Source organism: Enterobacter sp. SCRI0065 (assembly GCF_059766475.1).
The window spans coordinates 113,298-170,968 of record NZ_JCBAJB010000005.1 but is presented as its reverse complement, the minus strand read 5'-3'; the positions used below and the strand labels follow the sequence as shown (position 1 = coordinate 170,968).

Genomic DNA, 57,671 nt, shown 5'->3' with positions numbered 1-57,671 from the left:
TGCGGGCGACGTTGTCTCTTGCCCGGCGGGCGTCAAACACTGGCACGGGGCGGTACCCGGCAGCGCGATGACGCATCTGGCGATAACCGGGATTGTGGATGGCAAAAGCGTTAACTGGAAGGAGTTAGTGACAGATGAACAATACCACGCCCATTAAAGCATTAGCGGCAGCGGTACTGCTGACCTTTGGTTTTGGTCTCGCGGCACATGCTGCGCCCGTCAATAAAGGAGCCTCAGAAATGAACCACGAACAAACGGTTTCAGATACGCTGTCAGCCAGCCAACAGGCCATCCCGTTGATTGCGGCATCGATGGCCAGCAGTCAGATGGATAAGCTGAATGCCGCCCTGAATCAGGGTCTTGACGCAGGACTCACGATAAACGAAACCAAAGAGATTCTCGTCCAGCTTTATGCCTATACGGGCTTCCCCCGTAGCCTGAATGCGCTTAGTGAACTGATGAATGTCGTCGAAGCACGTAAACAACGTGGTATCAAAGACGTTGAGGGTAAAGAACCGGTCGCCCCTGTCCCTGTCGGGGATGAGCTTCGCCGTGTCGGTACCGCAAACCAGACAAAAATCTCAGGCGCTCCCGTCCAGGGCCCGCTGTTTGATTTTGCCCCAGTCATTAATCAATTCCTGCAAACGCATCTGTTTGGCGACATTTTCGCCCGCGATAATCTCGACTGGCAAAGCCGCGAGCTGGCAACGGTTGGCGCATTAGCAGCCACACCAGGCGTTGAAGCCCAGTTGCTATCGCATACGCGAGCAAGCATGCGGGTCGGCCTGACGGCAGCGCAGCTACGCCAGCTGGCACAGGTTCTGCGTGAACATGGCGAAAATGATGCAGCAACTCGAGCTGAAAAGGCGCTGCAGCAGGCGCTCGCAAACCATTAGGAGTGGGTTATGGAGCATGATCCCAACCGCAGAATGTTAATCACCGCACTTGCAGGGCTGACGCTTGCGAACATTTCTTTGGCATCAGCTGCGACCGGGACCGCAAACGTGCAGGGTAAAAGCCGGATTCTGGTCGCGTACTTTTCCCGCAGCGGAAATACACGGGTGATTGCGGGCGTCATTCACCGTAGCCTGAATACCGATCTGTTTGAAATTGAACCGGCAACACCTTATCCGGAAGACTATTTCCAGACCGTTGAACAGGCGAAAAATGAGCGTGAGCGAGGCGTAAAACCGGCATTAAAAAATAGCGTCGCAGATATCTCACGCTACGAGACCGTGTATTTAGGCTTTCCTGTCTGGGGGACCAGCGTGCCGCCTGTAGTGCAAGCATTTCTTAGCAGACATAACCTTGCGGGCAAATTACTGATCCCCTTCATAACTCACGGTGGCTACGGTAAAGGAGACAGCGAAGACATCCTTGCCCGTCTCGCCCCCACTGCGCGCCGGGAAAAACCGCTGGTCATTGAATGCGACCAGGAGCGAAGAACCACAGAAACGGTCACCAGCTGGTTAGAGACGATACGCAGCTGATTTATTGATAAGAGGAAATAACGTGAAGACAATCTTAAAAGCGCTGGCCATCTGCGTGATGGCCGGTGGCCTGGTGGCACAGTCGGTCTATGCCGAGCCGCTGGTCATTCAGGAACAGGGAAGTTTTTCTGCTGGTGGCACTTTCATCACCGCACCAGGAACATTTGACGCGAAAAAGCCGCTGGACTCTGCTGGCCAAACCTACCATGGCGATCATGCCTCTGTGTTCTATCAAATTCCGGAGAATCCGCATAAATACCCTATCGTCATGCTGCACGGCGCAGGTCAGTTCTCCCGTACCTGGGAAAGCACCCCGGATGGTCGCGAAGGGTTCCAGAACATCTTCCTGCGTCGCGGGTTCTCAACTTATCTTGTCGATCAGCCACGCCGGGGCAGCGCCGGACGCACGACGGTAGAAGGTACTGTTTCGCCAAAACCGGATGAGCAGATGTGGTTCAACCAGTTCCGCGTTGGCGTGTGGCCAGAGTATTTTAAAGGCGTTCAGTTCTCTCACGACAAAGAAGCACTGAACCAGTATTTCCGTCAGATGACCCCAAATACCGGGCCGTTTGATATCAATGTCATCTCCGATGCGATGTCCGCCGTCGTGGATAAATCCGGCCCGGCGATCCTCTTCACCCATTCTCAGGGTGGCGGACCAGGCTGGTACACAGCGATGAAAAACAACAAGGTCAAAGCCATTGTCGCCTTTGAGCCTGGAAGCAGCTTTGTCTTCCCGGAAAAGGAACTCCCTGCCCCTATGCCAAGCGCGTTTGACACGCTGAAGGGCGAGCCTATGCCAATGGAGCAGTTTATGGCACTGACCAAAATCCCGATTCTGATTATTTACGGCGATAACATACCGGATAAACCTGTCGCCATGCCCGCGCAGGACAGTTGGCGCGTTCGCCTGGCGATGGCCCGTGAGTGGCGTGACGCGGTGAACAAGCATGGCGGGGACGTGACGGTGACGCATCTGCCAGAAGTGGGAATTAAAGGGAATACCCACTTCCCGTTCTCTGATTTAAATAATGTGCAGATTGCTGATTTGGTGAGTCAGTTTTTGAAGGAAAAAGATCTGCAGTAGAATGCGGTAGTATTGAGCCTTCAATAATGAAGGCTCAATACATATATAAGCTTTATAAAATTAAAAAGGCCTAATCCTGGCGGTAAATTGTTGAACGTGACTGTCCGCTGTGAGCGAAGAGCGGACGTTGGCCGTAGCCAGATGTTTACAAACACTTCCCACGATCACACTTTTCACGCATCGTCCGCTTGCTCAGAGGGATAGTTAAGAAGCCCTCTTAGTATGATATCGGTATGACTTTTAGCTAAATCCTGCAAATCGGGCCGCAGTTCACTGTCTTCAGCAAAGATTTCCCTGAAAAGCGTGGCCGTGACCATTGGACCCACTATGGATAGCGCCTGAAGTTGCGGGTTTCCAGTCCTGACCTCCCCCCGTTTTTGCCCCTCCGCCAGGACGCCCGACAGCATGTTCAGCACTCGGGCTACGACGTTGTCATGCCAGATGTTGGCAAGATCAGGAAACTGCCGCGACTCGCTGATGACCATCCGCGCGATAGCAGGGATATGACTGTCTGCTGGTCCCTTTGCTGCTGCCTGTAAAAGCGCAGGGATGAGAAGGCGTACTGGCCTGCCGAAATCTGAAGCGGCCTTCTCCATTCCTTCCAGATTAACGGTAAATGCAGTGCGTGCCACGGCTCGGAAGAGATCTTCCTTGGTCTCAAAATAGAGATAAAGCGTTCCTTTCGCGATCCCGGCGCGACGGGCAACCTCGTTGAGGTTGGTTGCCGCGTAGCCCTTTTCTGCAAAAACACATGTCGCAGCATCAATTATTTCTGACGGGCGTGCCTCTTTCCGACGCCGGCGCTGAGGGCGTTCTGTTTCTGTAGTCACTATAGCTCCTCTTTTGACGATTTTTTACAGTGTTGTTGTGACTCAGTCAACGCTTACACCTTTACATTACACATTAATGACTCTAGAGTCATTAATGTGTAATTCCCGACATTCGCATTAAACTCGTGTGGTCATCCTGTGCCGGCACGTCTCATCACTGAAAAGGAATAGCTATGTCAAACACTGAGGTTCTTATCGTTGGAGCCGGTCCCACCGGCCTCGTCCTTGCCATCTGGCTGACAAAGCAGGGTGTGTCCGTTCGCATCGTCGATAAAAGTACCGGCCCGGGTGAAACTTCACGGGCGATGGCCGTTCAGGCCCGCACGCTGGAGCTTTATCGCCAGCTCGATATGGCAGAAGACGTGTTGGCAGCGGGCTATAAAACGCCAGCCATGAACATGTGGGCGCGTGGTAAACGCAAAGCGCATATTGCCCTGACTGACGCAGGGCAAGACATTTCCCCCTATCCGTTCGTGCTGGTTTTCCCCCAGGATAAACATGAAAAGCTCCTGGTCGAAAAGTTGCGGAGCCTGGGCGTTGAAGTTGAGCGGGAAACCGAGTTCGTCACCTTTGAAGATCACGATGACCACGTCCTCGCCACGCTGAAAAAACCGGATGGTCAGGAAGAGGTCTGCACGGCCACTTATCTTGCGGGATGTGACGGAGCACGTTCCCCGATCCGTCACCTGACGGGTAGCGGCTTTGAAGGCGGTACTTACAAACAAATCTTTTACGTTGCTGATGTTGTGGCGAGCGGCGTTGAGCCCGCAGGCGAGGCGCATATTGCGTTTGATAAGTCAGATTTTGTCCTTGTAATGGCCTATGGGGATCAAAATCAGTACCGCCTGATTGGTACCGTCCAGGATGAACGCGCATCTGACCCCGAAGCGCTGACCTTTAAAGATGTCGGGCATACGGCGATTGAAGGTCTGGGCATCAGCATCGATAAGGTGAACTGGTTCTCAACCTACCGCGTTCACCACCGGGTCACTGATCACTTCCGACACGGGCGTGCCTTCCTGCTGGGTGATGCGGCTCACGTTCACAGCCCCGCAGGGGGCCAGGGGATGAACACCGGCATCGTGGATGCCATCAATCTGGCCTGGAAACTCTCGGCCGTACTCAAATCGCAGGCACCGGACAGTCTGCTCGACAGCTATGACTCAGAGCGCAGGGCCTTCGCCCATAAACTCGTTGAGACCACAGACCGCCTGTTCAGCTTTGCCACCGCCGAGGGAGGCTTTGCTGATTTTGTGCGCACGCGCATTGCACCGGTCTTTGCCAGCGTCGCCTACGGCCTGGACAACGTGCGCGAATACATGTTCCGCGTTATTTCACAAACCATGCTTGACTATCCGGACAGCCCCCTCAGCGCCGGTAAAGCGGGCACGGTGAGCGGCGGCGACCGCCTGCCGTACGTACGTTTTGAGGGGCACGACAATTATACCTCTCTCAGCAATATTGCCTGGCAGGTTCACGTTTACGGCACGCCGTCGTCCGAACTGAGGTTGTGGTGCGAAAACCACCGTATTCCGCTTCATCCTTTCCTCTGGCAGGAGGCGTTCGGTAAAGCCGGGTTTGCGCGAGATGCCGCCTACCTGCTCCGGCCTGACGGTTATGTCGGGATTGCCGTCAGCGACGGGCAGCCAGAAGCGCTGACCACCTATATCAAAAAACACGGGCTTCAGTTTTCTAACAAACAGTCAGAAAGGACAATTTTATGACACAGGCAACATTACCCACTTCCACCCCAGCGTCAGCGGGCCTTGATGAAGGCGCACTTGCGCGTCTCGATGCGGCAATCCAGGGCGATATCGACAAGCAGCTCAACTTTGGTGCCAGTATTATTGTCGCTCGTGGTGGCAAGATTGCCCACCGCAGGACATTCGGAACCGTAGCTCCTGAGAGAGCCACAGCTGACACAGACCGTTTCCTGCTGATGTCGATGAGTAAATCCTTTGTGGCCGCGCTGATACTCCGTGCTGTCGACGAAGGGCGCTTTACCCTGGATACGCTGGTCAACGACCTTGTGCCGGGCTTTGGGACCAATGGTAAACAACGGGCCACCCTGCGCCACCTGTTAACACACTCTGCCGGGCTGCCATTTGCATTAATCCCACCGGGACTGCCGCTCAATAAGGTCGGCGACCTGGGGGCGAAGACTCAGGCCATTAATGCTCTGCAGACCGAGTATATTCCCGGAACTCGCGTTATTTACACCTCGGCCGTTGGCTATGACCTGCTCGGCCAGGTGCTGGTCAATACGGACAGCCGGGGTCGTTCTTTTGCTCAGATTGTCAGTGAAGATTTATTCATTCCACTGGGGATGAATGACAGTAGCTTTGGCATTGATACGGCTGATACGCGTCGTGTACCGGCGTCGGCAACGGAGGAGAACAGCACGCCGATGACACCGATATTGCTTAACGCTTGTAATAATTTTTTCACCGGTACGGCTGAATTCCCGGCAGGTAACGCCTTTTCGACTATTGATGACGTTTTCAGGTTTACCGAGATGTATCGGGGACGCGGGACAACGGGTGACCTTCGTTATCTTTCACCTGCACTGTACGACTATGCTAATCGTAACCACACTGGTGACCTCACCAATGACGGGTGGTTGTTTGAAACGGAGCCTCGCGGCATGGCACCGTTCCCGGCACATTTCTCGTTGCTGGGTGGGTATGCTCGCGGCGAAGGTCATATCTTTACCGCAGCAGGTCAGACAGCTTCACCTGGCGCATTTGCTTCAGTCGGTGGGGGGTCGACGTCCTTCCTTGTCGATCCTGAACGGGACCTGACGTTTATTTTCCTGTCATCCGGATTCTTCACAGGATTATCGCATCTGGAACGCGTCTCTCGCTTACATGACCTGGCACTTGCCACGGTCAATAACTGATAAATACCGGTGGAATGCCTCATGCTCAATTATCTTATCCGACGCTGGTACAATATTGGCCTTGTCGTGGCACTCGGGGCAATCTGCTGGGGCATTTTTGGTGACATCAGCAAGGTTCAGGTGATCCTGCTGCTTAACCTTGTTGTTTTATGCTGGCATCAGTTTGAAGAAATGCGATGGCCTGGTGGTTCTCCCTGGATTTTAAACGAGGTGTTTAATGCTCAGGGGGGACCGGCGGATATCTATCCACTCAACCAGGCAAATTGTGCCTTCATCAATGTTGTGGCCTGGTTTGCTTATCTGGTTCCCGTTTTCTATCCGGATCTTATCTGGCTGGGCATTGCCCAGATACTGTTTGGAATGGGGCAGTTTGTGGTGCATGGCATCATCATTAACCGCAAACTCAAAACCTTCTACAACCCGGGTCTGGCCGCCGTCGTTCTGGGTCATATTCCTCTTGGCGTGTGGTATCTGATTGAGGTCTATAACACTACCACCGTCCGGGGCTGGGACTGGATCTTTGGCATACTGACGCTGGCTTCATTTATCGTAATATGTTTACGGATCATTGGTTATGGTCTGATGGTCAACAGGCACTCTCGTTTCCCTTTCGATTCGGAAGAGATGTCCAGATGGGGCAGATTGACGCATTTGGCCCGTGCGGGAATTACACCTTTCATGCTGAGTACTGACAGTCATAAAAATTCCAGCATTAAGTCTAAATAATGAGTTCCTGAATCAACGCCATCTGTATCTTATTAGGTGCGCAACGTCCGCTCATGGCACTAAGCCGACCTTCAGCCCCATCCAAATTAATGAACCCATCTAATAAACCCTAGCTAATTACCCCATCTAATCGAATAAATCAGTTTGCGTTATGCTTTTCCAACACAACAGCTGAAGGATAACGTCATGCAAACTGTAAAACTGAACAACGGGATTGAAATGCCCCTGCTGGGCTTTGGTGTGTTTCAGATGTCTGATGCCGCTGAATGCGAAAGAGCGGTTATTGATGCCATCGATACGGGATACCGCCTGATCGATACCGCCGCGTCTTACCAGAATGAAACGCAGGTCGGGAACGCTCTGAAACAAACTGGTATCGCCCGTAACGAAGTGTTTGTCACGACCAAACTCTGGCTTCAGGATACGAATTACGAAGGCGCTAAAGCCCAGTTCGAACGCTCCCTGAATCGACTGCAACTTGATTACGTTGACCTGTATCTTATTCACCAGCCTTACGGTGATGTCCATGGGGCCTGGCGCGCCATGGAAGAATTGCATCAGGCAGGCAAAATTCGCGCCATTGGCGTCAGCAACTTCCATCCTGACCGACTGGCCGATCTTATTGCTTTCAACACCATCGCTCCTGCGGTTAACCAGATTGAAGTCAACCCGTTCAATCAACAGTTGCACGCCGTGCCGTGGATGCTCAGTCGCGGGATCCAGCCAGAGGCCTGGGCACCGTTCGCAGAAGGCAAAAACGGTCTGTTTGAGCATCCTGAACTCACCGCTATCGGCGAAAAATATGGCAAAAGCGTCGGTCAGGTTGTTCTGCGGTGGATCTTCCAGCGCGGGATCGTGTCGCTGGCAAAATCCGTGCGCAAAGCACGAATGGAAGAAAATATCGCTATTCTCGACTTCGAACTCAGCCCGGAGGATATGCAACGGATTACGGCTATCGATACCGCAACCAGCGCGTTTTTCTCGCATCGTGACCCCGCAAGGGTGGAATGGCTTGCGGGCCGCAAACTCGATGTTTAACGCAAACAGAAGAGGATTGATGGATGCATACACGTTATCTCGGTAAATCCGGACTCGAAGTGTCGGCTCTGGGCCTGGGTTGTATGGGACTGAGCCACGGCTACGGCCCGGCGACGAATACCCGTCAGGCCATCGAACTGATTCGCGCCGCCGTCGAACGCGGCGTGATGTTCTTCGACACCGCCGAAGTTTACGGGCCCTATCTGAATGAAGAGGTTGTAGGCGAAGCCTTAAAACCATTTCGTGACCGCGTGGTCATCGCCACCAAGTTTGGTTTTACCTTCGGTGCGGACAACAAGCAGCAGATTTTAAACAGCCGTCCAGAGCATATCCGTGAAGCTGTGGAAGGATCATTACGTCGTCTAAAGACGGATGTTATTGATCTGCTGTATCAACACCGAGTCGATCCAGATGTGCCGATTGAAGATGTTGCGGGGACGGTAAAAGACCTGATCGCTGAAGGCAAAGTTAAACATTTCGGTCTGTCCGAAGCAGGTGTGCAAACCATTCGTCGTGCGCATGCCGTACAACCTGTCACGGCCCTGCAAAGCGAATACTCAATGTGGTGGCGCGAGCCTGAGCGGGAGATCCTGCCGCTTCTGGAGGAGCTGGGCACTGGTTTTGTGCCCTTTAGCCCATTAGGCAAAGGCTTCCTGACGGGATCGATTAAGCCAGGAACCACTTTTGGGAAGGATGATTACAGAAGCCAGGTGCCGCGTTTCGCCGAGCAGGCGATTGAAGCCAATGAAAAGCTGGTCTCATTGCTAGGTGAACTGGCGGGAGATAAAGGCGTGACGTCTGCACAAATCGCGCTGGCATGGTTACTGGCACAAAAGCCGTGGATTGTTCCTATCCCAGGTACCACCAAACTGCACCGGCTGGAAGAAAACATGGGGGCCGCCGACATCATTCTTTCGCAGGATGACTCACGGCAGATAACTCAGGCGCTTGAAACGATTAAAATCGTCGGCGAACGTTACTCTCCTGAGCACCAGGCCCGCACAGGCCGTTAATACCCGAACGGGGCCGCTGAGATTGGCGGACCCGTTATTCCTGGTAGCGAAGTGCATCGATCATCAGCGCAAAAGCGGGCGGATGCTGCTTACGGCTCGGGTAGTAGAGGTAATACCCGGGGAAAGATGGGCACCAGTCCTGCAAAACCTGAATAAGCTCTCCTGACTTTATATAATCCTGCACCCGGTCTTCAGGTATACAGGCGATGCCAAAACCGGATAAGGCCGCATCAATCCTTTCTGCCTGCAGATTAAACGTGACCTGCCCTTCCACTCTGACCCGTAACGGTTTCCCTTCCTTCTCAAATTCCCAGTGGTAAAGCCCACCGGCTGTCGGCAGGCGCATATTGATACACCGATGATTTTGTAGCTCGTGCGGCGTTTCTGGTGCAGGGTTTGCAGCGAAATAAGACGGTGCTCCAACCACAGCCATTCTCATATCCGGCCCAATTCTTACCGCAATCATGTCTTTATCCACGCTTTCACCCAGGCGGATCCCGGCATCAAAACGCCCTTCGACGATATTGACAAAGCCGTTATCAACCACCAGTTCAACATTGATTTCCGGGTATTCCCTGAGGAAGGGTTTTAACTTCGGCCACACCAGACTTCGCGCGGCATGCTCCCCGGCAGATAAACGGATATTGCCGGAGGCAGTGCCGTTCAGTTGAACAAGCGATTCCAGCTCCTGCTCAAGATCGGCAATACGCGGTTCAAGGCAGGCAATAATTCTCTCACCTGCTTCTGTAGGGGCAACGCTTCGGGTCGTGCGGGTCAAGAGGCGGATATTCAGCCTTTCCTCCAGGGCCTTCATCGCGTGGCTGAGTGCAGACTGAGAAACGCCCAGTTTGCCCGCTGCTTTGGTGAAACTTCGCTCCCTTGCCACCACAAGAAAAATTTGCAGTTCATTGAAGTTTTCTTTCAGCATCGGTGATTTCCTTATGGAGGCATTCCCTTCATCGCACATTTATGAAGGGTGTTCATAGACACATTCATTTTAGCCCCATTAATGACAATAATGATAACCGGATTGCCGAAAGGTAGTGATCTGTACGCGAGTAGTCTGGGCAGTCTGTTGAGCAGAACAAACTGCTGTTAATAGGTTATCCCCGGCGGATTCACCTCCGACTGTGCTACCGCTTCGCCCTGCTCGCCCCAGCGTGCCAGCACCATTTGATATTCTCCGCGCTGAATCGCACCGTCTAATGCCGCCTGCAACGCATAAACCAGCCCGTTCCCCTTTTTGGTCGTCGTCGCGACATAGGCCTTTTTCGGCCCCAGGCCTACCACGCGCGTTTTGCCCGTGAGCGCCGCTTTATAGGCTGAAACCGACTGCGGGCCAAAAAACACATCCGCTCTGCCAGACTGAATATACAAATTACCCGACGCGTCATCGGTCAGATATACCGGCAGCGCGGGCTCACGCCCGGCTTTGGTATTCTCTTCGTTCCAGCCAAGTAAAATACGCTCCTGATTGGTGCCAGAGCCGACAATCACCTTTTTACCCGCCAGATCTTCCGCGCGCTTAATAGTCTGAACGTCGCTGGTGGATTTCACCGAAAATGCCAGCGAATCGACGCGATAGGTTGCAAAGTCATACTTCTCTTTACGTTGCTCGGTCACCGCAATGTTGACCAGCGCGACGTCATAGCGTCCGGAAGTAATGCCCAGCGGCCAGTCCTCCCACGCGGTGGGCACCAGTTTAAGCTTCAGACCCAGGCTACCCGCCAGCAGCCGGGCGATATCCGGATCGCTGCCAATCCGGGTTCGGTTATCGCTTGCCAGCAACGCCAGCGGCGGCGAGTTTAGTGCCGAGATGGCCACCGTCAGCGTTCCCGGTTCGACAAACGTATAGTTTGCCGGGATCTTCGCGATCGCCTGCCGATCGACCGTCACCGACAGCGGCTGTTCGTTGGCTTTTAAATCAATGCTGGCGTGACCCGCCGTTGCCACACCAATCAGCACCAGAAATCCGTATTTCATGCTTTCTCCTTACAACACCTTTGACAAGAACTGGCGCGTTCGCGCGTGTGATGGACGGTTCAACACGTCGTCGCTGCTGCCCTGCTCCACAATTTTGCCATCAACCATAAATACCACCTGATCGGCGACCTCGCGGGCAAAGCCAATCTCATGCGTGACCACCACCAGCGTGGTACCTGACCGGGCCAGCTTTTTAATCACATCCAACACTTCGCCAACCAGCTCCGGATCGAGCGCCGACGTTGGCTCATCAAACAGCATGACGCGAGGTCGCAGCGCCAGCGCGCGCGCGATGGCGATACGCTGCTGCTGACCACCGGAAAGATGACGCGACCAGGCGTCGGCTTTATCGCGCAATCCCACAACGTCCAGCAGCCCATAAGCTCTGTCCACTGCGGCCTTACGGCTCAGTTGCCTGTGCGCAATCGGTGCTTCAATCAGGTTTTCCAGCACGGTGAGGTGCGGGAACAGGTTGAAGTTTTGAAACACGTACCCGACGTTAACCCGCTGCTTTAAAATATCTTTCTCTTTCAGCTCGTACAGTTTGTCTCCCTGACGACGATAGCCAACGTAATCCCCGTCGATCTGAATAAAACCTTCGTCGACGCGTTCCAGGTGATTAATAGTGCGCAGTAGCGTCGATTTCCCGGACCCCGATGGCCCGAGGATCACCGTGACCGATCCCGGCGGGATCTCCAGCGACACGTTATCGAGCGCTTTGTGACGGCCAAAAAACTTGCTGACGCCGGTAATCGAAATATGTCCTTCAGGAGAGGCTGGCATGGATAGGCTCCTGCGTTGTGGTGACGGAACGAGTAAGGAATGAAGAACGAGAGTGATTCACCGCCGAGCGTCGCTCGCTGCGGGCTAAGCCACGTTCGACCACATGTTGAATGGCTGACAGCACGGTGGTGATGACCAGATACCAGACGGCACCGACCATCAGCAGCGGAATGACTTCCTGCGTGCGGTTGTAGATCATCTGAATGGTGTAGAACAGCTCCGGCATGGCCAGCACGTAAACCATTGCCGTCCCCTTGGCGAGGCTGATGATTTCGTTAAATCCGGAAGGCAAAATGGTCCGGAGCGCCTGCGGCAAAATGATACGCAACGTGCGACGCGAGGCAGGTAAACCCAACGCGGCGGCGGCTTCATATTGACCATGGTCAACGCCCAGGAATCCGCCGCGGATGATTTCAGCCGTGTAGGCACTTTGCACCAGCGTCAGTCCGACCACGGCGGTAGAAAATTGCCCCAGCACGTTGATGGTCTCAAAGCTGCCCCAGGTGATGCCGGTAAACGGTACGCCGAGCGACAGCGTGTCGTACAAATAGGAGAAGTTGTAGAGAATGATCAACACTACGATCAGTGGCAACGATCGAAACAGCCAGATATAGCCAAACGCCAGGCCACTGAGCAACCAGGATGACGATAGCCGCGCCAGCGCCAACAGGCCGCCAATCATGACGCTCAGCACCGTCGCGATCAACGTCAGTAACAGCGTTTGCCCAACGCCTTCAACAATCACCGGGTCGAAAAACCAGCGCGCAAAAACACGCCACTCCCAGCGCGGGTTAAAGGCCACTGACTGCACGACAACCGCCAGCACAAACAGCGCCACAATTGCGCCGACGATGCGCCACGGGTAGCGCGCCGGGATCACTTTGATGGTTTCAACGTTGCTCATCGTCGCTCCTCATGCCGTTTTGCTGAACGCTTCGCGTACCAGCGTTTTGGTGAACCGAAGCCGTCCGTCGAACGGCGGCTGGCTGTACGCTTCCGGATCGCGTTGCAGGTCAAACTGCGGCGCGTAGCCCTGGCTTAAATAGAGCCGGACCGCTTCAGGCTGACGAAAGCCGGTGGTGAGGTAAATATTGCTATAGCCAGCCAACACCGCCCTGCGCTCCAGCTCAGCCACTATCCTGGCGGCAAGCCCCTGCTGACGCAGGGTTTTGTGGGTCCAGATGCGTTTGATCTCAGCGGTTTGGTCGTCAAAGGGTTTGTAAGCGCCGGTTGCGATAATTTCACCGTCACGTTCCAGCACAATAAACAGCCCCTGAGGCGGTAAGTACCATTCGGTCAACTCCACCTCCGCATCTTTAGAAAAGTAATCGCCGTAGCGGGCTGCATATTCCCCAAACAGCCCCTCGATAATGGGCTGGAGCTGGGCATCTTCCGGCGAAACGTCGCGAAAAAGGTCGGTCATGTTCTCTCCTTAATCGCCCAGTCCGGCGGGATTAACTTCTGAATGAGGGATACGCTCGACGCCTTCGCCCCAGCGGTTAAGCACCTTGTCGTAATCTCCGTTTTGGATAACGCCGTTCAACGCGGTTTGTACCGGTTCAACCAGTCCACTGCCTTTTTTCAGCGTCACGGCGATGTGCGCGGCTTTCGGCCAGCCACCGTCCACGCTGCCGACCAGCTTGGTTTTGCCGGTCAGTGCCGCTTTCCACGCGCCAATCACGTTCGGACCAAAGAACGCGTCCGCACGACCCGACTGGATCGCGAGGGTTTGTGCCGCATCGTCTTTGGTATAAACCGGAGTAAAGGGCTTGAGGCCTTTCTTCAGGTTTTCGGCATTCCACGCCAGCAGGATGGCTTCTTGATTGGTGCCGGAACCCACGATAATGCGCAATCCGGCGATCTGTTCCGCCTTGTCGATGCGCTTGATAGGACTGGTCGATTTCACGTAAAAACCGAGGGAATCTTTACGGTAGGTGGCGAAATCAAACTTCTCTTTACGCTCTTTGGTAACCGTAATATTGCTGATTGCCGCATCGTATTTACCAGAGGCCACGCCCAGCGGCCAGTCTTCCCAGGACGTTGGCACCACGTTCAGCTCCAGTCCCAGACTATCGGCGACCAGGCGAGCAACATCCACCTCGCTGCCGAGCAACGTTTTGTTGTCATCAGAAAACACCGTCAACGGTGGAGAGTTCAGCGCCGCTACGGCCACGGTAAATTTACCCGGATGGGCGAAGCGATAATCCTTCGGCAACCGCGCGACCGCATCACTATTTTTGGCGGTGTTGATTGGGTTTTTATTGGCCTCAAGGCTTACGCCGGTACCGTTTATATTCACGTTTGCGGCCCAAACGGCAGGGGTAAAGGCCAGCGCAAGGGCCAGAATTAGCGATGATTTCTGCATAGCGTTGCTCTCTTATTGTTGTGTGTACTGATTTTTAGGCTGGTCTAATCCCAGACTCTCTCGCAGCGTGGTGCCTGGGTATTCCGTTCGGAACAGTCCGCGTGCCTGAAGCACCGGAACCACATGGTCCACAAAACGCGGGAAGGTGTCTGGCGTGCCACCCTGAATAATGAACCCGTCAGCGGCGTACTCGTCAAACCACCGTTGCAGGCTGTCAGCGACCTCCTCCGGCGTTCCGGAGAAGCGCGGGCGCGGCGAGGCGGCTTCAAGCGCGACCTGACGCAGCGTCAGGTTCCGCTCGCGGGCGTTGCGTTTGATTTCATCGGTGGTGCTGCGAAAACTGTTTTGTCCTAAATCACCGATATCCGGGAAAGGTTCATCAAGCGGATACTGGCTAAAATCGTGATGCTCAAAATAGCGGCCCAGATAATTGAGCGCGTCGTGAACGGAGACCAGCGCGGCGGTCGTTTGATATTGCTGCTCAACGTCATCGGCATCTTTTCCGACAATCACGCTGACACCCTGGAATATATGCAGTTCATCCCCACGGCGGCCCTGTAATTCCAGCTGCTGTTTAACGTCGCGATAAAAGGCTTTGGCTTCCTCCAGCGTGTCGTGATGGGTGAATATGGCATCGGCATGCTTAGCGGCTAATTTCTTGCCATCGTCAGACGCTCCGGCCTGAAATACAATCGGGCGACCCTGCGGCGTTCGGCCAATATTGAGTGGCCCGGCGACCTGGAAGAAATCACCGTGGTGATCCAGCGCGTGTAGTTTTTCAGGATTAAAGAACTGGCCGCTCTCTTTATTGCGCACGAAGGCGTCACCTTCCCACGAGTCCCAAAGTCCTTTCACCACGTCGAGATATTCGTCCGCAATGCGATAGCGCAGCGCGTGTTCCGGATGTTTATCGCGTGAGAAATTCTTCGCCGAGCCTTCCAGCGGCGAGGTCACCACGTTCCAGCCTGCACGCCCGTTACTCAGATGGTCGAGGCTGGCGAACTGTCGCGCCACGGTGAAAGGTTCGCTATAGGAGGTGGATAAGGTGCCAACCAGACCCAGACGGCTGGTAATACTGGCAAGCGCCGATAATACCGTCAGCGGTTCAAAACGATTTAAGAAATGCGGAATAGATTTTTCGTTAATATACAGCCCGTCGGCAACAAATAAAAAATCCAGCTTGCCCTCTTCTGCCTTTAGCGCCGTCTCTTTCACGAAATGAAAATTAATACTGGCATCGGCTATCGCCGCCGGATGACGCCAGGCAGACATATTCCCGGACGCACCATGCAAAATAGTTCCCAGCCGTAACTGTCGTGTTGCAGACATACTCACCCCTTAATCGTTAAATTTGATGTAATGCTTTTTCTGCAAGCTGTGCGAAATAATGTGCTGCGGGTTCGATTAATGCTTCATCGGGGTTAAAAGCCGGATGATGCAGACCAAACGGACTGGCGCTGCCGATGCTGACAAACGCGCCGGGAATGTGCTGTAAATAGACGGCAAAATCTTCTCCGCCCATATGCAGTTCGGCATGTTGTGTTTCGTATCCCGCTTCTCGCGCAATAGAGGTGGCAAATTCGGCCCAGCGTTCGTCATTCACCAGCGCGGTGGGACCGGCATACCAGGTAATGTCAATTTGCGCATTGAAGGCGCTGGCAAATCCAGCGGCGATTTCGCCCACTCGTGCTTTGACGTTCTGCTGAACTTCGAGGCGATGGGTACGCAGGGTACCTTCCAGCTCGACGCTTTCTGGTAGTACGTTCCAGGTATTACCGCCCTCGATACGGGTTACGCTTAGCACCACCGAATCCAGCGTGTTCACGTTGCGGCTTGCCACGCTCTGCAGCGCCGTCACCAGTTGGCTGGCAAGTAAAATGGCATCGGAGCCTTCATGCGGACGCGCCGCATGAGCGCCTTTGCCCGTCACCCGAATGACAAACCGGTCGACGTTGGCGTAGAACGGACCGCCGCGAGTGGCAAAGGATCCGACCGGCAGGCCAGGCTCATTATGCATGCCAAAAATAGCGCTGATGTCGCGTAATGCTCCGGCGCGTACCAGGCTTTTTGCCCCACCAAAGTTCTCTTCGGCGGGCTGAAACAGAATGCGCACACGCCCGGGCAGCACCGCCTCGCGGGCTTTGAGCTGTAGCGCAGCCCCCAGAATGACGCTGGTATGAATGTCGTGCCCGCAGGCATGCATCACGCCAGGATTCTGTGAGCTAAACGCCACGCCGCTGCGCTCTTCAATCGGCAAGGCGTCGATATCGGCGCGCAGGGCAATTTGCTTTTCCCCCTCACCGATTTCAGCCACGATCCCGGTCTGAATATCGTAAGGAAGGACCTTAATCCCGGCGTCGGATAACCACTGACGCAGACGCGCGGTGGTTTCCACCTCTTGCCCTGAGAGTTCAGGGTGTTGATGCAGTTCGCGACGCCAGTCGACAAGCTGTTGGCCCAGGCTCATACCAGCACCTCCCCGGCAAATCGGGCCTGTGCCAGTAAACGCAGCGATTGGGTGCGCGCGTTCCCCTCCGCGACTGGGGTATCGATAATGAACTCATCAATACCCCAGGTTTCGTGCAGGGTCTGTAATTGTTGGCGTACCGACTCTGCCGTGCCAGCCAACAACGACTGCGCCCGACGCGCAATTCTTAGCGGTTCGCTGCCGGCCTGGCGCGCAAAGGCATAGGCCTGCTCTTCGCTCGCAACGGTGACTCGTTGCCCGTTTACCAGCTCAACGCCCCACACTTCGACCTTTTGCGCCAGTTCATCCGCTTGCGCTTGCGTAGAAGCGACGATCGCTTGTACCGCCACAATCACCTCTCGCGAACTGTTGGCACGCCAGGTGGCGATGACGTCACGCAAAAGATCTGGATCGCCATTCAGATGCGCGGCAAACACAAAATTCCAGTCCAGACTCGCTGCCAGTCGCGCGCTGTCCGTGCTTGCGCCCAGCAGAAAGCCCTGCGCAGGTGTGGCAGGCTGCGGCGTAGCGCGCAGTTCATTGTCGGACGTCGTCAGCCAGCCGTTTAACTGCGCCAGCTGTTCGGCAAAGCTCCCCTTCTCCTGCTGATTAAGTCCACGCTGCAACGCATGCGTCGACAACGGCAAACCGCCGGGCGCTTTACCCACGCCCAAATCCACGCGGCCCGGCGCGATAGCCGCCAGCACGTTAAAGTTTTCCGCGACTTTATAAGGACTGTAATGCTGCAACATGACACCGCCGGAACCCACGCGAATGCGTTTAGTCTGCCCAAGGATCCACGCGATAAGCAGTTCAGGGGACGGACTTGCCAGCTGATCGGTGTTGTGGTGTTCGGCAATCCAGAAGCGGTGAAACCCTAACGCTTCGGCCTGTTTTGCCAGGCTCAAGGTTCGCGCCAGCGCATCGGCGGCGGTTTCGTTTTCGGCTACGGGACTTTTATCCAGAATGCTGATTCGCCAGGACATGTCGTGTTCTCGTTTGGCTTAACATGTCGCCATTATTAAAGGGGGATTTCACCTCTGAGAAACAATTAATTTACATTTGGTTTGCCAGAATTCAGAAATGCAAAGCCATATTAAAAGTATGCCTTTACCGCGAGCGTGCTGAAAATGAACAGGATGACGTTCTATTGATGTTAATAAAACGGTGGTTCCGCTTGCCAGTTTACGCCATAGATTCACTATTCACTCATTATTTGACTTAAGTTGCGTTTTTCATTTCCCTATTAATTCCCGACTCTGTTTTGTTTTCATTTTTATTACACAGGCGCATTAATACAGATTAAATATATTTAATTTAGACACTTTCTTGTTTACCCCACTTTGTGGAAGAATGCGCACGCTGTAATAAACACAACAATAACTTCTGTCTTGCCTGACTCTTTTTTTGGGCGGCTTGTTCGTACTTGACATCACCATGGAGTTTTTCATGAGAAATAACACTCCTGTTACACAAAGCGAGTTTTTGCTTAACGACGGGTCGACGCTAATGTCGACCACTAACACCCAGAGCTATATTACTTACGCCAACTCTGCTTTTATTGAAGCCAGCGGCTATAAAGAAGAACATCTTATTGGTGAACCCCATAATGTCATTCGTCATCCTGACATGCCCGCGGAAGCCTTTGGCGACATGTGGTTTACGCTACAGCAGGGCCAGAGCTGGACAGGGCTTGTGAAGAATCGTCGTGGAGATGGCGATCATTATTGGGTACGGGCAAACGTTACACCGGTTTATCAAAACGACACTTTGACGGGTTATATCTCTGTTCGAAATATACCGCCACGTCAAGAAATCGAAGCCTGTGAAAGGCTGTACCAGCGCGTACAAAATAACGAATTAAAAGGCCATCGTTTTTATAAAGGGTTGTTGATTCGTCGCGGTTTATTTTCTTTTCTTTCCCTTTTTAAACGACTCAGCACGGCCAAAAGAGTCAATTATGGGATAGGCACTACCGCCCTGTTGACGTTACTTATTACGCTTTTATTACCTCTTGGGATCGCTCAAGCCAGCGGGCTGATTCTGCTTTTTATTATGCTGGGATTATATCTCAATGCGCAGATCAGTCGCCCAATGAAAACCATTGTTCGACATATGCAGCATGTCGTTTCAGGGCGAAAAACCGATTACTACCATTTCGATCGCGTCGATGAAATTGGCATGATGATGCGCCTGGTCAATCAGTCTGGTTTGAATCTGAATTCATTAGTGGATGACGTCGGCACGCAAATCGCAGGAATTAGCGAGATTAGCCAGCAGGTCGCCAAAGAAGGCGCGTCCTTACAGGCGCGTTCAGAAGAGACGGCAGACGATTTGCAGCAAACGGCCGCCGCCGTCGAAGAGATCGCCAGCGCCGTCAGGCAAACCGCCGAAACCGCCGGAGAGGCTATTCAGATGGCGGATCGCACCAGCGCCAGCGCTCATAATGGCGAAACCATTATGAAGCAGACGATTGGAATGATGCAGTCGGTCTCTAAAGATAATAGCCAGATTGTCGATATTATCGGCGTTATCGACCGTATCGCCTTTCAGACTAATATTCTGGCGCTTAACGCTGCGGTAGAAGCCGCGCGAGCCGGTGAAGCGGGTCGTGGATTTGCGGTGGTAGCAGCCGAAGTGCGTAACCTGGCGCAACACTCTGCATCGGCGGCAAAAGAGATCAAAACGCTGATTGAGAAAAACGTCGCCAGCGTTAACGCCGGGGTCGATATGGTTGAACAAACCGAAACGCATTTGACGGGGATGATTGGCAACGTGCTGCAAATGTCATCGTTAATTAAAGAGATCGGACACGCCACGCAGGAGCAAACCCAGGCACTTACGCTGATTAACGAGTCGATCTCGCGCATCGGTGTGATGACGCACAACAACACCGGCATGGTCGATAATGTCACACACGCCGCCAATCACCTGACGCAGCGCACTACGCGGTTGCAGCAGGCGATTGCGGTCTTTGGGGGTTAACGCCCCTGATACTGCTCGTCGGTGACTTTTTCCAGCCAGTCGACTGGGCTGCCGTTCACCGATTCAGCGATAGCAATATGCGTCATCGCGGTTTCTGAGCTGGCCCCATGCCAGTGTTTGACACCGGGCGGTATCCACGCGATATCGCCCTGATTCAATGCCTCAGCGTCTTTGCCCCACTCCTGCAACCAGCCGCGCCCCTGCGTCACAATCAGCGTTTGCCCCAGTGGATGGGTATGCCATGCGGTACGAGCACCCGGTTCGAAAGTGACGGTGGCCCCGCCGACGGCGGCAGGCTCTGTGGCCTGAAACGGTGCATCGATACGGACGGTACCGCTAAACCAGTCTTCAGGCCCACGGACCGAAGGGAGTGAACCGCTACGAATAATTTTCATCATGTCCTCCTGTTTTGCTGTTGCGTTAACAGTAGCGCAAAGACAGGTGCAGCATTAGACTGCATAATCAGAAAGGAACCATGAGTAAAATTCATATATCCGGAGTGACATCGTGCTGAAAGATAATTTTAACGATCTGTTGTCGTTTATGGTGGTGGCTCGCGAGCGCAGCTTTACCCGTGCTGCCGCTCAGCTTGGCGTGTCGCAATCGGCATTGAGCCACGCGATGCGCAATCTGGAAGCCCGTCTGGAGATGCGCCTGCTAACCCGCACCACCCGTAGCGTCGCGCCGACGGAAGTCGGTGAACAACTTTTTATGCGTTTAAGCCCTCACCTGCTCGAAATCGAACAAGAACTAACCGCCGTTCGCGATATGCGCGACAAACCCGCCGGCAACATTCGGATCACCGCCGGAGAACACGCCATGTCTGCGGTGTTGTGGCCGATACTGAAACCTTTTATGGCGCAATACCCGGATATTCATATCGAGGTGACGGTCGACAACGGCCTGACGGATATTGTCGATGGTCGTTTCGATGCCGGCGTGCGCCTGGGTGAACAAGTTGCCAAAGACATGATTGCGGTGCGCATTGCGCCGGATATGCGCATGGTGGTCGTGGGCTCACCGGCCTATTTATCCCAGCACGGCGTGCCCGAAATGCCCGAACAGCTGCAACATCATCGCTGCATCAATATGCGATTACCGACGCGTGGCGGTTTGTACGCCTGGGAGTTTGAACGAGATGGCCGTGAAATGCGGGTTCGCGTGGAAGGTCAGTTAACGCTAAATAGCCTTCCCCAGCGCCTTGATGCCGCCGAGGCCGGTTTAGGGCTCGCGTACGTCCCGGAAGACAGCGCGCTGCAAGCCATCGCCGATGGACGTCTGGTGCGAGTGCTTAATGAATGGTGTCCTTCTTTTGACGGTTATCATCTGTATTACCCGAGCCGACGCCAGCATACGACGGCGTTTACCCTGCTGGTTGAAGCGCTGCGAAAATCATCTGTGATCGCCTGAATACTTTCGTTTCGCGGCGCAACGATTATTTTGCGTCACTTTTGGAATGCAGGTAGGATGCTTCGCCATGTTTTGCCTTATCCATACGCAGAATGACTGGAAAGGCAGCATATGTTGGCACAGAAGCAATCGTTTGGTTCGCCGACGGCCACGTACGGGCATCGATAAGATGATTCAGACAGGAAAACGGGTAACTCAATGAAAACAAGCAATAAAAGCGCAGCCGATCATCATGCTGCGAAACGTCGCTGGCTGGACTCTCATGAAGAGGGTTATCACAAGGCGATGGGCAACCGTCAGGTTCAGATGATTGCCATCGGCGGCGCGATTGGTACGGGTCTGTTTTTAGGCGCAGGCGCGCGCCTGCAAATGGCTGGCCCTGCTCTCGCGCTGGTGTATCTGGTGTGCGGCATTTTCTCATTTTTCATCCTGCGCGCCCTTGGTGAACTGGTGCTTCACCGCCCTTCCAGCGGGAGCTTCGTCTCTTACGCCCGCGAGTTTCTGGGTGAAAAAGCCGCTTATGTGGCGGGCTGGATGTATTTCGTCAACTGGGCAATGACCGGTATCGTCGATATCACCGCCGTTGCACTTTATATGCATTACTGGGGCGCATTTGGCGATGTTCCGCAGTGGGTATTTGCCCTCGGCGCGCTGGCGATCGTCGGGACCATGAACATGATCGGCGTAAAGTGGTTTGCCGAAATGGAGTTCTGGTTTGCGCTGGTCAAAGTGCTGGCCATTGTGATTTTCCTGGTGGTCGGTACGGTCTTCCTCGGCAGCGGTAAACCGCTCGATGGCAATGCCACCGGTTTCCATTTGATTACCGATAACGGCGGTTTCTTCCCCCACGGCCTGCTGCCTGCGCTGGTGTTGGTTCAGGGCGTCGTGTTTGCCTTTGCGTCGATTGAGCTGGTCGGTACCGCTGCGGGAGAATGTAAAGATCCGCAGACCATGGTGCCAAAAGCAATTAACAGCGTTATCTGGCGTATCGGTCTGTTCTACGTCGGCTCCGTGGCACTGCTGGTTCTGTTGCTGCCGTGGAACGCTTATCAGGCCGGGCAAAGTCCGTTCGTCACCTTCTTCTCAAAGCTCGGCGTGCCTTATGTTGGCAGCATCATGAATATCGTCGTGTTGACCGCCGCGCTCTCCAGCCTGAACTCCGGCCTGTATTCCACCGGACGTATTTTGCGCTCCATGTCGATGGGCGGTTCTGCGCCTCAGTTCATGTCGAAGATGAGCAAGCAACAGGTGCCGTATGCCGGGATCCTGGCGACGCTGGTCGTGTATGTATTCGGGGTATTCCTGAACTATCTGGTGCCGTCTCGTGTATTTGAGATCGTATTGAACGTCGCCGCGATCGGCATTATCGCCTCCTGGGCCTTTATCGTGGTCTGCCAGATGCGTTTGCGTAAGGCTATCAAAGAAGGCAAAGCATCAGACGTCAGCTTTAAGATGCCGGGCGCTCCGGTGACGTCCTGGCTGACGCTGCTGTTCCTGTTCAGCGTGTTGGTACTGATGGCATTTGACTATCCAAATGGCACTTACACTATTGCGACAATCCCGCTGCTGGCCGTACTGTTGATTGCTGGCTGGTTTGGCGTGCGTAAGCGCGTGCAGGAGATTCACAGCACCGCGCCGGTCCATCCGGATGATGAAAAAAATGACGGACCGTTGATTCAAGAAAGGTCACGTTAAGCAAAATTAAGGGAAGGCACATGCCTTCCCTTTTCTTTTACAGCGCGATTCGGATTACGTCGTCAGGCTGGGTCGCTTCCTGTTGACGCGTGGATTTCTGTTTTACCGTCACGTACAGCGTCTTGCCATCGGCGGAGAGCGCCAGGCTGTTCGGGAAAGTCGGCGTATCAATCGTCTTCGTGACCTTGTAGGTTTTAGCGTCAATCACGCTCACCTTGCCCGCTTCGCGATGCGTCACGTAAACCTCGTTACGGGTGGGGTTAAACAACACGGCCAGCGATTCCGGTGCCGCAATTTTCTCAATCACGCTGCCATCTTTAAGGTTAACCACCAGCACTTCCGGCTGTTTAGAGTCGGTCAGGAATGCGCGCTGCCCCGCCGTATCCAGGCTCAGGTTCAGATAGAAATGTTCTTTGCCATCTTCCTGCACTTTTTTGCGGCTCAGCACTTTATGGGTTGCGGTGTCGATGGTGATGAGTTCACCGTCAGCATTGGTGGTGTACAGACGTTTTGCCTGCGCATCCAGCGCCAGTCCGGTGCTATAGGTGCCGGTGTTAGCGATAGTGTCTTTCAGATTCAGCGTTTCGCCGTCTACTGCCCAAATCACACTCTCTTTACCGATACCGGTGATGTAAACGGTGTTGGTTGTGTCATCAGCAACCAGTTCGCGCGGTTGAAGCGGCTTAACGGTTTCGCTACGTTTGCGATCGTCCAGTACCAGGCGGCCTTTAATGTCACCCGTTTTCGCATCGATAGCCGTGATCGCGCTATTAGTGGTATTGCCGAACCACAGCGTTTGCGTGGTGGTATTGATAGTCGCGCCGAACGGTTTCAGATCGTTGTGAATCGTCTGAGTCACTTCCAGCGTCACCGGATCAAGACGATAAACCACTCCACCTTTGTCCGATTTACGGCTTTGCGTCGTAGCCACCCACAGGGCATTTTCCTGCTGGCTGACGGCCATTTCGTAGGCGCCTTTGCCTACCGCTTTTCGCAGCATCTCTTCTGCAGCATGAACATTGAATGTACCCGCAACCAGTAAAGAACCTAACAGCAGAGAACCACGCAGGCGCGGCGAGCACAGATGACGTAATGACATGACGACTCCCTTTGATAAAAAATGTAGTAATGCCGACATTGCTTCCTTAAAGACAAAGTCATCGCTTTGTCATTTTTATTGTTGAGAATAGTAATCATTATTTATTTGAATGTGGAGCTTTTGTTTCCCGTTAACCCCCTTCACCCTTTTTTATCTCCACTTCCGTTAACGCAATGTGCTGTTAAAGTTTTCAAAACTTTTACAAAAGATTTACCATAGGTGCACATGTTCCATTTGGTTCGTCTTTTACTTAACCGGCTTTTATTCATGAAAATCATTTCTGCACGTCAGGCAACGCTCCCGCTGCTGTTGATTCCCGTCATCCTGACGCCAGCCGTTACGCTTGCGGCACAAGAACAAACCATGATCGTCAGCGCAACGCCGCAGACCGTTTCTGAACTGGATACCCCAGCCGCCGTCAGCGTGGTTAACGGGGATGAAATGCGCCTGGCCGCGCCGCGTATTAACCTTTCGGAGTCGCTTGGCAGCGTGCCAGGACTGCAAATTCAAAACCGCCAAAACTATGCCCAGGATTTGCAACTGTCGATGCGTGGATTTGGCGCGCGTTCTACCTTCGGCGTTCGCGGAATTCGCATGTACGTTGATGGCATTCCGGCCACCATGCCGGACGGTCAGGGACAAACGTCCAACATCGATTTGAGCAGTATTGAGAGCGTGGAAGTCTTGCGTGGGCCCTTTTCAGCGCTATATGGAAACGCCTCTGGCGGCGTGATTAACATTGCGACCCAAACCGGGCAGCAGCCGCCGACCATTGAGGCCAGCAGTTATTACGGTAGCTACGGCACTTGGCGTTATGGCATGAAAGCGACCGGCGCAATGGGAGACGGCACGCATGCGGGCGACGTTGATTACACCGTGTCGACGACACGCTTTACTACCAAAGGCTTTCGCGATCACAGCGGCGCGCGTAAAAACCTCGCCAATGCCAAACTCGGCGTGCGCATTGATGATGTCAGTAAGCTGACGCTTATCTTCAATAGTGTGGATATGAAAGCGAACGATCCGGGCGGCCTGGATTATCAGGAATGGCGCGACAATCCTCGTCAGTCTCCGCGAGGCGATCAGTACAACACCCGTAAAACCATTAAGCAGACTCAGGCGGGCTTGCGGTATGAGCGTCAGCTTAGCGAACAGGACGATCTGAGCGTGATGGCGTATGCAGGCGAGCGCGAAATGACGCAGTACCAGTCCATTCCGTACCAGCCGCAGCTTCGTCCAACGCATTCCGGCGGCGTGATTGACATGCAGCGTCACTATCAGGGCATTGATACCCGCTGGACGCACCGTGGCGAATTGGGGGTGCCTGTCACCTTCACCACCGGCCTGAATTACGAGAACATGAGTGAAGATCGCCGTGGCTATGAGAACTTTGTCATGAGCAACGGCGTGCCGGACTACGGCGTAAAAGGCGACAAGCGTCGCGACGAACGTAATCTGATGTGGAACGTCGATCCTTATCTGCAAACCAGCTGGCAGCTAACGCAGAAACTGACCCTGGATGCCGGAGTGCGCTATAGCTCCGTCTGGTTTGACTCCAACGATCGTTACGTGAATGGCGCGAACGGTGACGACAGCGGCGATGCCAGCTATCACAAATGGCTCCCGGCGGGTTCCGTGAAATATGCGGTGACTGATGCCTGGAACCTGTATGCCGCCGCTGGCCGTGGCTTTGAAACCCCAACCATTAACGAACTCTCTTATCGTTCGGGTAATCAGAGCGGCCTTAATTTTGGTCTGAAGCCCTCGACCAACAATACCTATGAAGTGGGGAGTAAAACGCGCATCGGTAACGGCCTGCTGACCGCGGCGCTGTTCCGTACCGATACCGACAATGAGATTGTTGTGGATGCCAGTTCTGGCGGGCGAACCAGCTATAAAAATGCCGGTAAAACGCGTCGTCAGGGCGTCGAGGTTGCGCTCGATCAACAGTTCGCTGAGAACTGGAAGCTCAAAATGGCATGGACGTATCTGGATGCAACTTATCGCACCAACGTCTGTTCCGACGCCGACTGCAACGGTAATCGTATGCCGGGTATCGCCCGCAATATGGGATACGCCTCCTTTGGCTGGCAGCCAGAAGAAGGCTGGTATGCCGGCACCGATGTTCGCTATATGAGCGACATTATGGCGGATGATGAAAATACGGCGAAAGCGCCCTCCTATACCCTCGTTGGCCTGAATACCGGGTACAAATTCAATTATGGCAACTGGGGAATGGACGTCTTTGGCCGGGTTGATAACCTGTTCGATAAAGAGTACGTCGGATCGGTCATCGTTAATGAATCCAATGGTCGTTACTACGAGCCTGCACCGGGGCGCAACTATGGCGTTGGGCTGTCAGTGTCATATCGTTTCGAGTAAATAAATACCCGGCAGCGCTCTGCTGCCGGGTTCAGTTTTACGCAGTCTGCCCGTGTTGCTCTAAACGGAAGGCAGCGACTAACGACTCCAGCAAACGCGCCTGATCCTCAAGCGCCCCTGCCGCCGTGGACGATGCCCCCACCAACGACGCATTCTGCTGCGTGGTAGAATCCAGTTCCATTACCGCACGCGAAATCTGCTCAATTCCCCGACTCTGCTCTTCCGAAGCCGATGAAATTTCGCCCATGATGTTATTTACGCGCGTCACGGAATCCACCACCTGCTCCATGGTCTGTCCGGCTTTGGTCACCAGTTCGCTACCGGTGGTGATCCTGGATACCGATTCGCTGATCAACAGTTCGATATCCTTCGCTGCCTGCGAGCTGCGTTGAGAAAGGCTGCGAACTTCGCTTGCGACGACCGCAAACCCGCGCCCCTGTTCACCGGCGCGTGCCGCCTCCACGGCGGCGTTAAGCGCCAGAATATTGGTCTGGAAGGCGATGCTGTTAATGACGGCGGTAATATCAGCAATTTTCTGTGAACTGGTATTGATAGCGTTCATGGTACTCACCACGTCCCGCATGACGTGTCCGCCTTGGGTCGCGGTGTGAGAGGCTTCTGCCGCCAGTTTGCTGGCGTGGCGCGCGTTATCGGCGTTGTTTTTCACCGTCGCGGTGAGTTCTTCCATGCTGGCCGCCGTTTCAACGACCGCAGCCGCCTGCTGCTCGGTACGAGATGAAAGATCGGTATTGCCTTCTGCAATCTCGCTGGCCGCCTGAGAAACCTGAGTGACGCTGCTACGAACATCGCCAATCATGGTGCGCAGTTTGTCGTTCATGCGGCCCATTGCGCCAGTCAGTTTCCCCAGCTCATCGTCGCCCTGCGGGTGAATGTCAGAGCTCAAATCACCGTTAGCAATACGTTCCGCCAGCAGCAGGTTATGTTTAACCGGTCGTGTAATCTGTCGAGTCACCCACCATGACACCATGATGCCAAACAAAATCGCCACGATACCGACAATCGCCGTCATTGTGCTGGATCTGTAGGCCAGCGAATCATTGTGCGTTTTCACCAGCGCAATAATCTCTTTAATAGACGCGCTGCTTTTATCACCGGCAGTTTTGACTTTTTCTTCTGCAATTTTCAGCGCCTGTACCGCAGCCGGATCGTTTTTATCAGCATTGACGGCGACCATGGCGGTCTGCATGTCGGCGACGCTACTTTGGAAACTCGCCAGATGCGTGGCAACATCATCGACAGTCGACGACTCCTGAGGATTCCATGTCAGTTTTTGCGCTTCGGTTGTCAGTTCTGCGGCATGTTTGACATAGTTGGCCATCACCTGGCCCGATTTCTCATCGCCAGTATAGAGAAATTTCAGACGGTTAATTTTGGCCTGGAAGACTTCAATATTGATGTTGTAGATCAGGTTAGTTTGTTGGTAAACATCGCGGATTTCTTTAAACCGCAGTACGCTCAGCGTGGTCGATACCGCCACCAAAAACACTACCACCCCAAATCCCATCGCGAGCTTTTTGCTCATTTTTATATTTCGTAGCCGTTGGCTGACACTCATCATCCTGCTCCTTGAAAGGCAAACGTGCCTTACCTTTTTATCGGCAGGATTCAAGTTTATTTCAGAATCAATTGGGTCTTCGCGATCACAAAAATGAAATAGCGTTCCCGGTAGCCTGATGCCGCCGGGAAATAATTTACGAAGGTGACTTTATTATATGGAAGTGAAAACTGGATTAAATTATCACTTAACTAAAATATTGTTGCAGTAACAGTGTCGTTGACCCTTCAATCAGTTTATCAATCGCATTCTGGCACGCGATCGTATCACCACGCTCTAACGCATTGAGCAGTTCATCATAGTGATAGGTGTATTTGGTAATATCGTGGACGTCTTCATAAAGATAGTTAAAGCACGGGCCAATACGCACCCAAAGTTGCTCAATCAATGCTGTTAATGTCGGCATGTCGGCATATTCATAGAGCCGAAAACGAAAAGCGCGATTGGCATGAAGGGCACGCTGCGCATCGCCGTTGGACATCGCATCATGGAATTTTTCCGCTAAGGCGCGCAATTCCTGAACTTTCGCTGGCGTCATCTGCTTACAGGCCGCCGCCACCGCCATCGTTTCAAGCTGCTTTCGAATAGCGTTAATTTCGTTATAGCGATCCAGGGTAATCTCTGGCACCAGGAAGGCCTGAGCTGGAGTGGCATGCAGCGCACCAGAAGAAACCAGGCGCAACAGTGCCTCACGCACCGGTGTGATACTGGTCCCTAATTTATCCGCAATCTCTTTGGTAATCAGCCTGGCGCCAGGTTTTAATGCCCCGGCAATTAACGCCCCTTTCAGGCTGACCTCAACTTGCATTGTTAGGCTCAAACGTTGAGCTTTTTCTAAATTTTCCAAATCAAGCATGTTCTTTTCCTGTAGCTTCAGCAAAACGCTATTCACCGCCCTCGTGTAAACCATAACGAGTGCTTGTTCGATATATCCTGTATCTTCATGCCTGGTATTGGGAATAACGCAAAATTAAGAACTAATGATTATAGTTTTTTTTAACAACCAGCTTGCCTTTGGCAGTTTGGCTGAGTGCTATGCTTGTATAATTAAAGACATTATAGCCAAATTTGCAAAAATAGATTATGGCGGGGATTCCCGCCATAACAGGTATTATTAGTTATCGTTCGCGACACGTATCACGACTTTGCCGAAGTTTTTACCTTCCAGTAGGCCAATCAGCGCCTGCGGAGCATTTTCCAGCCCTTCCGTCACCTGTTCGCGATAGTGAATCTTATCTTCTTGCAGCCAGCGTCCCATCTCTTCCTGGAACTCATGGATACGGTGCCCATAGTCCTGGCCGATGATAAAGCCCTGCATACGGATGCGCTTCTTAAGGATGGTACCCATCAGCAGCGGCAGACGGTCGGGGCCATCCGGCAACCCAGTGGCGTTGTAACCGCTCACCAACCCACAGACCGGCACGCGCGCCGAGGTGTTCAGCAGCGGCAAGACGGCATCAAACACTTTGCCGCCGACGTTTTCGTAATACACGTCGATTCCATCGGGGCAAGCCTGTGCCAGCTGCTGCGCAAAATCATCCGCATGGTGATCGAGACACTGGTCAAAACCGAGCACGTCCACCGCATGGCGGCATTTCTCTGCCCCACCCGCGACGCCAATCACCCGGCAGCCTTTAATCTTACCAATTTGCCCAACGGTCGCGCCCACAGGCCCGGTGGCCGCTGCGACAACCAGCGTCTCGCCGGACTTCGGTTGCCCGATATCCAGAAGCCCCATGTAGGCCGTAAAGCCCGGCATACCGAGCACGCCTAACGCCCAGGAGGGGTGCTTTAAATCTTCGCCAAGTTTGACTAATCCGCTACCGTCGGAAAGCTCATATTCCTGCCAGCCGCTGTAACCCAATACCCATTCGCCCTCTTTGAATTTCGGGTTTAGCGATTTCTCGACGCGGCTGACCGTACCGCCAACCATCACGGCACCAATTTCTACCGGCGGTGAATAAGACGGCGCGTCGCTCATACGCCCACGCATGTAAGGGTCAAGTGACAGCCAGACGGTGCGAAGCAGAACCTCTCCCTCAGCTGGCGCGGGGATGGTATTTTCTTCGAGACGGAAATTGTCTGCAACCGGCGCACCTTTTGGACGAGATGCCAGTACCAGGCGGCGGTTTTGCTTTGTAGATTGACTCATGGATTGCTCCTTATTACGCAAATGTCCTTAGAGACTAGTCCTTATACCCAACAACTGCCTTACCATTACGAGCCAGACTGGTTAAGGCGTACCACCAGATAAACGCAGGATTCCTGCGTCTCATTGATAAAGCGGCAGTCATTAGGCGGCCCCAGTTCCAGACAATCTCCGGCCTGCATTTCATGACGGGTGTCTCCTTCCTGAAACACCAGTTCACCGGATTGCAGCCAAATCAACTGACGAGCAAGCGCGTAGGAAGAGGCAGGCATTGGAACGTCACTCCCGGCGGGCAGCTCAACCTGCACCATATCAATGGGCAGATCGGTACGCGGCGACACGTGACGGCGCAAATAATGCGTTTGCGGATCTCTCCAGACTGGCTGATTATCGAAACGCAGCAGTTTTCCTTCCTGCATTTCTGCTCGAGCGATTAACGTTGACATACTGATGCCGAACGCGCCGGAGAGACGAGCCAATAATGTCGCCGTCGGGCTACTGTCACTGCGTTCAATTTTGTGGATCATCGCACGTGAAACGCCAGCTCTGTCTGCAAGCTCGCTGAGAGACCATCCACGTGATTCGCGTTCAATGCGAATCCGCGCGCTAATTCGTTGATTCATATTGTCTGGCATAGTGTTCATGACGTCATACTATAGTGTATGAAACCGATTTCAATACTGTCGTCATAACAAAAAAATATGTCTTATGCCGTAGCGACATGTCGTCGTATTTGTGTAATATCGTGACATTATCGTACTACTATAATGAACAACACTCCTGGGGTTCTCATGATTATTCGCCACGCCAGTAAAGAAGATTGCGCCGCCATCGGTGAAATTTATAACCACGCGGTATTACACACCGCCGCCATCTGGAACGACGCGACCGTCGATACCGATAACCGTATTGCCTGGTTCGAAGCGCGAACGTTAATGGGCTATCCGGTATTAGTGAGCGAAGACGATGGCGTCGTTACGGGCTATGCATCATTTGGTGACTGGCGAGCTTTTGACGGTTTTCGGCATACGGTTGAACATTCCGTTTATGTCCATCCGGAACATCAGGGAAAAGGCCTGGGTCGCGCGCTTATGCAGGCGCTGATTATTGAAGCTCGTACGCTTCGCAAGCATGTGATGGTTGCGGGAATTGAAGCACAAAACGGCGCATCAATTCATCTGCACGAGACGTTAGGCTTTACGATAACTGGACAGATGCCGCAGGTCGGCACCAAGTTTGGCCGTTGGCTCGATCTCACGTTTATGCAATTACAGCTCGATGAACGCAGTGAGCCGGACGATATCTGATGAATCAATCTTTGACACTGGTGTTTCTGGTGGCCGCCGGTATTGGCCTGGTGGTGCAAAACACGTTGATGGTGCGCATCACCCAGTCGTCCTCCACCATCCTGATTGCCATGCTGCTTAATTCGCTGGTCGGCATCGTGCTGTTTGTCAGTATTCTGTTGGTGAAAAACGGTTTTGCAGGATTCAGCGAGCTGGTGTCAACGGTACGTTGGTGGACGCTAATCCCTGGTCTGCTCGGCTCATTTTTTGTTTTTGCGAGCATCAGCGGCTATCAATACGTGGGAGCCGCCACCACGATTGCCGTGCTGGTTGCCAGCCAGTTAATTGGTGGGCTGATGATGGATGTAGTAAGAAGTCAGGGGATCCCCTTGCGGGCGCTGGTTGGCCCGGTATGCGGCGCAGTGCTTTTGGTCGTGGGCGCCTGGCTGGTTGCGCGGCGCCAGTTTTGACACTTAAACGATCGTGCCGCCTTTGATCAGGTTTTCGTGGCGTGCTTCCGCCTCTTCCTTATGCTGCTTGCCGTGATGCGCAATCGTGTTACGCAGACGCTGCTGCGGGGTATAGCGATCTTCACGGCTTAACGCCGTATCTTGGCTCAGCTCGACCAGCAGTTCATTCATGTGGGTGATTACACTTTCTTCTACTGCGGCGTCAACGCGCGCAATAACGTCATCCAGATGTGCCATTTCGTCTCCTTATTGATTCCCCTCTCCCGCAGAAGAGGGGATGTTTCATTAATTTAGCTTCGCTTTTGAGAAATCACTTCCCATCAGACTAACGCTGTAGCCGGTCACGTTGCTGCGCGTCGCGTAGAACGTTTTTCCGTTTGCCAGTGCGATCCACGGTGCCTGCTGGTAGAAAATCTCCTGCGCCTGACCGTACAACTGGGAGCGCGCCGCCGGGTCACTGGTCAGCTTCGCTTTTTGCACCAGGTCATTATACCCTTTGTCGCACCAGCGCGCGGCATTGGATCCGGTCTTGATACTGTTACAGCCCAACAGCACGTCGGCAAAGTTATCCGGGTCACCATTGTCCGACATCCAGCCAAACAGCGCCGTGTCGTGCTCGCCTTTGCGCATTCCCGAGAGGTATTCCCCCCACTCGTAGGAGACGATTTTCGCCTTCACGCCCACTTTTGCCCAGTCGCTCTGGATCATTTCTGCAATACGGCGAGAGTTCGGGTTGTAGGGACGCTGGACCGGCATTGACCACAGCGTCACTTCTGCCCCCTGCTCCAGCCCGGCCTGCTTCAGCAGCGCTTTCGCTTTTTCCGGATCGTAGCCGTAGTCTTTCAGATCTTTTTTGTACCCCATCATGTTTGGCGGGATAGGTGATTTCGCTACGGTACCGGACCCCATAAACACGGCATTCACGATTGCCGTTTTGTCGGTGGCGTAGTTGAGCGCCTGACGTACCAGCACGTTATCGAACGGTTTTTTCTCCGTATTAAACGCCAGATACCCGACGTTAAGCGCATCAACCGAGTGCAGTGCCAAATCGTTGTTTTTCTTAATCACGTCAAACTGAACCGGGGATGGCGCAGGGATAATCTGGCACTCGTTAGTTTGCAGTTTCGCCAGACGGGTTTCGACATTCGGGGTGATGGAGAAGATAAGATGTTTGGTCGGTACGGCACCATCCCAGTAGTTCGGGTTAGCAATGTAGCGGATCAGTGAATCAACCTTATACTGCTGCAAAACGTATGGACCGGTGCCGATTGGCCAGGTATCGACATTCTCAGGAGTCCCTTTCTTCAGCATCACGTCGCCATATTCCGCCGAAAGAATAGAGGCAAAGTCCATTCCCCAGTCGGCCAGGAACGCGGCATTCGGTTCATTCAACACAAACTGGACGTGGTAATCGTCGACTTTTTTCACGTCCTTGATCAGCTTATCCAGGCCAACATCGTTAAAGTATTCGTAGTTACCCTTCGAAACGTTGTGATACGGATGTTTAGGGTCTTTCTGGCGCATTACCGAGAAAATAACGTCATCCGCATTGAAATCGCGGGTCGGCTTAAAGAATTTGTTGCTATTAAATTTCACGCCCTGGCGCAGCGTAAAGGTATAGGTTTTGCCATCCGGCGAAATTATCCAGGATTCCGCCAGAGACGGAACGGGAGTATTTTTCACCGGATCAAAATTGATTAATCGATTATATAGCACCTGAGAACTGGCCACGAACGAGGGGCCGGAGCTGGCAATTTGCGGGTTAAATGACTCCGGCGAGGCTTCGGAGCAGTAAATAATCGTATCGGTATTTGCCGCCCAAGCAGCGCTTGCCGGTAAGAGTGTGCTCAGCGCTAACGCGAGCAGCGTTTTCCCTGTAGACATGGTTATAAGCCTTTTCGGTTTTATTATACTGAAGCGTAATAACAGCACAGCCTGGTTAGAGTGGCAAATAACGAAACACTATCAGGTTATTCTAAAGTAGATTATTTCGCTGGTTTAACCGCCAGTATTCGCCGAATGATTTGCCTTAAGTGCAGACGTTCGTCAAGCATAACCGTTGGGATCAATACGATAAGAAATCACCGCTTTTAGCGTCTCTTCACCCGTTTGGTTGCATTTGAATTTGGTTAAAGTAGAAGCGTGAAGAAGTCTACAGGACCAAATCGTGGCAAAAACACTTTTACGCAGCGGTAATCTGGATGATTTTCAGGCCGTTGGCGGCGGCGGGCAGGCCGTTTTTGAATCAGCATTACAAATCCGTGAAGCGCTTCGATTGCGCAAGCAGCAGGCTATCGTCGATTGTCTGGCCATCCCCCAGGTTAACGACGGCGGCGACCGGGTCGACTGGTATTCGCCTGTTGATGGTACGGTTTCCAGCTGGACTGCGGCTGATGAAGATACCCGCTTTCGCGCCCTGCGCTACCTGGAAAACACGCTTGCCAGCGTTGCCTCGCTGAGTAAAAAATGTCTCCAGTCACCCAAAACCGCACAACAGCTTTTCGGCTCCCTGCTTTCTAAAGCATTCCAGTTCCCTGGCGAAAACTTTATCTATCTGGTTGATGGCAAACCGGTGATCGCTTTTTGGGGTTTTGTGAATCTCAATGAAAATGCGCGCGAGGATGTTCTGGAGTGTCTGCGCGAGTCGCTGCTACCGGAACCGATGCCTGCGCCGGTTGACGAGCCAGAGCCAGAACCTGAAACCGTCCCCGAGATTACTTTCGAACAGGCCGACGCGCCGCTTGTCGCGCTACCTCCGGTGGTGCGTGTGACCGAGGACGCTCTGTACGAAGCCCAACCTGCTAATAAACCGGTGTCGATTGTCGTCGCTGACGTCGCCGAACCGCAAGTCTCCGCGTCAGAAGTGGTTAAGAAAAAACGTCGCGTTCCGCTGTGGTCTCTGCCGGTTGCTGCCGTGATTGTCGCCGCCGTCGCTGCGCCGCTGATGTGGCCAAAGCCGGCTCCATCAGCGCAACCCGCTCCGGTATCGGCTCCTGCTCTGGTGGTTATCGCCCCTAAACCCGTGCAACCCGTCACCGAGTTGGCAATGACTCTCCCGCTTCATCAGGCCGAGGTATCACCGGTTAAAGCCGCAGAACCCGCGCCTGCGCCCGTCACGGAAACCGTCGTGATTTCGGCAATCCCGAAAGATGCGATGGTCATGGACGCCGTTCAGGTAAAAACCGGGTCGACGCGCTTCCTGAATGGAACCTGGCGCGCCCTGCTTGATGTGAAAGATCCGATTACCGGAAAACCACCGTCGCTGCGCTATCAAATTCAAAACAATAAAGGCATCGCCCGCGTCGTTCACGGCGACAACATTGTTTGTCGTACTGAAATTTTCTCGGGCTTACATAGCACGGGCGAATTGATGATTAAAACGCGTGGAAACGCCCGCTGCACCGATGGGTCGCGCTATCCAATGCCGGAGATCGCCTGCAAAGCAGGAACCAACGACGTGGCGGAATGTACCGCGCGTTATGATGCCAAAACCGTCGTTCCGTTGACGTTCAAGAAAGCAGGTGCCTGATCCTATGCTGGTTAATCTTTGCGACTACAAACAAAGCGTCACCCTGATTGCAAACAGCGGCGTCCAGTTCCTCGATTTTGGCCTGACGCCACAGGATTCGGCGGCTATCGGTCGCTTTGTGCGAAAAACCGCTAACGGCCCGTTGCTGCGCCTGAACTATGATTTAGTGAATGGTCGATACACTCTGCCCACCTTTGGCGGCGGCCAGCCTGAAGTGGTCAAACCCGAAAGCACCTTCCCGCTGCACCAGTCATTGACGGTACTTGACGGCGTTTGGCTTCCGATTCCCTTTTTGCGCTTTAACCCGCCACGGACATTTGTTGACGGCCCGGACAACTGGGCTCGGGTGCAGGTGCGTAAACTGGACACGCCTGACAGTTCAGGAAATACGCACCGCGTCACGGTTGCGCTCGACAGCCAGATCGCCGCTCACGCTACGTCGGGCCTGTCACCGGTAGAAAACGATATTCTGAACGGCACCCGTTTTGGGCTGGCCTGGCGTGATGACGAAGTCCTGAACTTCCTCGATCAAACCTGGATCGATGGCTGGCTGCGCGAGGCCTTCACGGGCTATATCTCCAGCACCGAGAATCGTTCCGATCGCGACCAACAGCAAGCCATGCGGGGTTTTGAATATCAGGCTCACTGGCTAAACATCCTGACGATGCTGGGCGAGCAAATCACCGTCCCGGAAGTCAAATTTGTCACCCACACGCTGAGCACCCCGGCGATCCCAGTCGATTTGATTCTGGACGTGGGAAACACCCATACCTGCGGCGTGATTATTGAAGATCATGGCGATGCCAATGACGGCCTGCGGCAAACGGCAGAACTACAGGTGCGCTCATTAAGCGAACCTCAGTTCCTGAATGAGCCGCTGTTCACCAGCCGTCTTGAGTTTTCCGAAGCACGTTTTGGCAAACAGCATTTCTCAGTCGAGAGCGGACGTGAAGATGCATTCGTCTGGCCTTCGATCGTGCGCGTGGGCGATGAAGCGCGGAAACTGGCGATGCAGCGTCTGGGCACCGAAGGTAACAGCGGGATCTCCAGCCCACGTCGTTATCTGTGGGATGAAACCCCGGTGATTCAGGACTGGCGCTTCAGTCAGATGAATGCCAAAACCCAGCGTGAACCGCTGGCGACCGCTTTCCCGCTGATGAATTTAATGAACGATGACGGACAGCCGCTGTTTACCCTGCCTCAGGACGAACGCCTGCCGGTCTTTTCGCCACAATATAGCCGCAGCACGCTGATGACGCATATGTTGTGCGAACTCCTCGCTCAGGCGCTGGGCCAGATCAACAGCGTCGCTACGCGTCTTCGTCTGGGGTTCCCGGCATCACCACGTCAGCTACGCACGCTGATCCTGACTCTGCCTTCGGCGATGCCGAAACAAGAGCGCGAAATCTTCCGTCGCCGTATGTTTGAAGCCATCGCCATTGTCTGGAAAGCGATGGGCTGGCATCCGCAGGATGAAGACTTCGCCAGCCGTAAGCAGCAGGATAAAAGCGTTATCCCGGTTCCTGAGATCCAGATGGAGTGGGATGAAGCCAGCTGTGGTCAGCTGGTGTGGCTATATAACGAAGCGATTTCCCATTTTGGTGGGCAGACGGAAGCGTTCTTTGCATCGCTGGCCCGCCCCGATCGTGAAGAAGAGCCCGGTAGTCAACCGGGCCGTTCGTTACGCGTTGCCTCCATTGATATTGGCGGTGGCACTACCGATATGGCGATCACCCACTATCAGTTGGATGACGGCTCGGGTAATAACGTCAAAATTACGCCACAGTTGCTGTTCCGTGAGGGCTTTAAAGTCGCGGGCGACGATACATTGCTGGACGTTATCCAGCGTTACGTCCTGCCCGCTCTGCAAACCCAGCTGCAAAAATCGGGTATTGCTGATGCCTCCTTGCTGATGGCGTCACTGTTCGGTGATTCAGGGCGCATTGATACTCAGGCTGTATTGCGCCAGCAGACGGCGCTCCAGCTGTTTATGCCTATTGGCCATGCGATCCTGGCGGCATGGGAAAGGAGTGATATCGACGATCCGCTTGCGGGTTTGCACGCCACCTTTGGCGATCTGCTCACCCAGCAGCCGACACGCAATGTCACCCATTATCTGCAACAGGCCATTGATCACGCGCTGCCTGCCGGATCGGCACCGTTCGATTTGTTCGCCGTGCCGCTGCACGTCGATTTTCGCGAAATGCAGGACGCCATGCTTGGCGGTCAATTTACGCTTGCGGCCCCGCTGCATGCGGTCTGTGAAGCGATTTCGCACTACTCCTGCGATATTTTACTGATCACTGGTCGCCCCGGCTGTCTGCCTGGCGTACAGGCATTGATTCGCCACCTGCAACCTGTACCGGTTAACCGCATCGTCTGGCTCGATAAATACCGCGTACATGAATGGTATCCGTTCAGCCAGCAAGGTCGTATCGGCAATCCAAAATCCACCGCCGCCGTCGGAGCGATGTTGTGCAGTCTGGCGCTCGACCTGCGTTTACCGCGCTTCAATTTTAAAGCGGCGGATATTGGTGCCTATTCCACCGTTCGTTACCTCGGCGTGTTGGATAACACGGTCAATACCCTGCGCGAAGAGAACGTCTGGTATCAGGATATCGATCTCGATAAGCCGGGTACGAAGCTTGATGCCCGGCTGCACTTCCCGCTGCGCGGCAACGTGACGCTTGGTTTCCGTCAACTGGCAAACGCCCGCTGGCCCGCAACGCCATTGTATACGCTGAGCATTAATTCTCCCGACCTGGCTAAAGCTATCGCGGGCGACGGCGTGTTAAACGTGCGTTTGCAGTTACGTGGCGGGACCAAGCATGAAGGCCCGGAATCGTTTGAGCTAAGCGATGCCTGGCTTCAGGACGGCACGCCCGTTCCGCCAGATGCCCTAACCTTTAAACTGAATACCCTGGCCGATCGCCGTCATAGCGGTAGCCATTATTGGATCGACAGCGGGAGCGTATATCTGAAATGACAGCGATGACTGCCACCACTCAAGCCCTGATGGAGTGGATCAACGAAACCCGCTTACAGGCCCCCATGCTCGATAACGACGCTGACGCGCTGCTGGCTCGTCTGACCGCAGCCCAAGCCCGTGAACGCGCCCTTGATGCCGCCATGAAGGGGCGCAGCAGCATCGGGCTGTACGGTCACTCGCAGGCTGCGAAAGCGCATTTGCTACTTTCCCTTTGCGGCAGCGGTAACGGCCGGTTAGACGTTTCCCCCGGTCAACGCACCTACGATTATTTTGCCCATATCAACCCGGGCCACGCCCTGACCAATATGGCGGTACGCTTTACCACCGCGCGTATTGATATTGCAGATGATGCGTTTCCTTTGCGCCTGAGCCTGATCACCGAAGCGGAACTGGTGCAGTTGTTTATTGCGCGAGCGTCGGTTGAGGCGCTGATTCGCCCGGTAGAAAAATCGGTTATCGAAGCGCGCGTTGAAAAGTGGCGCGCGTTGCGTCAACCGCAGGGCGTTCCGGGGATCACCGCCCAGGAAGTTGGCGCAATTGCCCGCTTCTGGGGCAATACGGTGCCCGGTGCAGAACAGCAGATGGACGATGCGCTTTGGTATCAGTTTGCGCAAATTATCCCCTCGCTGGACTTAAGCACCCGAGCCAGCGTCTGGTCATTACTATGGGGCGAGCAGCAAGAGCTTACTCAACAGTGGTTAAAACTGGCGCACGTGCTCCATCAGACCAGCCATGCTGGCGAACTTGCTGCACCGTTAAGCCTGCTGGTGGATAACTTTGGTCTACCTGGTGAAGGTTTTCTTACGCGAGGAGACGTCACCGCCCTCGACGCTCAGGAAGCGGTACTGCATCCCCTTAACGACGGGCAAACGCTCAACGCCATTAGCATCCCGGTTGACGTACTGGCGCTGCTGACCCGCGAGGTCATCTTGCCCGCAGAGAATGGCGTGCTGGATAATGTCGATATCATTGATATTCCTGCCCCTTCTGCCACCGATGCATCGCCGCTAGAGCAGGCTAAATGTTTGTGGCTGCTGGAAAATTATCGCCAGAGGTTGCAGCCGGATGTTCTGGTTATTTGTAACGCTACGGCGCATCACGAACAGACCGCCAAAGCCGCGAAAGCGTTGCTCAACTGGGTGAAAGAGACGCAAACGGGTGAAGACTCCGCCTTGCCGGGGCTTGTCTGGGCTATCACGCCACAGGATGCGCGCTTTAAAACCAAGCAAAATCTGGACGAGGCCGTGCAGCATCTTCTGGGTAAACCTGGTCAACGCTGGGGTACGTTACAGGCTCTGGATACCCATAGTATGCAGCGAATGGTGGAATGGCTTTCACAGGCGACGCTTTCGGCTCAACGTCAGACGCGTCTGCAAGCCTTAAAACTGGCCCAACAACGTGATTTGCGGGCTTTGATGCAAAGCTACCTGACGCCGATTGCCGTCGAACCAGGCGCGCAGCGAACGCAGGCCGAAGCCATGGTGCGGTTGCTGCAAGGCACGGCGGCGCGCCACGGTGAATTGCTGGAAGGGCTACAACCGCCGCTCAAGGCCTTTGAAACCTTGCTCACCATTCAGCAACCGCGTGAAGAACAGGTTAACGGCTTATTCACTGATGTCATCGACTTGTTTGCCGACACTGACGCTCTGCACGGCGACGTGTTTCAGACTAAAGATAAGGCACGACTGGCACATCGGATTTGGATCAACCACCTGCGTCAATGGAGTCGCAACGAGGCCGCAGCCGCCAGGCTCGGGCTGGACACAACCGTTTTGCAGCAAATAGCGGATACACTGGTGCTCAGCAGCTATCGTCTGAATCTGCCCCAGCAATTGCAGGTGATTGTTGAAACCGATAAGAGCAGCGCCGCGCAATTGCATGCCGCTATCGGCAACTTCATTGGCTGGCTGGGATATGCACAAACGCCCGTGGTATCACGCCCGGCAAGCCGAGTGCGCAAAGGCCAGGCCATTTTCGTCACCCCAGTGGTCAGGAGTGAATCGCCAAGACTCAGCCGCCTGGGTGAGCAGCCCCTGCATGCCGCAACGGCATACGTTTACGACTGGCTGGTAGCGCTCTACACACGTGCGATCGAAAATGGTGATTATCAGCATCCGCACGATGTACAACATGGGGCTCGCCAGGCACTGCTGGGGATATTGCGATAGCCACCGTTAGCCCGCAGCAGTGCGGGCAGCGGCTTCAGAACAACGAGATCAGCAGCGCGACAGGGAAACTCATCGGCCAGGTGGACCCCACAAGGAAGGCGCTAAGAAAGCGGATGCGTTTACGATCTTTAGATAAAAACCAGGTGATAAGCGCGCATATCGTCGCCATGACTGCGTAAAAAATTAACATGTCTTGATATAACGTCATTTTGTGCACCCGATCTAAAAATAATCGCGCGCAATATGCGCCATATGTTGATGCAGATCAAGTTTTAATATCGCCCATTAACCGCTAAAAAATCACGGCTAATAACAACAGAGTCGTTTTCATGCCTCTTTTAGGTCAGGAGTACGTCGCGCTGCCGATTCACTACCTCTTATTCTCCCTTTATATCTACCCCCTAAAAGTTGCATTATAAATACACATTTTGCACACTGCCCCTACCGGGAAAGTGGTGTAATAACGCAAGGATTTAAACGGAGAATCTATGTTACGCATTCCGCAGAGTTGTATTCATACCCGTTCCACACCGTTCTGGAACAAAGAGACTGCGCCACCAGGGATATTTCTACGTCATCTTGATAAAGGCACGCGACCGGGCGTTTATCCCCGTTTATCGGTCAGTCAGGGTGCTATTCGTTACCTCGGTTACGCTGACGAGTTCACCCCGGTTCCTGATAGTGAACTTATCATTAAGGCTGGTCATTTCGGCGTGTTCCCACCCGAGAAATGGCATCACATTGAGGTAATGTCGGACGATACCGTATTCAACGTCGACTTCTTTGTCGAGCGCGACGTATTGAAATCGCTCTAAGTTTTGAACGCCACATATGATACGTATTTCAACATTGATTTCTTTGCCGATCCGCAGGCTAACCTTGAAGGCGCGGGCCTTGGAAAAGTCGTCAATACACATAAGGGGTAAAAAATGGGCAAGGCAACGTATACCGTCAGCGTCACCAATAATAGCAATGGCGTATCGGTGGATTACGAAACGGAGGCCCCAATGGAGCTGTTGATTCCTGATATCGCCGCAGACGTGGTGAAAGACCTGGTCAATACCGTCCGGGGGTATGACACCGAAAACGAACACGATGTGTGCGGTTGGTAGGTTGTTATAAAGGCAAGCCCGGTAGCTATGCGCCACCGGGCAAGATGTTAATGTTTGATCATCACATGGCGAACCACGGTGTAATCTTCCAGCCCGTATACCGACATATCCTTTCCGTAGCCAGATAACTTCATTCCACCGTGCGGCATTTCGCTGACCAACATAAAGTGCGTGTTTACCCAGGTGCAGCCATATTGCAGGCGAGCGCTCAGCCGATGGGCGCGACCGACATCTTTTGTCCACACCGACGACGCCAGGCCGTATTGCGAATCATTGGCCCAGGCCAAAACCTGATCCTCATCGTCAAATTCGGTCATGCTTACTACCGGGCCAAAGACCTCACGCTGGACAATGGCATCTTCCTGTTTTGCTCCGGCAAGCAAGGTTGGCTGGAAATAGTACCCCCCGCCGTCAACACGACTGCCGCCGGTCACCACTTTCACATGCCCAAGGGCTTTTGCCTGGTCTACGGCCTGACACACCCTTGCCAGATGAGCCGCGGAGCTGAGTGGCCCCAGTTCGGTTGACTCCTCATCCGGCGCGCCCATTTTCAGGCTGGCGACGGCTGCACCGAGTTTTTCTACCAGCGCGGGATAGATGCCCTTCTGCGCATAGATCCGACACGCGGCGGTGCAATCCTGCCCGGCGTTGTAAAAACCGAAGGTGCGAACACCCTCAACGACCGCGTCGAGATCCGCATCGTCAAACACGATGACAGGAGCCTTACCGCCAAGCTCCATATGCGTGCGTTTAATGGATGATGCCGTATGGCTGATGATGTGCTCGCCCGTGACGATCGAGCCTGTCAGCGACACCATGCGCACTTTCTCGTGCCCCGTCAGCGGGTCTCCGACCGTTTTACCGCGTCCAAACAGCACGTTGACTACACCCGCTGGGAAGATGTCCTTCGCCAGCTCGCCGAGTTTTAAGGCGGTCAACGGCGTGATTTCCGAGGGTTTAATCACCACGCAGTTCCCCGCTGCCAGCGCGGGAGCGAGCTTCCACGCCGCCATCATCAACGGATAATTCCAGGGGGCAATTGATGCCACCACCCCGACCGGATCGCGGCGGATCATGGAGGTGTGCCCTTCAAGATACTCCCCCGCCGCCAGACCGTTCAGGCAACGGGCAGCGCCTGCAAAGAACCGGAACACGTCGGCTATGGCCGGGATCTCATCGCTGATAACACAGTGCAGCGGTTTACCGCAGTTCTGCGACTCCAGACGGGCAAAGGTTTCAGCATGTTCTTCGATGACATCGGCGAGTTTCAGTAAACACTCCGAACGGGTTTTAGGCGTGCTGCGCCCCCATTCAGCAAACGCCCGGTCGGCGGCACAAACGGCGGCATCGACCTGCCCGGCAGACGCCTCAGCGATCTCCAGCAGCACTTCGCCGGTAGCCGGATTATAAACCGGCTGCATTTCGCCTTCGCCCGCCACCAGTTCACCATTAATCAGCAGTTGTGTTTGCATAGCTATATCCTGTTGAAGTCGACGTTATTTCCCGCTGGCGGCACCGTCTTCGCCGTCGCGAGTGAGCCACCAGGCTCCCAGAATAGGAATCATTGTCACCAGCATCACCGACAATGCCACCACGTTGGTGACCGGTACATCTCGCGGCCGCCCCAGTTGGTTAAGCAACCAGAGCGGTAACGTGCGTTCGTGACCAGCCGTAAACGTTGTCACAATGATTTCATCAAATGACAGCGCAAAGGCCAGCATGCCTCCCGCCAGCAGCGCAGAGCTTAAGTTTGGCAACACCACGTAGCGGAAGGTTTGCCAACCATCAGCGCCCAGATCCATTGACGCCTCAACCAGACTCCATGAGGTCCGCCTGAATCGGGCAATCACGTTGTTAAACACCACCACCACGCAGAATGTCGCGTGGCCCGTGACAATCGTGAAGAATCCCGGTTCAAGATTGACGGTTTTAAAGGCGGTCAACAACGCCAGTCCGGTGATAATGCCTGGCAATGCAATCGGTAACAGCAAAAGCAGCGAGATGGCATTTTTGCCAAAAAATTCGCTACGCCAGAGCGCCGCCGCAGCCAGCGTGCCCAGCACCAGAGCGATGGCCGTGGATAAAGAAGCGATTTGAAGTGACAATGTCACGGACTCAATGATATCCCCACGCGAAGCCGCCACGCTGAACCACTTCAGGGTCAGCCCTTTTGGCGGAAAGCTAAACGCCGCATCTTCGGTATTAAAGGCATAAATGGCGATGATGAGCAGTGGGAAGTGAAGGAAAATCACACCTCCCCAGGCCGCCAGTTTTAAAAACCAGGGTGCGCGTTCAGAGTGCATCGAACGCTCCCAGACGTTTCACAAACGCCAGATAAAGGGAAATAAGCACAATCGGCACCAGCGTGAACGCGGCCGCCATCGGCATGTTACCAATCGCCCCCTGCTGGGCGTAAACCATGTTGCCAATGTAAAAACCCGGCGGGCCGACCAGCTGCGGAACGATAAAATCGCCCAGCGTCAGCGAGAAAGTAAAAATAGAGCCCGCGGCGATACCCGGAATCGCCAGCGGCAGGACGACATAGCGAAAAGTCTGACGAGGTCGTGCGCCAAGATCGGCTGAGGCCTGTAGCAAAGACGCCGGCAGGCGCTCCAGCGCAGCCTGCACTGGCAGGATCATAAACGGCAGCCAAATATAGACGAAGACCAGAAAGCGCCCTAAGCCGGACGTCGAAAGCGTACTCCCGCCTATGGCTGGCAGCGTGAGCACCGACATCAGCAACGGTTCAAGTCCCATATAGCCCAGGAACCACTGAGCAACGCCGTCCTTTGCCAGCAGTAACGTCCAGGCATAAGCCTTAACGATATAGCTCGCCCACATCGGCAACATGACGGCAATATAGAAAAAAGCCTTCCATTTACCGCGCGTGTAGCGCGCCATATACCACGCCATGGGGAACGCCAGGATCGCACTGGCGAGGGTGACAGCCACGGCCATCACCAACGTGCGCAGAATAATGTCGTAATTTGCGGGATTGAATAGCGAGAGAAGATTGGCGAAGGTCAGGTCCGGCGTCACCGACATGGTGAAATCGTCAAAGGTATAAAATCCCTGCCATAGCAGGGTGAGCAGCGACCCCAGATACACAATGCCAAACCACATCAGCGGGCCAAGCAGCAGCAAAAAAAGTCCCAGTGACGGCTTACGCCACAGGACCGTCGTCATGCGACTAAACACACCGCGCCTTGATGAAGAGTGAGAGACGCTCATATCCATCTCACCTCTCCTCGTGCAGCGGTACCATCGCCTCGCGCGACCACGAAGCCAGCACCTGCTGACCGGGTTCAACGGCGGCGGGTACATGAATACCGCTCAGATTAGCCTGGCTGACCAGGAGCTTAGCGCCATTGGCCAGACGCAGTTCAAATCGTGTTGCCGCGCCCTGATACTGTACCGCTTGCACCACGCCCTGCACCTGAACTTCTCCGCTCTCATTCAGGCGAATATGTTCCGGTCGCAGCGAATACATACCGTCCATCGCGCAGACCTGCTGAGCCACTGCTGCATCAAAAACGTTCGAGGTCCCGACAAAGCTTGCCACAAATGGGGTGCGCGGGCGCATATACAGTTCGCGCGGGGTATCAACCTGCTCGATGCGACCGTTATTGAACACGGCGACGCGGTCAGACATCGACAACGCTTCGCCCTGATCGTGGGTGACAAAAATAAAGGTAATCCCAAGTTCCTGCTGGAGCTTTTTCAACTCGAACTGCATTTGCTCGCGCAGTTTGAGATCCAGTGCGCCAAGCGGTTCATCGAGTAACAAGACGCGCGGTTCGTTGACCAACGCCCTGGCGATCGCCACCCGCTGGCGCTGTCCACCGGAGAGCTGGGAAGGCTTACGTTTATCTGCAAAACCTAAACCGACTTTTTCCAGGGCCTCCTGAGCCTTAGCCTGACGCTGCTTTTTATCGACGCCTTTGACCATCAGACCATAGGCGACATTTTCGATTATCGACATATGCGGGAACAGTGCGTAATCCTGGAACACGGTATTCACATCGCGTTCCCATGGCGGGAACTGGCTGGCTTGTTGCCCAAAGATTTTTATCGCACCGCCGCTGAGTTGTTCAAACCCTGCAATCAGACGTAGACAGGTGGTTTTGCCGGAGCCCGAAGGCCCCAGCATAGAGAAAAACTCCCCGTCATGAATGCCGATGGTGACACCATCCACTGCCCGTACATCACCGTACAGGCGGGAAACGTCGTTGAATTCAACCGCGTACGTCATGTTCAACTCCCGGCGTTTAACGACCGCCCATAATGGCGATGTAATCCTGCGTCCAGCGGCTGTAAGGCACAAATTTGCCGCCTTCTGCAATCGGCGTTTTCCAGAACATGATTTTATCGAAGGCGTTGTAGCCGTTGGTTTCACAGCCTTTATCGCCAAGCAGCGTGCTGGCTTTACAGCCTTCTGCGACCACCGGCAAGGATCCAAACCACGCGGCCAGATCGCCCTGGACTTTCGGCGTCAGAGACCAGTTCATCCATTTATAGGCGCACATTGGATGTTTGGCTTCGGCGTGAAGCATGGTGGTATCCGCCCAACCGGTCACGCCCTCTTTGGGGAATACGGTCGCAACAGGTTGATTATCGGCCTTAAGGGCATTGGCCTGATAAGGCCAGGCGCTGGATGCCACGACACCTTCGTTTTTGAAATCGCTCATTTGCACGGTCGTATCGTGCCAGTAACGGTGAATAAGCGCATGCTGGTCGCGCAGCACTTTTAATACGGCAGAATATTGTTCTTCATTGAGCTGGTACGGGTCAGTAATACCCAGTTGTGGCTGAGTTGCTTTCACAAACAGCGCGGCATCGGCGATATAAATGGGGCCATCGTAAGCCTGCACGCGGCCTTTGTTAGGTTTACCGTCCGGGAGATTTTGCGCGTTGAATACCACCGCCCAGCTGTCCGGTGGCGTAGGGAACGTTTTGGTATTGTACATCAGCAAATTCGGCCCCCACTGGTACGGCGTGCCGTAAACTTTTCCGCCGACGTTAAACCATTCGCCTTTGACAATGCGCGGATCGATTGTTTCCCAGTTAGGGATGAGATCGGGGTTAATTGGCTGAACGCGTTTTCCCATAATCAGGCGTAAAGACGCGTCACCGGAGGCGGTCACCAGGTCGTATCCGCCTTTCGCCATCAGGCTGACCATTTCATCGGACGTGGCGGCGGTTTTAACATTGACCGCGCAACCTGTCTCTTTTTCAAACTGAGTCACCCAGTCGTAATTTTTGTCAGTCTGGCCGCGTTCGATATACCCCGGCCAGGCAATAATATCCAACCGCCCTTCACCTTTGCCGATCGCTTTCGGCGGCTCTGCGGCTTGCGCTGTCATGATCGTCATGCCGAGCGCGCACAGGCTGCTGCGTGCAAATTTTTTGCTCATTCAATTTACTCCTGTCGCAATGAAATTTGGCGGCAGCCGTGCCGTAAAAATATCTCCCTTCATAACCGTAGACCGCGCGATTGCGCCGCACCTTGAGCCAGAGAGAAATATCATCATGTTGTGACAGAGGACGCATTCCCTGTTAACTGGATTATAGACAAGGAGTTAGCGTTGAGAGGCGGTATGCAGATTTCCTATGACAGACGCTGAAAAATAGCCCTGGCACCTGTCACAGAATATTTTATGAAGAGGAGGAAAACCTGTGGGAAATATACCCGCAGGCTTATTTCAGCATCGCGCTGATTAATTTAGCCAACTGGACGACCGCCTGTTCTTCACGCTCCCCCCAGGCCCAGGAGGTATTAAAACGAAAGAAAGGGATCCAGGCATCGGAAGTTGAGAACATTTTTCCCGGCGCGATGCTGATATGGTGCGCCAGCGCCTGTTCGCTCAATGTTCCGGCGTCCAGCGGTGCGGGTAATTCCAGCCACAAAAAATAGCCGCTATCGTTGTGGTGTATTTTGACCTCCGCTGGCAAATGCCGCATCAGCGATTGCCAGGCCTGCTGTTTGCGCTCGGCAAGCGTACGACGCAGGCGACGAAGATGAGCGTCGTAACGTTTGGTCGCCAGATAATCCACCAGCGCCAGCTGCATCGGCGAGCTGGTTGACAGCGTACTCATCAGCTGAAGTTGCTGAATACGTCGCGCATGTTTGCCCGCTGCTACCCAGCCTATGCGAAATCCGGCGACCAGACATTTAGAAAATGAGGAGCAGTGCAGCGTCATATCCTGTCGATCCCAGGCCTTAGCGGGCAAGGGTTTATCACGACCAAAATAGAGTTCGCTGTAAACATCGTCTTCAATCAGGGTGACGTTGTGCTTTGTTAGCAAGTCTACGAGGTGGGCTTTTTTCTCGGCACTGAGCGTAAAACCGAGCGGATTCTGACTGTTGGTCATCAGCCAGCAGGCTTTGACCGGATATTCGTTCAGCGCTTGCTCAAGCGCACTCAGGTCTATTCCCTCACGCACGTCAGTCGCAATCGAAAGAGCCTTAAGCTTGAGCCTTTCCAGCGCCTGCAGTGCGCCGTAAAAACAGGGATTTTCAACAATGACCCAGTCGCCGGGTTCGGTGACGGCCTGCAAACTGAGGTTGAGTGCTTCAAGCGCGCCAGCGGTAATGACTATCTCTTCTGGCGAGATGTTCATTCCCTGTTGCGCATAGCGGCGTGCGATAGCGTGGCGTAGGTCGACATTTCCCGGCGGCAAGCTTTCAATCACGCTCATCGCCGTGGCTGTTTTGCTGACGTTTGCCAGGGAACGGTTAAGTTGTTGCAGTGGGAAAAGTCGGGGATCGGGAAAGGCTGATGCAAACGGAACAACGGAAGGATCGCGGCTGGCCTGGAGGACATCGAAGATATAGGTGTTGATGTCGACCATTTCGTCGCGCATCACCTGAGCAGGCGGTGACGGCTGCTGCTTTACAGGTCGCGGCGCGACGTAATAACCCGACTGCGGGCGAGCAATAATTCGCCCCTGACTTTCCAGCGTTTGGTAGGCGTGACCCACGGTCATAAAGCTCATACCGCTACTGACCACTTGCTCACGTAGCGACGGTAACTTATCACCCGGCAACCACACACCAAGCTCGATTTGCGAAATAATCTGCTCTGCCAGACGCTGATACTTTTTCATTATTTTCTCCTTACTTACCGATATTGTATATCAGCAGGAGAAAAATAGCAGATTTGACTAACTGTTATGCTTGTTGATGAACGGCCTGCATCGCCGCCTGGTTAGGCACGATCAAATGGTCAAGCGTCGTCATTGACGATTTGCAAAAAATGCACTTTGCACCGTGCGGGTTTTTTTCTGACACATCAAAAATGGATGTGCGGTACTGCGAGCCATGACAGCATGGGCAACGAAAATGGATTGTAGAAATCATATAATTCTCCTGAAAACGAAATAAACGTAATGCGCTAATGGGCCTTAAAGGCAATAGTGGTCTGAGGCAAAACTAATCAGAGTGTAGAGAAAAGACCCAAGAGGCTGCGGAGAGGCACAACGTGATGAGAAATACTTTAGGAAACTACGTCAGATATTTTTTTGGTATCAAACCGATGAATCATTAACGCATGACTGATGCAAGGACGCAAGGGTTTTAATGAATAAAAGTGATAAAAATAACTTTTTTATAATGTGAACTTTTAAGCATAAGCCTAACTGCCAGCATCGTAAACCTTCTATATCAGATGCATAAAGCCAGGGGTTAATTCAAACTGTTATACATAAATTTCACTTTACTGCCTCTGATAGCGAACATCCGCCCCCTATACCATAACAGCACACCGATTGACATTGAGGCTGTGCATGTTTGGTTTAGATGCTTTTCATCTTGCGAGGATCCAGTTCGCATTTACCGTATCCTTTCACATTATTTTCCCGGCGATCACTATCGGCCTCGCCAGCTATCTGGCGGTATTAGAAGGCTTATGGCTTAAGACCAAAAATCCAGTATGGCGTTCGCTGTACCATTTCTGGTCGAAGATTTTCGCCGTTAACTTTGGTATGGGCGTGGTGTCCGGTCTGGTCATGGCGTATCAATTTGGTACTAACTGGAGCGGTTTTTCGCAATTCGCGGGCAGTATTACCGGCCCGCTGCTCACCTATGAAGTCCTCACCGCGTTCTTTCTGGAAGCAGGCTTTCTTGGCGTAATGCTTTTTGGCTGGAATAAAGTAGGCCCAGGTCTGCACTTCTTTTCAACCTGCATGGTGGCACTGGGAACCATTATTTCGACCTTTTGGATCCTGGCGTCAAACAGCTGGATGCAGACGCCGCAAGGCTATGAAATCGTTAACGGAGTCGTAGTGCCGGTGGACTGGTTTGCGGTGGTGTTTAATCCGTCCTTCCCGTACCGGTTGCTTCATATGTCCATCGCGGCATTCTTGAGTAGCGCCCTGTTTGTCGGTGCTTCGGCGGCCTGGCATCTGCTGCGCGGCAATAATACCCCAGCCATTCGCCATATGTTTTCCATGGCGCTGTGGATGACGCTGATCGTGGCCCCCCTCCAGGCCATGATCGGCGATATGCATGGGCTAAATACGTTAAAACATCAGCCCGCCAAAATTGCCGCTATCGAAGGCCACTGGGAAAATCCCCCAGGAGAACCGACCCCACTTCTACTGTTCGGCTGGCCGGATATGGAACAAGAGCGTACCCGGTTTGGCCTGGAGATCCCCGCACTCGGCAGCCTGATTCTGACGCACAGCCTGGATAAACAGGTTCCGGCGCTCAAAGACTTCCCAAAAGAAGACCGCCCTAACTCAACTATCGTATTTTGGTCGTTCCGCATAATGGCGGGGTTAGGCATGCTGATGTTGCTATTAGGGGCTGTGGCACTGTGGTTGCGCTACAAAAAACGCGTTTATACTTCGCGCCCCTTCCTCTGGTTTGCGCTATTGATGGGGCCTTCTGGATTGATCGCGATACTGGCCGGGTGGGTCACCACCGAAGTGGGACGTCAGCCGTGGGTCGTTTACGGCCTACAGCGCACCGCCGATGCCGTCTCCGCGCATGGCACTCTGCACATGAGCGTGAGCCTGATAGCCTTCTTTGTGGTCTATACCTCTGTATTTGGCATCGGCTATAGCTACATGGTGAGACTCATCAAAAAAGGGCCTCAGGAACATGAATCTTTTGCCACTGAACATGATGGCCGCCCCGCTCGCCCGCTTTCCGCGGCCAGCACCGAATTTGAAATGAAGGAGAAACCATAATGGGTATCGATCTTTCCATTATCTGGTTTGTGATTATCGTATTTGCCACGCTGATGTATATCGTGATGGATGGATTCGACCTGGGGATTGGGATCTTATTTCCCTCCACGCAAGATGCAGACGATCGCGATGTGATGGTGAACAGCGTCGCCCCCGTGTGGGATGGCAATGAAACCTGGCTCGTTCTGGGTGGCGCAGCGCTTTTTGGCGCATTTCCGTTGGCCTATGCCGTGATTATCGATGCATTGACCATTCCGCTCACCCTTATGCTGATCGGGCTTATCTTCCGTGGCGTCGCATTCGAATTTCGCTTCAAAGCAACGCCCGGCCATCGACCGTTCTGGGACAAAGCCTTTATCGGCGGCTCGATTCTCGCCACCTTTAGTCAGGGCGTGGTCGTTGGCGCGGTCATCAACGGATTTTCCGTGACCGGACGCGCCTACAGTGGTGGACCGTTTGACTGGCTGACGCTGTTTAACCTGTTCTGCGGTCTTGGACTAACCGTGGCTTACGCCCTGTTAGGCGCTACCTGGCTCGTCATGAAAAGTGAAAATCCACTTCAAAGGCGAATGAGGCAGGTTTCAAAGCAACTGTTGCTGGCCCTGCTGATGGTGATTGCTGCGATCAGTATCTGGACCCCATTAGCGCACCAGACGATTGCCGAGCGTTGGTTCAGCCTGCCAAACCTGTTCTTCCTGCTACCAGTCCCGTTGCTGGTCATAGCGTTAAGCGTCTGGTTATGGAAAAGCCTGAACAATCCCGAAAGCCATAATCTGGCGTTCGTCCTGACATTGGGGCTGATTTTTCTTGGCTTTAGTGGACTGGGGATCAGTATTTGGCCGTATATCATTCCACCGTCGATTACGCTTTGGCAAGCCGCTGCGCCTGTGCAAAGTCAGGGCTTTATGCTGGTAGGCGCGTTGCTGATAATTCCGATAATCCTTGTTTACACTTTCTGGAGTTATTACGTGTTCCGCGGCAAAGTCCAACATGGGGAGGGTTATCATTGATGCAACAACCTGTCTGGAAACGCCTGGTGTGGCTGGTCATTATCTGGGGCGGCAGTGTACTGGCGCTTGCTGCGGTAGGAATGTTCTTTCGCGTGATAATGACCGCCGCAGGATTTAAATCGCATTAATTTCCACCTTGCCGGGCAGCGCGTTGCCGTGCCCGGCCCCTTCCTCGCATTTTCAGATAAACTCCAATGACACCCCTGGCGGTATCGTTAAAATCTCACGTAGATTCATCCAATAAATAGTTTGAGACGAAAATGAAAAAACTTTTGGCCTTGAGCCTGTTCAGCCTAATCCTTACGGGCTGCGTCAATCCGGGGAAAGCGTCCGTTCAACCGGAACAGCTCCAGGGACACCGTTTTGTGCTTGAAAGCGTGAACGGCGCAGCAATTAAACCGGGCGCAGTCCAGCCTGAAATAAGCTTTGGCGAGAAAATGACGATTTCAGGCGTGATGTGTAACCGCTTTAACGGCCAGGGCAAACTATCGGAAGGGGAACTGAAGGCTAAAGCGTTAGCGATGACGCGTAAGCTATGCGCTGACCAGCAGTTGAATGAGCTGGATAGCACGATCGGCAATATGCTGCGTGCGGGCGCGCAGGTAGACCTGACTGAAGATCAGTTAACGCTAGCGACGGCTGAGCAAACGCTGATGTTTAAGCGGGCAGAGTAATCAGTAATTCCCGCAGGTGCCAATGGCAAGCGACTGCTCACTGCAACGTTTGCCATTGGGTAGCGCGCACATACCGGTGGCAGAACCGTCTAACTGACGAGCCACAGAAAGTGAACCACCAACCATAGCGCAGCTTGCTTGTCCTGAACTGGACATCGCGGCTTTCATCCCCGGAGCCACGTGTGCGGCGGTGGCTTGTTGTACAGGCTCATTACTGCATGCCGACAACAATAACGCGGCACACCCTACCCAAAATGCTGAACGCATTATTCCTTCCCCATAAAATTAGCGAAACCTATGCATCATAGGCATCGCGCGGCGCTACGTCGAGAGTACCACTGCGCATTTATGCACTTCTGAAACATTTTCTGGCAATTTTTTAGCAGAAAATTGATCTACACATTGATACCAGGAATGCTAAGGACACAAAAGCGAAAATCGTAAAACCCGACCTTTGCTAAAATAAGGGAATAACTATCAAGACTCGTTGACGTTATACGGGTCTCTCTTTTTGCGCAATGTAAGGGTGTCACATGATCACTATTGACGGTAATGGCGCGGCCGCGTCCGTCGCGTTTCGCACCAGTGAAGTTATCGCCATCTACCCCATTACGCCAAGTTCGACGATGGCTGAACAGGCCGATGCCTGGGCTGGGAATGGGCTCAAAAATATCTGGGGCGACGTGCCACGGGTCGTTGAAATGCAGTCAGAGGCCGGAGCCATCGGCGCGGTCCACGGCGCATTGCAGACCGGTGCACTTTCCACGTCGTTTACCTCTTCACAGGGATTGCTGCTAATGATCCCGACGCTGTATAAGCTGGCGGGACAGTTGACACCGTTTGTCCTGCATGTCGCGGCTCGTACGGTTGCCACGCATGCGCTGTCGATCTTTGGCGATCACTCCGACGTGATGGCTATTCGCCAGACGGGGTGCGCCATGCTTTGCGCCAGTAACGTGCAGGAAGCGCAAGATTTTGCGCTGATTTCGCATATCGCAACGCTGAAAAGCCGCGTGCCTTTTATTCATTTTTTCGACGGTTTTCGAACGTCGCATGAAATAAATAAAATTGTACCGTTGTCTGATGACACCATCCTGAACCTGATGCCGCAAGCCGAAATCGATGCGCATCGTGCTCGCGCCTTAAACCCTGAACACCCGGTTATACGTGGCACATCTGCCAATCCTGATACCTATTTCCAGTCACGTGAAGCGACTAACCCCTGGTATAACGCGGTATACGACCACGTTGAGCAGGCAATGGATGATTTTGCTCTGGCGACCGGACGGGAATATAAGCCATTTGAATATTATGGCCACCCGCAAGCCGAACGCGTGATTGTGCTGATGGGTTCGGCCATTGGCACCTGTGAAGAAGTCGTTGATGAGCTGCTGACCAACGGCGAAAAAGTCGGGGTGTTGAAAGTCCGCCTGTATCGTCCTTTTTCGGCCAGGCATCTTCTCTCTGTCCTGCCAGAAAGCGTACGCGCGCTCGCTGTTCTCGATCGCACCAAAGAACCTGGTGCTCACGCGGAACCCCTGTACCTGGACGTGATGACCGCGCTGGCAGAAGCGTTCAATAGCGGTGAGCGTGACACCTTGCCGCGCACAATCGGCGGACGTTACGGCCTCTCTTCGAAAGAATTTGGTCCAGACTGCGTGATGGCGGTGTTCAACGAGCTCAACGCCGCCAAACCGAAACCACGTTTTACCGTCGGCATTTATGATGATGTCACCAACCTTTCCCTGCCGCTCCCTGATAATACCTTGCCTTCTGGCGCGAAGCTGGAAGCGTTGTTTTATGGCCTGGGGAGCGATGGGAGCGTTTCGGCAACCAAAAATAATATCAAAATTATTGGAAACTCAACGCCGTGGTATGCCCAGGGTTATTTTGTCTATGACTCTAAAAAAGCGGGCGGCCTGACCGTTTCGCATCTTCGTGTGAGCGAGCAGCCGATTCGCTCGGCTTATCTGATTTCGCAGGCCGATTTTGTGGGCTGTCATCAGTTACAGTTTATCGATAAATACCAGATGGCTGAACGCCTGAAGCCCGGCGGCATTTTCTTGATCAACACCCCGTATAGCGCCGATGAAGTCTGGTCACGCTTGCCGCAGGAGGTACAGGCCGTTCTGAATCAGAAGCACGCGCGCCTTTACACTATCAATGCGGCGAAAATTGCCCGCGAATGTGGCCTTGCCGCTCGAATCAACACCGTCATGCAGATGGCCTTCTTCCATTTGACCAGCATTCTTCCAGGCGAGAGTGCCCTGCTGGAATTACAGGGTGCGATTGCAAAAAGTTACAGCAGCAAGGGAGCTGAACTGGTGGAGCGCAACTGGCAGGCACTGGCGCTGGCACGTGAATCTATTTCGGAAATCCCACTGCAACCGGTGAATAGCACCAGCCCAAACCGTCCACCCGTCGTCTCGGATGCGGCACCTGATTTCGTGAAAACCGTCACCGCTGCCATGCTGGCAGGACTTGGCGATGCCCTTCCCGTCTCCGCACTTCCACCAGACGGAACCTGGCCTGTGGGCACCACACGCTGGGAAAAACGCAACATCGCCGAAGCGATCCCTATCTGGAAAGAAGAACTGTGTACGCAGTGTAACCATTGCGTCGCAGCATGCCCGCACTCCGCCATTCGCGCCAAGGTGGTCTCGCCGGAAGAGATGGAAAATGCGCCAGCCAGCCTGCACTCTCTGGATGTCAAATCTCGCGATATGCGCGGGCAAAAATATGTTCTGCAGGTGGCCCCGGAAGATTGCACCGGCTGTAATCTGTGCGTAGAAGTTTGCCCGGCGAAAGACAGGCAGAATCCTGAAATCAAAGCTATCAATATGATGTCGCGTCTGGATCATGTCGAAGAAGAAAAAGTGAATTACGACTTCTTCCTCGACCTGCCAGAAATCGACCGTACCAGGCTGGAACGTATTGATATCCGTACGTCGCAGTTGATTACCCCGCTGTTCGAATACTCAGGTGCCTGCTCCGGGTGTGGTGAGACACCTTATATTAAGCTTCTTACCCAGCTTTACGGCGATCGTATGCTCATCGCTAACGCCACCGGGTGTTCCTCTATTTACGGCGGTAACTTGCCTTCTACCCCTTACACCACCGACGCCAACGGTCGTGGTCCGGCATGGGCGAACTCGCTATTTGAAGACAATGCCGAGTTCGGGTTGGGCTTCCGTCTGACGGTAGATCAGCATCGTGCCCGCGTTATGCGCCTGCTGGGGCAATTTGCCGATAAGCTTCCAAATGAGCTCAACGAGGCGCTTCATGCCGAAGCCACGCCAGAGGTACGCCGCGAGCAGGTTTCAGCGTTGCGTGAACACCTGAGCGGCGTTGAAGGTGCGGAGCAACTGCTCACTGATGCTGACGCGCTGGTTGATAAGTCTATCTGGCTTATCGGCGGCGATGGCTGGGCCTACGATATTGGTTTTGGCGGGTTGGATCACGTTCTGAGCCTGACGGAGAACGTCAATATCCTGGTTCTTGATACGCAGTGTTATTCCAACACCGGCGGTCAGGCGTCCAAAGCCACGCCGCTGGGTGCAGTGACCAAATTTGGCGAGCACGGCAAACGCAAAGCGCGCAAAGATCTTGGCGTCAGCATGATGATGTACGGACATGTCTATGTTGCGCAGATTTCGCTTGGCGCGCAGCTCAACCAGACGGTGAAAGCCATTCAGGAAGCGGAAGCCTATCCAGGGCCATCGCTCATTATCGCGTACAGCCCTTGTGAGGAGCATGGATACGATCTGGCGTTAAGCCACGATCAGATGCGCCAGCTCACGGCAACGGGCTTCTGGCCTCTGTACCGTTTCGACCCGCGTCGTGCCGATGAAGGTAAACTGCCTCTGGCGCTTGATTCACGGCCACCATCAGATGCACTCGCCGAGACGTTGATGCAGGAACAGCGCTTCCGTCGTCTCAATGCCCAGCAGCCTGAAGTGGCAGAGCAATTATGGAAAGACGCGGCAGCGGATTTGCAGAAACGCTATGACTTCCTGGCGCAAATGGCCGGAAAAGCAGAAAAATCGATCAGCGAGTAAAAAAAATGCCCGGAGCATCCGCTCCGGGCATATCCAAAATGTTTTTTGAATGACAATTTCATCAAACAAATCACATTCATTTAATTAATGGATGAAGAATCTTAAAGGCATATAACAGCACAGAGTGTACACATCTCCCCCCTCCATGAATAATTTTAATTTTATATATCTCAATTGAACACATATAAAATAATTATCAGCATTTCTTCGGAATTAATTCCTTGAGATTTTACTTATTCAGTAACAAAACTACTTTATTAAAGATTAATAGAGTGAATTAGCATGTGACAACTTTCCACCTCGGAAAGTTCGCAAAGTCATTTAATAATAAAACAGCAAAGGAATAGTCACATGCAAAAGAAAGTACTGGCACTCATTATCCCTGCCCTTTTAACGGTTGGCGCAGCGCAGGCAGCAGAAATTTATAATAAGGACGGTAATAAACTAGATTTATATGGCAAAGTTGCAGGCTTGCACTATTTCTCTGACGACTCTGGTGCTGACGGCGATCAGACTTATATGCGTATTGGCTTCAAAGGTGAGACGCAGGTAAGCGACCAGTTGACCGGCTATGGTCAGTGGGAATACCAGATTCAGGCTAACAACACCGAAGGCTCAGATAATCAGTCCTGGACCCGTCTGGCGTTCGCGGGACTGAAGTTCAATCAATATGGTTCATTCGACTATGGCCGAAACTATGGCGTCATGTATGACGTCGAGGGTTGGACCGATATGCTGCCAGAGTTTGGTGGGGACTCCTACACTAAAGCCGATAACTTTATGACCGGTCGAGCCAACGGTGTAGCCACCTACCGTAACGCTGATTTTTATGGACTGGTAGACGGTTTGAACTTTGCATTGCAGTATCAGGGCAAGAACGAAGGAACCGGCAACGGTAATGAAGGCACCAACAACGGCCGCGATGTTCGTCATGAAAACGGTGATGGATTTGGTCTCTCCACAACCTATGACCTCGGTATGGGTATCAGCGCAGGTGCCGCCTATACGTCGTCAGACCGAACTAACGCACAGGCGAATACCACGACCGCAGGCGGTGACAAAGCCGATGCCTGGACTACCGGTCTGAAGTACGATGCGAACAATGTTTATCTGGCAGCCATGTACTCTGAAACCCGAAATATGACGCCGTACGGCGACCAGGATGATGCGATAGCGAATAAGACGCAGAACGTTGAAATCACGGCG

General features: G+C 53.6%; 53 protein-coding genes (2 of these 53 cut by a window edge). 26 read left to right on the top strand and 27 right to left on the bottom strand.

Going from position 1 to position 57,671, the window contains the following annotated elements:
- The 4 genes in view from AC6EMZ_RS15480 to AC6EMZ_RS15465 are tightly spaced (at most 22 nt apart) and all read left to right on the top strand, a layout consistent with a single transcriptional unit that may run on beyond the window.
- Positions 1-157, top strand: the final stretch of a protein-coding gene (locus tag AC6EMZ_RS15480; RefSeq protein ID WP_498403468.1) for a (R)-mandelonitrile lyase. It extends 320 nt beyond the left edge of the window; the window shows 157 of its 477 coding nt (coding positions 321-477); the start codon falls outside the window, past its left edge; it ends in the stop codon at positions 155-157.
- On the top strand, positions 135-896 hold the full coding sequence (locus AC6EMZ_RS15475) for a carboxymuconolactone decarboxylase family protein (RefSeq protein ID WP_498403467.1): 762 nt from the start codon (positions 135-137) through the stop codon (positions 894-896). The genes AC6EMZ_RS15480 and AC6EMZ_RS15475 overlap by 23 nt, the downstream gene beginning before the upstream one ends.
- 9 nt (positions 897-905) lie before the next feature.
- The gene (locus AC6EMZ_RS15470; protein WP_498403466.1) at positions 906-1,490 is read left to right on the top strand and encodes a flavodoxin; all 585 of its coding nucleotides are present in this window, start codon (positions 906-908) and stop codon (positions 1,488-1,490) included.
- 22 nt (positions 1,491-1,512) lie between these two features.
- A complete protein-coding gene (locus AC6EMZ_RS15465; RefSeq protein WP_498403465.1) occupies positions 1,513-2,577 on the top strand; it encodes an alpha/beta hydrolase in 1,065 nt (354 codons plus the stop codon).
- Positions 2,578-2,750: 173 nt separating this feature from the next.
- On the opposite strand, the gene AC6EMZ_RS15460 is transcribed toward AC6EMZ_RS15465, so the two are convergent.
- A complete protein-coding gene (locus AC6EMZ_RS15460) occupies positions 2,751-3,407 on the bottom strand; it encodes a TetR/AcrR family transcriptional regulator (RefSeq protein WP_498403463.1) in 657 nt (218 codons plus the stop codon).
- A 173-nt stretch (positions 3,408-3,580) separates the two neighbouring features.
- Here AC6EMZ_RS15460 and AC6EMZ_RS15455 point away from each other — a divergent pair, with 173 nt between their 5' ends.
- The 5 genes from AC6EMZ_RS15455 (at position 3,581) to AC6EMZ_RS15435 (ending at position 9,083) form a co-directional block, all read left to right on the top strand.
- Positions 3,581-5,131: an FAD-dependent monooxygenase gene (locus AC6EMZ_RS15455; protein WP_498403462.1), complete on the top strand. Its 1,551-nt coding sequence runs from the start codon at positions 3,581-3,583 to the stop codon at positions 5,129-5,131.
- Positions 5,128-6,306 carry a serine hydrolase domain-containing protein gene (locus AC6EMZ_RS15450; protein ID WP_498403461.1) on the top strand — a complete coding sequence of 393 codons (1,179 nt, stop codon included), beginning with the start codon at positions 5,128-5,130 and terminating at the stop codon, positions 6,304-6,306. Before AC6EMZ_RS15455 ends, AC6EMZ_RS15450 begins: the two co-directional genes overlap by 4 nt.
- Before the next feature lie 21 nt (positions 6,307-6,327).
- The gene (locus AC6EMZ_RS15445) at positions 6,328-7,032 is read left to right on the top strand and encodes an HXXEE domain-containing protein (RefSeq protein WP_498403459.1); all 705 of its coding nucleotides are present in this window, start codon (positions 6,328-6,330) and stop codon (positions 7,030-7,032) included.
- A gap of 186 nt (positions 7,033-7,218) precedes the next feature.
- A complete protein-coding gene (locus AC6EMZ_RS15440; protein ID WP_498403458.1) occupies positions 7,219-8,070 on the top strand; it encodes an aldo/keto reductase in 852 nt (283 codons plus the stop codon).
- Positions 8,071-8,093: 23 nt separating this feature from the next.
- Positions 8,094-9,083, top strand: a complete 990-nt coding sequence (locus AC6EMZ_RS15435; protein WP_498403457.1) for an aldo/keto reductase — start codon at positions 8,094-8,096, stop codon at positions 9,081-9,083.
- A 34-nt stretch (positions 9,084-9,117) separates the two neighbouring features.
- Here the strand turns inward: AC6EMZ_RS15435 and AC6EMZ_RS15430 are convergent, their stop codons facing one another.
- From AC6EMZ_RS15430 to AC6EMZ_RS15390, 9 genes are all read right to left on the bottom strand, one after another.
- A complete protein-coding gene (locus AC6EMZ_RS15430; protein ID WP_498403456.1) occupies positions 9,118-10,011 on the bottom strand; it encodes a LysR family transcriptional regulator in 894 nt (297 codons plus the stop codon).
- Positions 10,012-10,178: 167 nt separating this feature from the next.
- Entirely contained in the window at positions 10,179-11,066 is an 888-nt protein-coding gene (locus tag AC6EMZ_RS15425; protein ID WP_498403455.1) for a transporter substrate-binding domain-containing protein, read from the bottom strand.
- A gap of 9 nt (positions 11,067-11,075) precedes the next feature.
- Positions 11,076-11,849 (bottom strand): amino acid ABC transporter ATP-binding protein, encoded by a 774-nt coding sequence (locus AC6EMZ_RS15420; protein ID WP_498403454.1) that lies wholly within the window; start codon positions 11,847-11,849, stop codon positions 11,076-11,078.
- Entirely contained in the window at positions 11,833-12,753 is a 921-nt protein-coding gene (locus AC6EMZ_RS15415) for an amino acid ABC transporter permease (protein ID WP_498403453.1), read from the bottom strand. The genes AC6EMZ_RS15420 and AC6EMZ_RS15415 overlap by 17 nt, the downstream gene beginning before the upstream one ends.
- Before the next feature lie 9 nt (positions 12,754-12,762).
- A complete protein-coding gene (locus AC6EMZ_RS15410; RefSeq protein ID WP_498403452.1) occupies positions 12,763-13,272 on the bottom strand; it encodes a GNAT family N-acetyltransferase in 510 nt (169 codons plus the stop codon).
- A gap of 9 nt (positions 13,273-13,281) precedes the next feature.
- Positions 13,282-14,214 (bottom strand): ABC transporter substrate-binding protein, encoded by a 933-nt coding sequence (locus tag AC6EMZ_RS15405; RefSeq protein ID WP_498403451.1) that lies wholly within the window; start codon positions 14,212-14,214, stop codon positions 13,282-13,284.
- A gap of 12 nt (positions 14,215-14,226) precedes the next feature.
- Positions 14,227-15,543, bottom strand: coding sequence for an LLM class flavin-dependent oxidoreductase (locus tag AC6EMZ_RS15400; RefSeq protein ID WP_498403449.1), 1,317 nt, complete (start codon positions 15,541-15,543; stop codon positions 14,227-14,229).
- Positions 15,544-15,559: 16 nt separating this feature from the next.
- Complete coding sequence (locus AC6EMZ_RS15395) at positions 15,560-16,681, bottom strand: M20 peptidase aminoacylase family protein (protein WP_498403448.1); 1,122 nt, start codon at positions 16,679-16,681, stop codon at positions 15,560-15,562.
- On the bottom strand, positions 16,678-17,667 hold the full coding sequence (locus AC6EMZ_RS15390; RefSeq protein ID WP_498403446.1) for an LLM class flavin-dependent oxidoreductase: 990 nt from the start codon (positions 17,665-17,667) through the stop codon (positions 16,678-16,680). Before AC6EMZ_RS15390 ends, AC6EMZ_RS15395 begins: the two co-directional genes overlap by 4 nt.
- Positions 17,668-18,130: 463 nt before the next feature.
- On the opposite strand from AC6EMZ_RS15390, the gene AC6EMZ_RS15385 reads away from it, so the two are divergent.
- Complete coding sequence (locus AC6EMZ_RS15385; RefSeq protein ID WP_498403445.1) at positions 18,131-19,666, top strand: methyl-accepting chemotaxis protein; 1,536 nt, start codon at positions 18,131-18,133, stop codon at positions 19,664-19,666.
- On the opposite strand, the gene AC6EMZ_RS15380 is transcribed toward AC6EMZ_RS15385, so the two are convergent.
- Positions 19,663-20,061 carry a (R)-mandelonitrile lyase gene (locus AC6EMZ_RS15380; protein WP_498403585.1) on the bottom strand — a complete coding sequence of 133 codons (399 nt, stop codon included), beginning with the start codon at positions 20,059-20,061 and terminating at the stop codon, positions 19,663-19,665. The two genes, AC6EMZ_RS15385 and AC6EMZ_RS15380, sit on opposite strands and share 4 nt — an antisense overlap.
- Positions 20,062-20,173: 112 nt before the next feature.
- Between AC6EMZ_RS15380 and AC6EMZ_RS15375 the strand changes: the two genes are divergently transcribed.
- Both AC6EMZ_RS15375 and ansP read left to right on the top strand, forming a co-directional pair.
- Positions 20,174-21,076, top strand: a complete 903-nt coding sequence (locus AC6EMZ_RS15375; protein WP_498403444.1) for a LysR family transcriptional regulator — start codon at positions 20,174-20,176, stop codon at positions 21,074-21,076.
- 198 nt (positions 21,077-21,274) lie between these two features.
- A complete protein-coding gene (gene ansP / locus AC6EMZ_RS15370) occupies positions 21,275-22,771 on the top strand; it encodes an L-asparagine permease (RefSeq protein ID WP_498403443.1) in 1,497 nt (498 codons plus the stop codon).
- A gap of 37 nt (positions 22,772-22,808) precedes the next feature.
- On the opposite strand, the gene yncE is transcribed toward ansP, so the two are convergent.
- Positions 22,809-23,870 (bottom strand): 7-bladed beta-propeller protein YncE, encoded by a 1,062-nt coding sequence (gene yncE, locus AC6EMZ_RS15365; protein ID WP_498403442.1) that lies wholly within the window; start codon positions 23,868-23,870, stop codon positions 22,809-22,811.
- Between the two features lie 267 nt (positions 23,871-24,137).
- Here yncE and pqqU point away from each other — a divergent pair, with 267 nt between their 5' ends.
- On the top strand, positions 24,138-26,252 hold the full coding sequence (gene pqqU, locus AC6EMZ_RS15360; RefSeq protein ID WP_498403441.1) for a TonB-dependent receptor PqqU: 2,115 nt from the start codon (positions 24,138-24,140) through the stop codon (positions 26,250-26,252).
- 37 nt (positions 26,253-26,289) lie between these two features.
- Here the strand turns inward: pqqU and AC6EMZ_RS15355 are convergent, their stop codons facing one another.
- From AC6EMZ_RS15355 to AC6EMZ_RS15340, 4 genes are all read right to left on the bottom strand, one after another.
- A complete protein-coding gene (locus AC6EMZ_RS15355) occupies positions 26,290-27,828 on the bottom strand; it encodes a methyl-accepting chemotaxis protein (RefSeq protein ID WP_498403584.1) in 1,539 nt (512 codons plus the stop codon).
- 187 nt (positions 27,829-28,015) lie between these two features.
- Entirely contained in the window at positions 28,016-28,684 is a 669-nt protein-coding gene (locus tag AC6EMZ_RS15350; RefSeq protein WP_498403440.1) for a GntR family transcriptional regulator, read from the bottom strand.
- A gap of 258 nt (positions 28,685-28,942) precedes the next feature.
- Positions 28,943-29,980 carry an NADPH-dependent curcumin/dihydrocurcumin reductase gene (gene curA, locus AC6EMZ_RS15345; protein WP_498403439.1) on the bottom strand — a complete coding sequence of 346 codons (1,038 nt, stop codon included), beginning with the start codon at positions 29,978-29,980 and terminating at the stop codon, positions 28,943-28,945.
- Between the two features lie 65 nt (positions 29,981-30,045).
- Entirely contained in the window at positions 30,046-30,621 is a 576-nt protein-coding gene (locus AC6EMZ_RS15340; protein ID WP_498403438.1) for a helix-turn-helix domain-containing protein, read from the bottom strand.
- Positions 30,622-30,768: 147 nt separating this feature from the next.
- On the opposite strand from AC6EMZ_RS15340, the gene AC6EMZ_RS15335 reads away from it, so the two are divergent.
- Positions 30,769-31,284 (top strand): GNAT family N-acetyltransferase, encoded by a 516-nt coding sequence (locus AC6EMZ_RS15335; protein WP_498403437.1) that lies wholly within the window; start codon positions 30,769-30,771, stop codon positions 31,282-31,284.
- A complete protein-coding gene (locus tag AC6EMZ_RS15330; RefSeq protein ID WP_498403436.1) occupies positions 31,284-31,733 on the top strand; it encodes a DMT family transporter in 450 nt (149 codons plus the stop codon). The genes AC6EMZ_RS15335 and AC6EMZ_RS15330 overlap by 1 nt, the downstream gene beginning before the upstream one ends.
- 3 nt (positions 31,734-31,736) lie before the next feature.
- On the opposite strand, the gene AC6EMZ_RS15325 is transcribed toward AC6EMZ_RS15330, so the two are convergent.
- Positions 31,737-31,970 carry a DUF2526 family protein gene (locus tag AC6EMZ_RS15325; protein ID WP_498403435.1) on the bottom strand — a complete coding sequence of 78 codons (234 nt, stop codon included), beginning with the start codon at positions 31,968-31,970 and terminating at the stop codon, positions 31,737-31,739.
- Between the two features lie 48 nt (positions 31,971-32,018).
- On the bottom strand, positions 32,019-33,617 hold the full coding sequence (locus tag AC6EMZ_RS15320; protein WP_498403434.1) for an ABC transporter substrate-binding protein: 1,599 nt from the start codon (positions 33,615-33,617) through the stop codon (positions 32,019-32,021).
- A gap of 283 nt (positions 33,618-33,900) precedes the next feature.
- Between AC6EMZ_RS15320 and AC6EMZ_RS15315 the strand changes: the two genes are divergently transcribed.
- From AC6EMZ_RS15315 to AC6EMZ_RS15305, 3 genes are read left to right on the top strand one after another with little or no spacing between them, the layout of a single operon-like run.
- Positions 33,901-35,262 carry an SrfA family protein gene (locus tag AC6EMZ_RS15315; protein ID WP_498403433.1) on the top strand — a complete coding sequence of 454 codons (1,362 nt, stop codon included), beginning with the start codon at positions 33,901-33,903 and terminating at the stop codon, positions 35,260-35,262.
- A 4-nt stretch (positions 35,263-35,266) separates the two neighbouring features.
- On the top strand, positions 35,267-38,248 hold the full coding sequence (locus tag AC6EMZ_RS15310) for a virulence factor SrfB (protein ID WP_498403432.1): 2,982 nt from the start codon (positions 35,267-35,269) through the stop codon (positions 38,246-38,248).
- Positions 38,245-40,419, top strand: coding sequence for a virulence factor SrfC family protein (locus AC6EMZ_RS15305; protein WP_498403431.1), 2,175 nt, complete (start codon positions 38,245-38,247; stop codon positions 40,417-40,419). The genes AC6EMZ_RS15310 and AC6EMZ_RS15305 overlap by 4 nt, the downstream gene beginning before the upstream one ends.
- A 34-nt stretch (positions 40,420-40,453) precedes the next feature.
- Here AC6EMZ_RS15305 and AC6EMZ_RS15300 read toward each other — a convergent pair whose 3' ends face one another.
- Entirely contained in the window at positions 40,454-40,627 is a 174-nt protein-coding gene (locus tag AC6EMZ_RS15300; RefSeq protein ID WP_498403430.1) for a GhoT/OrtT family toxin, read from the bottom strand.
- A gap of 280 nt (positions 40,628-40,907) precedes the next feature.
- On the opposite strand from AC6EMZ_RS15300, the gene AC6EMZ_RS15295 reads away from it, so the two are divergent.
- Together AC6EMZ_RS15295 and AC6EMZ_RS15290 are read left to right on the top strand one after the other, a co-directional pair.
- Positions 40,908-41,234 (top strand): TehB family protein, encoded by a 327-nt coding sequence (locus AC6EMZ_RS15295; RefSeq protein WP_498403429.1) that lies wholly within the window; start codon positions 40,908-40,910, stop codon positions 41,232-41,234.
- Between the two features lie 114 nt (positions 41,235-41,348).
- Positions 41,349-41,531: a DUF1869 domain-containing protein gene (locus tag AC6EMZ_RS15290; protein ID WP_498403428.1), complete on the top strand. Its 183-nt coding sequence runs from the start codon at positions 41,349-41,351 to the stop codon at positions 41,529-41,531.
- Between the two features lie 47 nt (positions 41,532-41,578).
- Here the strand turns inward: AC6EMZ_RS15290 and patD are convergent, their stop codons facing one another.
- From patD to ymcF, 7 genes are all read right to left on the bottom strand, one after another.
- Entirely contained in the window at positions 41,579-43,003 is a 1,425-nt protein-coding gene (patD, locus tag AC6EMZ_RS15285) for an aminobutyraldehyde dehydrogenase (protein WP_498403427.1), read from the bottom strand.
- A 24-nt stretch (positions 43,004-43,027) separates the two neighbouring features.
- On the bottom strand, positions 43,028-43,834 hold the full coding sequence (locus AC6EMZ_RS15280; protein ID WP_498403426.1) for an ABC transporter permease: 807 nt from the start codon (positions 43,832-43,834) through the stop codon (positions 43,028-43,030).
- Entirely contained in the window at positions 43,824-44,768 is a 945-nt protein-coding gene (locus AC6EMZ_RS15275; protein WP_498403425.1) for an ABC transporter permease, read from the bottom strand. The genes AC6EMZ_RS15280 and AC6EMZ_RS15275 overlap by 11 nt, the downstream gene beginning before the upstream one ends.
- Position 44,769: 1 nt before the next feature.
- Positions 44,770-45,783, bottom strand: a complete 1,014-nt coding sequence (locus AC6EMZ_RS15270; RefSeq protein WP_498403423.1) for an ABC transporter ATP-binding protein — start codon at positions 45,781-45,783, stop codon at positions 44,770-44,772.
- A gap of 16 nt (positions 45,784-45,799) precedes the next feature.
- Positions 45,800-46,945 carry a putative ABC transporter substrate-binding protein YdcS gene (ydcS, locus tag AC6EMZ_RS15265; protein ID WP_498403421.1) on the bottom strand — a complete coding sequence of 382 codons (1,146 nt, stop codon included), beginning with the start codon at positions 46,943-46,945 and terminating at the stop codon, positions 45,800-45,802.
- Between the two features lie 283 nt (positions 46,946-47,228).
- A complete protein-coding gene (locus AC6EMZ_RS15260; RefSeq protein WP_498403420.1) occupies positions 47,229-48,638 on the bottom strand; it encodes an aminotransferase-like domain-containing protein in 1,410 nt (469 codons plus the stop codon).
- Between the two features lie 64 nt (positions 48,639-48,702).
- Positions 48,703-48,891 carry a cold shock small protein YmcF gene (ymcF, locus tag AC6EMZ_RS15255; RefSeq protein ID WP_498403419.1) on the bottom strand — a complete coding sequence of 63 codons (189 nt, stop codon included), beginning with the start codon at positions 48,889-48,891 and terminating at the stop codon, positions 48,703-48,705.
- A 425-nt stretch (positions 48,892-49,316) separates the two neighbouring features.
- On the opposite strand from ymcF, the gene AC6EMZ_RS15250 reads away from it, so the two are divergent.
- From AC6EMZ_RS15250 to hslJ, 4 genes are all read left to right on the top strand, one after another.
- Positions 49,317-50,723, top strand: coding sequence for a cytochrome ubiquinol oxidase subunit I (locus AC6EMZ_RS15250; RefSeq protein WP_498403418.1), 1,407 nt, complete (start codon positions 49,317-49,319; stop codon positions 50,721-50,723).
- Positions 50,723-51,733 (top strand): cytochrome d ubiquinol oxidase subunit II, encoded by a 1,011-nt coding sequence (cydB, locus tag AC6EMZ_RS15245; RefSeq protein ID WP_498403417.1) that lies wholly within the window; start codon positions 50,723-50,725, stop codon positions 51,731-51,733. Before AC6EMZ_RS15250 ends, cydB begins: the two co-directional genes overlap by 1 nt.
- Complete coding sequence (locus AC6EMZ_RS15240) at positions 51,733-51,861, top strand: DUF2474 domain-containing protein (RefSeq protein WP_498403416.1); 129 nt, start codon at positions 51,733-51,735, stop codon at positions 51,859-51,861. Before cydB ends, AC6EMZ_RS15240 begins: the two co-directional genes overlap by 1 nt.
- Before the next feature lie 132 nt (positions 51,862-51,993).
- Entirely contained in the window at positions 51,994-52,407 is a 414-nt protein-coding gene (gene hslJ / locus AC6EMZ_RS15235; protein ID WP_498403415.1) for a heat shock protein HslJ, read from the top strand.
- On the opposite strand, the gene AC6EMZ_RS15230 is transcribed toward hslJ, so the two are convergent.
- Positions 52,408-52,674 carry a putative hemolysin gene (locus tag AC6EMZ_RS15230; protein ID WP_498403414.1) on the bottom strand — a complete coding sequence of 89 codons (267 nt, stop codon included), beginning with the start codon at positions 52,672-52,674 and terminating at the stop codon, positions 52,408-52,410.
- 266 nt (positions 52,675-52,940) lie between these two features.
- Between AC6EMZ_RS15230 and nifJ the strand changes: the two genes are divergently transcribed.
- Together nifJ and ompC are read left to right on the top strand one after the other, a co-directional pair.
- The gene (nifJ, locus tag AC6EMZ_RS15225) at positions 52,941-56,465 is read left to right on the top strand and encodes a pyruvate:ferredoxin (flavodoxin) oxidoreductase (RefSeq protein WP_498403413.1); all 3,525 of its coding nucleotides are present in this window, start codon (positions 52,941-52,943) and stop codon (positions 56,463-56,465) included.
- Positions 56,466-56,816: 351 nt separating this feature from the next.
- On the top strand, positions 56,817-57,671 hold the 5' portion of the coding sequence (ompC, locus tag AC6EMZ_RS15220) for a porin OmpC (protein WP_498403412.1). Its footprint extends 255 nt past the window's final position; the window shows 855 of its 1,110 coding nt (coding positions 1-855); it begins with the start codon at positions 56,817-56,819; the stop codon falls past the right edge of the window.

Excerpts from the sequence above, each read along its gene's own strand:
- AC6EMZ_RS15390 (WP_498403446.1), bottom strand. The coding sequence starts at position 17,667 with ATGTCCTGGCGAATCAGCATTCTGGATAAAAGTCCCGTAGCCGAAAAC.
- AC6EMZ_RS15445 (WP_498403459.1), top strand. The coding sequence starts at position 6,328 with ATGCTCAATTATCTTATCCGACGCTGGTACAATATTGGCCTTGTCGTG.
- AC6EMZ_RS15395 (WP_498403448.1), bottom strand. The coding sequence starts at position 16,681 with ATGAGCCTGGGCCAACAGCTTGTCGACTGGCGTCGCGAACTGCATCAA.
- pqqU (WP_498403441.1), top strand. The coding sequence starts at position 24,138 with ATGAAAATCATTTCTGCACGTCAGGCAACGCTCCCGCTGCTGTTGATT.
- AC6EMZ_RS15260 (WP_498403420.1), bottom strand. The coding sequence starts at position 48,638 with ATGAAAAAGTATCAGCGTCTGGCAGAGCAGATTATTTCGCAAATCGAG.
- ydcS (WP_498403421.1), bottom strand. The coding sequence starts at position 46,945 with ATGAGCAAAAAATTTGCACGCAGCAGCCTGTGCGCGCTCGGCATGACG.
- AC6EMZ_RS15250 (WP_498403418.1), top strand. The coding sequence starts at position 49,317 with ATGTTTGGTTTAGATGCTTTTCATCTTGCGAGGATCCAGTTCGCATTT.
- AC6EMZ_RS15270 (WP_498403423.1), bottom strand. The coding sequence starts at position 45,783 with ATGACGTACGCGGTTGAATTCAACGACGTTTCCCGCCTGTACGGTGAT.
- AC6EMZ_RS15305 (WP_498403431.1), top strand. The coding sequence starts at position 38,245 with ATGACAGCGATGACTGCCACCACTCAAGCCCTGATGGAGTGGATCAAC.
- AC6EMZ_RS15455 (WP_498403462.1), top strand. The coding sequence starts at position 3,581 with ATGTCAAACACTGAGGTTCTTATCGTTGGAGCCGGTCCCACCGGCCTC.
- AC6EMZ_RS15355 (WP_498403584.1), bottom strand. The coding sequence starts at position 27,828 with ATGAGTGTCAGCCAACGGCTACGAAATATAAAAATGAGCAAAAAGCTC.
- AC6EMZ_RS15280 (WP_498403426.1), bottom strand. The coding sequence starts at position 43,834 with ATGCACTCTGAACGCGCACCCTGGTTTTTAAAACTGGCGGCCTGGGGA.
- AC6EMZ_RS15400 (WP_498403449.1), bottom strand. The coding sequence starts at position 15,543 with ATGTCTGCAACACGACAGTTACGGCTGGGAACTATTTTGCATGGTGCG.
- AC6EMZ_RS15335 (WP_498403437.1), top strand. The coding sequence starts at position 30,769 with ATGATTATTCGCCACGCCAGTAAAGAAGATTGCGCCGCCATCGGTGAA.
- AC6EMZ_RS15440 (WP_498403458.1), top strand. The coding sequence starts at position 7,219 with ATGCAAACTGTAAAACTGAACAACGGGATTGAAATGCCCCTGCTGGGC.
- AC6EMZ_RS15420 (WP_498403454.1), bottom strand. The coding sequence starts at position 11,849 with ATGCCAGCCTCTCCTGAAGGACATATTTCGATTACCGGCGTCAGCAAG.
- AC6EMZ_RS15430 (WP_498403456.1), bottom strand. The coding sequence starts at position 10,011 with ATGCTGAAAGAAAACTTCAATGAACTGCAAATTTTTCTTGTGGTGGCA.
- AC6EMZ_RS15425 (WP_498403455.1), bottom strand. The coding sequence starts at position 11,066 with ATGAAATACGGATTTCTGGTGCTGATTGGTGTGGCAACGGCGGGTCAC.
- AC6EMZ_RS15230 (WP_498403414.1), bottom strand. The coding sequence starts at position 52,674 with ATGCGTTCAGCATTTTGGGTAGGGTGTGCCGCGTTATTGTTGTCGGCA.
- AC6EMZ_RS15295 (WP_498403429.1), top strand. The coding sequence starts at position 40,908 with ATGTTACGCATTCCGCAGAGTTGTATTCATACCCGTTCCACACCGTTC.
- curA (WP_498403439.1), bottom strand. The coding sequence starts at position 29,980 with ATGAGTCAATCTACAAAGCAAAACCGCCGCCTGGTACTGGCATCTCGT.
- AC6EMZ_RS15310 (WP_498403432.1), top strand. The coding sequence starts at position 35,267 with ATGCTGGTTAATCTTTGCGACTACAAACAAAGCGTCACCCTGATTGCA.
- AC6EMZ_RS15325 (WP_498403435.1), bottom strand. The coding sequence starts at position 31,970 with ATGGCACATCTGGATGACGTTATTGCGCGCGTTGACGCCGCAGTAGAA.
- AC6EMZ_RS15300 (WP_498403430.1), bottom strand. The coding sequence starts at position 40,627 with ATGACGTTATATCAAGACATGTTAATTTTTTACGCAGTCATGGCGACG.
- patD (WP_498403427.1), bottom strand. The coding sequence starts at position 43,003 with ATGCAAACACAACTGCTGATTAATGGTGAACTGGTGGCGGGCGAAGGC.
- AC6EMZ_RS15320 (WP_498403434.1), bottom strand. The coding sequence starts at position 33,617 with ATGTCTACAGGGAAAACGCTGCTCGCGTTAGCGCTGAGCACACTCTTA.
- AC6EMZ_RS15330 (WP_498403436.1), top strand. The coding sequence starts at position 31,284 with ATGAATCAATCTTTGACACTGGTGTTTCTGGTGGCCGCCGGTATTGGC.
- AC6EMZ_RS15450 (WP_498403461.1), top strand. The coding sequence starts at position 5,128 with ATGACACAGGCAACATTACCCACTTCCACCCCAGCGTCAGCGGGCCTT.
- AC6EMZ_RS15435 (WP_498403457.1), top strand. The coding sequence starts at position 8,094 with ATGCATACACGTTATCTCGGTAAATCCGGACTCGAAGTGTCGGCTCTG.
- AC6EMZ_RS15290 (WP_498403428.1), top strand. The coding sequence starts at position 41,349 with ATGGGCAAGGCAACGTATACCGTCAGCGTCACCAATAATAGCAATGGC.
- cydB (WP_498403417.1), top strand. The coding sequence starts at position 50,723 with ATGGGTATCGATCTTTCCATTATCTGGTTTGTGATTATCGTATTTGCC.
- ansP (WP_498403443.1), top strand. The coding sequence starts at position 21,275 with ATGAAAACAAGCAATAAAAGCGCAGCCGATCATCATGCTGCGAAACGT.
- AC6EMZ_RS15275 (WP_498403425.1), bottom strand. The coding sequence starts at position 44,768 with ATGGATATGAGCGTCTCTCACTCTTCATCAAGGCGCGGTGTGTTTAGT.
- AC6EMZ_RS15475 (WP_498403467.1), top strand. The coding sequence starts at position 135 with ATGAACAATACCACGCCCATTAAAGCATTAGCGGCAGCGGTACTGCTG.
- AC6EMZ_RS15415 (WP_498403453.1), bottom strand. The coding sequence starts at position 12,753 with ATGAGCAACGTTGAAACCATCAAAGTGATCCCGGCGCGCTACCCGTGG.
- hslJ (WP_498403415.1), top strand. The coding sequence starts at position 51,994 with ATGAAAAAACTTTTGGCCTTGAGCCTGTTCAGCCTAATCCTTACGGGC.
- AC6EMZ_RS15470 (WP_498403466.1), top strand. The coding sequence starts at position 906 with ATGGAGCATGATCCCAACCGCAGAATGTTAATCACCGCACTTGCAGGG.
- AC6EMZ_RS15380 (WP_498403585.1), bottom strand. The coding sequence starts at position 20,061 with ATGAAAATTATTCGTAGCGGTTCACTCCCTTCGGTCCGTGGGCCTGAA.
- AC6EMZ_RS15350 (WP_498403440.1), bottom strand. The coding sequence starts at position 28,684 with ATGCTTGATTTGGAAAATTTAGAAAAAGCTCAACGTTTGAGCCTAACA.
- AC6EMZ_RS15405 (WP_498403451.1), bottom strand. The coding sequence starts at position 14,214 with ATGCAGAAATCATCGCTAATTCTGGCCCTTGCGCTGGCCTTTACCCCT.
- AC6EMZ_RS15240 (WP_498403416.1), top strand. The coding sequence starts at position 51,733 with ATGCAACAACCTGTCTGGAAACGCCTGGTGTGGCTGGTCATTATCTGG.
- AC6EMZ_RS15385 (WP_498403445.1), top strand. The coding sequence starts at position 18,131 with ATGAGAAATAACACTCCTGTTACACAAAGCGAGTTTTTGCTTAACGAC.
- AC6EMZ_RS15410 (WP_498403452.1), bottom strand. The coding sequence starts at position 13,272 with ATGACCGACCTTTTTCGCGACGTTTCGCCGGAAGATGCCCAGCTCCAG.
- nifJ (WP_498403413.1), top strand. The coding sequence starts at position 52,941 with ATGATCACTATTGACGGTAATGGCGCGGCCGCGTCCGTCGCGTTTCGC.
- AC6EMZ_RS15340 (WP_498403438.1), bottom strand. The coding sequence starts at position 30,621 with ATGAACACTATGCCAGACAATATGAATCAACGAATTAGCGCGCGGATT.
- yncE (WP_498403442.1), bottom strand. The coding sequence starts at position 23,870 with ATGTCATTACGTCATCTGTGCTCGCCGCGCCTGCGTGGTTCTCTGCTG.
- ymcF (WP_498403419.1), bottom strand. The coding sequence starts at position 48,891 with ATGATTTCTACAATCCATTTTCGTTGCCCATGCTGTCATGGCTCGCAG.